Annotated in this window: 37 protein-coding genes and 1 pseudogene; 11 read left to right on the forward strand and 27 right to left on the reverse strand. The window is 71.7% G+C overall.

The annotated features are described in order from the left end of the window. Positions 1–95: 95 nt before the first annotated feature. Both AB0C62_RS38465 and AB0C62_RS38470 read right to left on the reverse strand, forming a co-directional pair. A complete protein-coding gene (locus tag AB0C62_RS38465) occupies positions 96–515 on the reverse strand; it encodes a DUF6325 family protein (protein ID WP_362981470.1) in 420 nt (139 codons plus the stop codon). Positions 516–667: 152 nt separating this feature from the next. Further along, a complete protein-coding gene (locus AB0C62_RS38470; RefSeq protein ID WP_362981400.1) occupies positions 668–1,312 on the reverse strand; it encodes a GAP family protein in 645 nt (214 codons plus the stop codon). A gap of 232 nt (positions 1,313–1,544) precedes the next feature. On the opposite strand from AB0C62_RS38470, the gene AB0C62_RS38475 reads away from it, so the two are divergent. Continuing rightward, positions 1,545–2,963: a DUF2252 domain-containing protein gene (locus tag AB0C62_RS38475; protein WP_362981402.1), complete on the forward strand. Its 1,419-nt coding sequence runs from the start codon at positions 1,545–1,547 to the stop codon at positions 2,961–2,963. Between the two features lie 181 nt (positions 2,964–3,144). After that, positions 3,145–3,879 carry a Sir2 family NAD-dependent protein deacetylase gene (locus tag AB0C62_RS38480; RefSeq protein ID WP_362981404.1) on the forward strand — a complete coding sequence of 245 codons (735 nt, stop codon included), beginning with the start codon at positions 3,145–3,147 and terminating at the stop codon, positions 3,877–3,879. 14 nt (positions 3,880–3,893) lie between these two features. Here AB0C62_RS38480 and AB0C62_RS38485 read toward each other — a convergent pair whose 3' ends face one another. The 4 genes from AB0C62_RS38485 to AB0C62_RS38500 form a co-directional block, all read right to left on the reverse strand. Beyond that, the gene (locus AB0C62_RS38485) at positions 3,894–4,376 is read right to left on the reverse strand and encodes a methylated-DNA--[protein]-cysteine S-methyltransferase (protein WP_362981406.1); all 483 of its coding nucleotides are present in this window, start codon (positions 4,374–4,376) and stop codon (positions 3,894–3,896) included. A gap of 61 nt (positions 4,377–4,437) precedes the next feature. Further along, a complete protein-coding gene (locus tag AB0C62_RS38490) occupies positions 4,438–5,937 on the reverse strand; it encodes an AlkA N-terminal domain-containing protein (RefSeq protein WP_362981408.1) in 1,500 nt (499 codons plus the stop codon). A 128-nt stretch (positions 5,938–6,065) separates the two neighbouring features. Continuing rightward, positions 6,066–7,130 carry a lysylphosphatidylglycerol synthase domain-containing protein gene (locus tag AB0C62_RS38495; RefSeq protein ID WP_362981410.1) on the reverse strand — a complete coding sequence of 355 codons (1,065 nt, stop codon included), beginning with the start codon at positions 7,128–7,130 and terminating at the stop codon, positions 6,066–6,068. Continuing rightward, the gene (locus AB0C62_RS38500; protein WP_362981472.1) at positions 7,127–8,563 is read right to left on the reverse strand and encodes a hypothetical protein; all 1,437 of its coding nucleotides are present in this window, start codon (positions 8,561–8,563) and stop codon (positions 7,127–7,129) included. The genes AB0C62_RS38495 and AB0C62_RS38500 overlap by 4 nt, the downstream gene beginning before the upstream one ends. Positions 8,564–8,870: 307 nt before the next feature. Here AB0C62_RS38500 and AB0C62_RS38505 point away from each other — a divergent pair, with 307 nt between their 5' ends. Beyond that, positions 8,871–9,272, forward strand: a complete 402-nt coding sequence (locus AB0C62_RS38505) for a BlaI/MecI/CopY family transcriptional regulator (protein ID WP_362981412.1) — start codon at positions 8,871–8,873, stop codon at positions 9,270–9,272. Between the two features lie 54 nt (positions 9,273–9,326). Further along, positions 9,327–10,307 carry an endonuclease/exonuclease/phosphatase family protein gene (locus AB0C62_RS38510; RefSeq protein WP_362981414.1) on the forward strand — a complete coding sequence of 327 codons (981 nt, stop codon included), beginning with the start codon at positions 9,327–9,329 and terminating at the stop codon, positions 10,305–10,307. A 48-nt stretch (positions 10,308–10,355) separates the two neighbouring features. Here the strand turns inward: AB0C62_RS38510 and AB0C62_RS38515 are convergent, their stop codons facing one another. The 5 genes from AB0C62_RS38515 to AB0C62_RS38535 form a co-directional block, all read right to left on the reverse strand. Further along, complete coding sequence (locus AB0C62_RS38515) at positions 10,356–10,862, reverse strand: O-acetyl-ADP-ribose deacetylase (protein WP_362981416.1); 507 nt, start codon at positions 10,860–10,862, stop codon at positions 10,356–10,358. Continuing rightward, entirely contained in the window at positions 10,859–12,268 is a 1,410-nt protein-coding gene (locus AB0C62_RS38520) for an NAD(P)/FAD-dependent oxidoreductase (RefSeq protein ID WP_362981418.1), read from the reverse strand. Before AB0C62_RS38520 ends, AB0C62_RS38515 begins: the two co-directional genes overlap by 4 nt. 190 nt (positions 12,269–12,458) lie before the next feature. Then, positions 12,459–13,325 carry an inositol monophosphatase family protein gene (locus tag AB0C62_RS38525; RefSeq protein ID WP_362981420.1) on the reverse strand — a complete coding sequence of 289 codons (867 nt, stop codon included), beginning with the start codon at positions 13,323–13,325 and terminating at the stop codon, positions 12,459–12,461. A gap of 87 nt (positions 13,326–13,412) precedes the next feature. Beyond that, a complete protein-coding gene (locus tag AB0C62_RS38530; RefSeq protein WP_362981422.1) occupies positions 13,413–15,233 on the reverse strand; it encodes a gamma-glutamyltransferase in 1,821 nt (606 codons plus the stop codon). 92 nt (positions 15,234–15,325) lie between these two features. After that, complete coding sequence (locus AB0C62_RS38535; protein WP_362981424.1) at positions 15,326–16,000, reverse strand: DUF4232 domain-containing protein; 675 nt, start codon at positions 15,998–16,000, stop codon at positions 15,326–15,328. A gap of 336 nt (positions 16,001–16,336) precedes the next feature. Between AB0C62_RS38535 and AB0C62_RS38540 the strand changes: the two genes are divergently transcribed. Beyond that, the gene (locus AB0C62_RS38540) at positions 16,337–17,008 is read left to right on the forward strand and encodes a hypothetical protein (protein ID WP_362981426.1); all 672 of its coding nucleotides are present in this window, start codon (positions 16,337–16,339) and stop codon (positions 17,006–17,008) included. A gap of 20 nt (positions 17,009–17,028) precedes the next feature. Here the strand turns inward: AB0C62_RS38540 and AB0C62_RS38545 are convergent, their stop codons facing one another. From AB0C62_RS38545 to ggt, 9 genes are all read right to left on the reverse strand, one after another. Next, the gene (locus AB0C62_RS38545) at positions 17,029–18,558 is read right to left on the reverse strand and encodes an NCS1 family nucleobase:cation symporter-1 (RefSeq protein ID WP_362981428.1); all 1,530 of its coding nucleotides are present in this window, start codon (positions 18,556–18,558) and stop codon (positions 17,029–17,031) included. Positions 18,559–18,763: 205 nt separating this feature from the next. Continuing rightward, positions 18,764–19,786: a TIGR03842 family LLM class F420-dependent oxidoreductase gene (locus AB0C62_RS38550; protein ID WP_362981430.1), complete on the reverse strand. Its 1,023-nt coding sequence runs from the start codon at positions 19,784–19,786 to the stop codon at positions 18,764–18,766. A gap of 18 nt (positions 19,787–19,804) precedes the next feature. Beyond that, a complete protein-coding gene (gene hydA / locus AB0C62_RS38555) occupies positions 19,805–21,205 on the reverse strand; it encodes a dihydropyrimidinase (RefSeq protein WP_362981432.1) in 1,401 nt (466 codons plus the stop codon). A 47-nt stretch (positions 21,206–21,252) separates the two neighbouring features. Then, positions 21,253–22,095: a nitrilase-related carbon-nitrogen hydrolase gene (locus AB0C62_RS38560; protein ID WP_362981434.1), complete on the reverse strand. Its 843-nt coding sequence runs from the start codon at positions 22,093–22,095 to the stop codon at positions 21,253–21,255. Between the two features lie 186 nt (positions 22,096–22,281). After that, positions 22,282–23,838, reverse strand: a complete 1,557-nt coding sequence (locus AB0C62_RS38565) for a PucR family transcriptional regulator ligand-binding domain-containing protein (RefSeq protein ID WP_362981436.1) — start codon at positions 23,836–23,838, stop codon at positions 22,282–22,284. A gap of 121 nt (positions 23,839–23,959) precedes the next feature. Further along, on the reverse strand, positions 23,960–25,243 hold the full coding sequence (locus AB0C62_RS38570; RefSeq protein WP_362981438.1) for an aspartate aminotransferase family protein: 1,284 nt from the start codon (positions 25,241–25,243) through the stop codon (positions 23,960–23,962). Beyond that, positions 25,240–26,082, reverse strand: coding sequence for a nitrilase-related carbon-nitrogen hydrolase (locus tag AB0C62_RS38575; protein WP_362981440.1), 843 nt, complete (start codon positions 26,080–26,082; stop codon positions 25,240–25,242). The genes AB0C62_RS38570 and AB0C62_RS38575 overlap by 4 nt, the downstream gene beginning before the upstream one ends. Positions 26,083–26,356: 274 nt before the next feature. Further along, complete coding sequence (locus AB0C62_RS38580; protein ID WP_362981442.1) at positions 26,357–27,997, reverse strand: hypothetical protein; 1,641 nt, start codon at positions 27,995–27,997, stop codon at positions 26,357–26,359. Between the two features lie 406 nt (positions 27,998–28,403). Continuing rightward, positions 28,404–30,221, reverse strand: a complete 1,818-nt coding sequence (gene ggt / locus AB0C62_RS38585; protein WP_362981444.1) for a gamma-glutamyltransferase — start codon at positions 30,219–30,221, stop codon at positions 28,404–28,406. A 104-nt stretch (positions 30,222–30,325) separates the two neighbouring features. On the opposite strand from ggt, the gene AB0C62_RS38590 reads away from it, so the two are divergent. The 3 genes from AB0C62_RS38590 to AB0C62_RS38600 all read left to right on the forward strand — a co-directional run bounded on the left by AB0C62_RS38590 (position 30,326) and on the right by AB0C62_RS38600 (position 34,103). Continuing rightward, on the forward strand, positions 30,326–31,096 hold the full coding sequence (locus AB0C62_RS38590; RefSeq protein ID WP_362981446.1) for a hypothetical protein: 771 nt from the start codon (positions 30,326–30,328) through the stop codon (positions 31,094–31,096). A gap of 282 nt (positions 31,097–31,378) precedes the next feature. Beyond that, entirely contained in the window at positions 31,379–32,335 is a 957-nt protein-coding gene (locus AB0C62_RS38595) for a L,D-transpeptidase (protein ID WP_362981448.1), read from the forward strand. A gap of 190 nt (positions 32,336–32,525) precedes the next feature. Then, entirely contained in the window at positions 32,526–34,103 is a 1,578-nt protein-coding gene (locus AB0C62_RS38600; RefSeq protein ID WP_362981450.1) for an alpha/beta fold hydrolase, read from the forward strand. A gap of 498 nt (positions 34,104–34,601) precedes the next feature. On the opposite strand, the pseudogene AB0C62_RS38605 reads toward AB0C62_RS38600, so the two are convergent. Beyond that, a pseudogene (locus AB0C62_RS38605) lies at positions 34,602–34,700 on the reverse strand (amino acid ABC transporter ATP-binding protein); the annotation flags it as partial. 213 nt (positions 34,701–34,913) lie between these two features. Then, on the reverse strand, positions 34,914–35,354 hold the full coding sequence (locus tag AB0C62_RS38610; protein WP_362981452.1) for a DUF6278 family protein: 441 nt from the start codon (positions 35,352–35,354) through the stop codon (positions 34,914–34,916). A 176-nt stretch (positions 35,355–35,530) separates the two neighbouring features. Here AB0C62_RS38610 and AB0C62_RS38615 point away from each other — a divergent pair, with 176 nt between their 5' ends. The 3 genes from AB0C62_RS38615 to AB0C62_RS38625 all read left to right on the forward strand — a co-directional run bounded on the left by AB0C62_RS38615 (position 35,531) and on the right by AB0C62_RS38625 (position 38,681). Next, a complete protein-coding gene (locus AB0C62_RS38615; protein WP_362981454.1) occupies positions 35,531–36,463 on the forward strand; it encodes a helix-turn-helix transcriptional regulator in 933 nt (310 codons plus the stop codon). Positions 36,464–36,561: 98 nt separating this feature from the next. Then, positions 36,562–37,578, forward strand: coding sequence for a hypothetical protein (locus AB0C62_RS38620; protein WP_362981456.1), 1,017 nt, complete (start codon positions 36,562–36,564; stop codon positions 37,576–37,578). Positions 37,579–37,724: 146 nt separating this feature from the next. Beyond that, positions 37,725–38,681 carry an NADP-dependent oxidoreductase gene (locus tag AB0C62_RS38625; protein ID WP_362981458.1) on the forward strand — a complete coding sequence of 319 codons (957 nt, stop codon included), beginning with the start codon at positions 37,725–37,727 and terminating at the stop codon, positions 38,679–38,681. A gap of 76 nt (positions 38,682–38,757) precedes the next feature. Here AB0C62_RS38625 and AB0C62_RS38630 read toward each other — a convergent pair whose 3' ends face one another. From AB0C62_RS38630 to AB0C62_RS38650, 5 genes are all read right to left on the reverse strand, one after another. Further along, positions 38,758–39,537, reverse strand: coding sequence for an exodeoxyribonuclease III (locus AB0C62_RS38630; RefSeq protein ID WP_362981460.1), 780 nt, complete (start codon positions 39,535–39,537; stop codon positions 38,758–38,760). A 111-nt stretch (positions 39,538–39,648) separates the two neighbouring features. After that, positions 39,649–40,284, reverse strand: a complete 636-nt coding sequence (locus AB0C62_RS38635) for an MBL fold metallo-hydrolase (protein WP_362981462.1) — start codon at positions 40,282–40,284, stop codon at positions 39,649–39,651. 71 nt (positions 40,285–40,355) lie between these two features. Continuing rightward, the gene (gene pcaC, locus AB0C62_RS38640; protein ID WP_362981464.1) at positions 40,356–41,654 is read right to left on the reverse strand and encodes a 4-carboxymuconolactone decarboxylase; all 1,299 of its coding nucleotides are present in this window, start codon (positions 41,652–41,654) and stop codon (positions 40,356–40,358) included. A 70-nt stretch (positions 41,655–41,724) separates the two neighbouring features. Then, positions 41,725–42,966, reverse strand: a complete 1,242-nt coding sequence (gene hisC, locus AB0C62_RS38645; protein ID WP_362981466.1) for a histidinol-phosphate transaminase — start codon at positions 42,964–42,966, stop codon at positions 41,725–41,727. Positions 42,967–43,121: 155 nt separating this feature from the next. After that, on the reverse strand, positions 43,122–43,312 hold a 191-nt coding region (locus tag AB0C62_RS38650), incomplete at its 5' end, for a hypothetical protein (RefSeq protein WP_362981468.1).

Raw genomic sequence — 43,312 nt, forward strand, 5'->3', positions numbered from 1 at the left:
GGACGCACACACCCCAGACGAGCCCCAGCGCCAGACCGAGCACGGCTCCGAACACGGCGATCACCACCGACTCCACCCGTTCGTCGGGGCGGGTCCTATCCGGCGTCCGTCTCGTCGAGGGCGGCGAGGATGGCCGGTACGGGGATGCGCCCCGAGGCGACCATCTGGGCGCCGCCGCGCCGCAGGGCGGTGGCGAAGGGCGCGGCCCACAGGTTCTCGTAGACGAGGATGCCGGCGGAGTTGCCGGGCTCCAGAGCCTGGCCGGCCTCCGCGATGTCGTCCTCGCCCAGCAGGCCCGAGGAGGCGCCCTCGAAGACGGCGAGGTCGAGTACCCCGTCGCCGGTCAGGTCGGCGATCTCCAGGCCGACCACGGATCCGTCCTCCTCCTTCTTCACGAACAGCAGGTCGAGGATGCGGATGAGTCCGCGGTCCACCAGGTCGACCAGGAGGGGAAATCCCTCACCGGTCATTCGGCTGCCGGGAAACTCGATGACCACATAGTCGATCGGTCCCATCTCGACGAATTCGTCTTCGCTCACGGCTTCATCCCTGGGTGGTCGCGGAATTCCCCCTGCCCCCAATTCCTCTCCATTGCAGCACCGGAAGGATGCCGACGCACTTTCGCGATGTGCCGGGGACGCGGCCCACGCCCGAGGCGTCGCGCACGTCACGCGGTCAGTTCGTAGATGCTCTTGCCGACCAGCCACAGGCCCAGGAACAGCACCAGCGACACGAGGGCCTGTTCCTGGTGGCCCTCCAGCCAGGTGCGCAGCCTCCCGAGCCGCACGGCGGCCGAGCGGGGCGCGAAGGTCGCGTAGAGCTCCATGGTCAGCAGGCTGGACGAGGCGAGCAGGCAGTAGCCCATGAGGGCGGCGTACGACGCGAGATGCGCGAGGTCGGCCTCGACGACGGTGGCCGCGCCGGCCGCGACCATGCCCCAGGGCTGGAGGAGCAGCGCCAGACTGGCCGCGGACCAGGGGGAGATGCGTTCGACGCGTGACATGAACCCGGAGGACCTGTGCGGTGTACCGATCCTGCGGCGGGTGCGTTCCGCGTAGCAGAGGAGGCCGACACCGACGGCGAGTTTGACGGCCAGGGCCGCGGTGGACGGCGAGGAGTTCGCGGCCGGTGGCTCGCCACCGGTCATGAGCAGGACGACGGCGATGATGCCGACGAAGGTGGCGAGCCAGGTGAGGAGGAAGGCGAGGCCCTTCCAGACGCCGTTGCGGGAGGAGAGCACCAGCACGAATCCGGTGACGGGCAGCGGGTTCAGGGCGATCGCCAGGCCGATGAGGACCAGGTCAAGGACCATCGCCGCTCCCGCGTCGCCTCGCGCGGCTCACCATGGCCGCGCCGCCACACGTCTTCATCGTCCGCTCCTCCGTCCGGCTCCACAAATCCGCGGGGCGGGTGCGGTGACGGGTGCCGGAGGGGCACCTCCTTCCCGACTCGCCGGACCTGTCGCCCGGGGATACGTTGAGGACCGGGCCGGGAGTCCTCTTCGACCGGCGGGCCCGGACCGCGACGCTAGGACGGTGGTCGGCATGACCCCCAAGCACCCGGCCGACAGCCGGACCCCGCACCACACGGCGAAGGAGCGGGCCGCGCTCGGCAAGGCCGCCCGGGCCTCCGTGCCCCGCTCCAGTCACGCCGACTTCACGCCCTCCCCGAAGCGGACCGACCCGGTGGACGTCGTGGAGGGTCAGTCGGCGAACCGGCTGTCCGAGCTGGTCCCGATCCGCTACGGCCGGATGACCGAGTCGCCGTTCCGCTTCTACCGAGGGGCCGCCGCCATCATGGCCGCGGACCTCGCCGACACCCCCCGCTCCGGGATCAGGGCCCAACTGTGCGGTGACGCACACCTGTTGAACTTCCGCCTGCTCGCCTCTCCGGAGCGCCGGCTGATGTTCGACATCAACGACTTCGACGAGACACTGCCCGGACCGTGGGAGTGGGACGTCAAGCGGCTGTCCGCCAGCTTCGTCATCGCGGGGCGGGCCAACGGGTTCAGCACCAAGGAGCGGGCCGGCATCGTCCGTGCGACGGTGCGCTCCTACCGCGAATGGATGCGCCGCTTCGCCGAGTTGGGCAATCTTCCCGTCTGGTACACACAGTTCGACGAGGAGTGGGTGAAGACCCACTTCGCCGGGGAGCTGAGCGCACGGGCCCGGGACCGCTGGTCGCAGTCGGCCGCCAAGGCGCGGACCCGGGACAGCGCCCACGCCTTCGGCAAGCTCACCCACATCGTCGACGGCAGAGCCCGCATCACCGCGGACCCGCCCCTCATCACCCCGCTGGACGACCTGCTTCCCGACGTCGAACGCAGCGCGCTGGAGCGGGAGTTCCGCCGCCTGATCGCACGCTACGGCCACAGCCTGAACTCGGACCGGCGGTTCCTGCTGGAGCAGTACCGGATCGCCGACGTGGCCCGCAAGGTCGTCGGCGTGGGCAGTGTGGGCACCCGCTGCTGGATCATCCTGCTGCTCGGCCGGGACGACGCCGATCCGCTGCTCCTCCAGGCCAAGGAGGCCGACGAGTCGGTGCTCGCGCCGTTCGCCGGTGCGAGCGCGTACCGCACGCAGGGCGAGCGGGTGGTCGCCGGGCAACGGCTCATGCAGGCCACCAGCGACATCTTCCTCGGATGGGAGCGGGCGGACGGCATCGACGGCCGCCGACGGGACTTCTACCTGCGGCAGTTGAGGGACTGGAAGGGCATCGCGCAGCCCGAGGCCATGGCCCCGTCGGGCATGCGCGCCTTCGGTGAGCTGTGCGGCGCGACGCTGGCCCGCGCGCACGCGCGCTCGGGGGACCGGATCGCGATCGCCTCGTATCTGGGCGGCGGTGATGTCTTCGACCGTGCGCTGGTCACGTTCGCCGAGCGCTACGCCGACCAGAACGAGAAGGACTACCGGGCTCTCGTCGACGCCGTCCGCTCGGGACGGGTCAAGGCCGAGGCCGCCTGACAGGGAGGCCGGCGGGTATCGCTGCCCGCCCACCGCCGACCACGGCCTCATCGTCGACCGGCGGACGGCGGACCCTGGAGCCGTCCCAGGCCGTGACCGACCGGTTCGCGGCGCCGCGCCGCGCGTCCACGCGCCGGATATCCGCTCGCCGCCCCGCCCCGACCGCCCTACCCTCGACGACATGACCAGGCCCCTCGTCGCCGTCCTCAGTGGCGCAGGCATCTCCACCGACTCCGGCATCCCCGACTACCGCGGCCCGAACGGGCTGTGGCGGCAGGACCCCGAGGCCGAGAAGCTCGTGACGTACGAGTACTACATGGGCGATCCGGAGATCCGGCGGCGGGCCTGGCTGATGCGACGGGAGAGCGGGGCCCTCGGGGCGGAGCCGAACGGCGCGCACCGGGCGGTGGCGGAGCTGGAGAGGTCCGGTGTGCCCGTGCGGGTGATCACGCAGAACGTCGACGGGCTGCACCAGCTCGCCGGGATGCCCGCCCGTAAGGTCCTCGAACTGCACGGCACCGCACGGGCCGTGGTGTGCACCGCGTGTCACGAGCGGACGCCCATGGAGGACGCCCTCGCCCGCGTCGACGCCGGTGAGGACGATCCCGCGTGCCTCACCTGCGGCGGGATCCTCAAGCCGGCGACCGTGCTGTTCGGTGAACGGCTCGACCCGGTCGTCCTCGGTCAGGCCGCCGCCATCGCCAAGGCCTGCCAGGTGTTCATCGCCGTCGGCAGCAGCCTCCAGGTCCATCCCGCCGCCGGGCTCGCGGGCGTGGCCGCCGACCACGGGGCCCGCCTCGTCGTCGTCAACGCCGAGGCCACCCCGTACGACGAGATCGCCGACGAGGTCGTACGGGAGCCGATCGGCACCGCGCTGCCGGCACTGCTGCGCGCGCTGGACTCCGAAGACGGCTAGGGGGATGGAGACGGTCAGAAGAGGGCCGCTCCGCTTTCGAAGTCCAGCAGGCGCTGCTTGCGGTCCAGGCCGCCGCCGTAGCCCGTGAGGCTGCCGTTCGCGCCGACCACGCGGTGGCAGGGCACGATGATGCCGACCGGGTTCTTGCCGTTGGCGAGGCCCACCGCGCGGGATGCGCCCAGGTTGCCGAGGGTATCGGCGAGTTCGCCGTACGAGCGGGTCTCGCCGTAGGGGATCCGCCGCAGCCGGTCCCACACGCTGCGCTGGAACGGTGTTCCCGCCAGCCGCAGTTCGACGGTGAACTCCTTCAACTCGCCCGCGAAGTAGGCGTCGAGCTGCTCCGTCACGTCGCCGAAGAGGGTGTCGTCGCGCTCGCCGAAGGTCTCCTCCTGGGGTCGGTGGCGCTGGCCGACCATGTAGAGGCCGCACAGGACACCGTCGTCGGCGACGAGGGTGAGGGGCCCGTAGGGGCTGTCGATGACCATGTGCTGTTTCACTGGGGGTCCTTGATACGTGGTGGTCGTGGTGTCGTGTACCGCGCGGCGGGCGGGGGCGGGCTCACGCGGGCAGGAAGTTGATCGGGTGGTCGGCCGTGGCCCACAGGTACTGGACCGCGTACGCCCGCCAGGGCCGCCAGGCCGCGGCCCGCGCGGTGAGGGCCGCGGGCGTGGAGGGCAGGCCCAACTCCTTTGCGGCGTAACGGATTCCGAGGTCGGTGGGGAGGAAGGCGTCCGGGTCGCCGAGGGCGCGCATCGCGATCACGTCGACGGTCCAGGGGCCGAACCCGGGCAGGGCCAGCAGCCGGGCCCTCGCCTCCGCCCAGTCGCTCTCCATCCCCAGGTGCAGTCTCCCCTCGGCGAGTTCGGCCACCAGGGTGGTGAAGGTGGTGCGGCGGGTCCGGGGCATCGCGAGCGACTCGGGGTCGAGCGCGGCGAGCGCCGCCGGCGTGGGGAAGAGGTGGGTGAGGCCGCCCTCCGGGTCGTCGACCGGGTCGCCGTGCGCGACGACCAGCCGGCCGGCGTGCGTCCGCGCGGCAGCCGTGGAGACCTGCTGCCCCAGCACGGCCCGTACGGCGAACTCGGCCTCGTCGACCGTGCGCGGCACCCGGCGGCCGGGCGCCTTGTCCACCAGGGGTGCGAGCAGCGGGTCCGTGCGCAACTGGTCGTCGACGGCGACCGGGTCCGCGTCCAGGTCGAGCAGGCGGCGGCAGCGGCTGATCGCGACGGGCAGGTCACGCAGGTCGCTGAGGCTGAGCCGGCACGCGATGTGGTCCGGCATCGGCGTCAGACCGACGATCCCGTGTCCGTACGGCAGCCTCAGGGTCCGCCGGTAGGCGCCGGCGCGCCATTCCTCCACCCCGGGTACGGCGGTGGCGGCGAGGTGTCCGAAGAGGTTGTCCGGATGGAGCGGGGCGCGGAACGGCAGCCGGAGGTTCAGGACGCCCGGGGTGTGGGCGACTCCCGGGGCGGCTCCGGTCCGTTTCCTGGGGAGGCGGGCCCGTAGTTCGCTCGGTGACAGGGCGAAGACCTCGCGCACCGTGTCGTTGAAGGTGCGGATCGAGGAGAAACCTGCGGCGAAGGCGATCTCGGCCATCGGCAGCGGCGTCGTCTCGATGAGCAGCCGGGCGGTCTGGGCGCGCTGCGCGCGGGCGAGCGAGAGGGGGCCCGCGCCCAGTTCGGCGAGGAGCTGACGTTCGACCTGCCGGGTGCTGTAGCCGAGGCGGGTGGCGAGGCCGGGCACGCCTTCGCGGTCGACGATCCCGTCGCCGATGAGCCGCATCGCGCGGGCCACCAGGTCGGCGCGGTGGTTCCACTCGGGCGAGCCGGGGCTGGTGTCCGGGCGGCACCGCTTGCAGGCCCGGAACCCGGCCTGCTGGCAGGCGGCCGCGCTGGGGAAGAACGTCATGTTCTGCGGCTTCGGCGGCACGACCGGGCAGCTGGGCCGGCAGTAGATCCTCGTGGTGGTGACGGCGGTGAAGAACCATCCGTCGAAGCGCGCGTCCTTCGACTGGACGGCACGCAGACAGCGCTCCGTGTCGGTGTGCATCCCGTTCTGCATGTCTCAAGCATCCGTCACCCGGGAGGGTCGGGCTGGCGGGAATCCGACATCTGCCTCGCCCGGCCCGCGCCCCGGCCCGCCCCTTCGTACGCCCGTTCCCGCAAGGCGCGGGTGCGGCGGCGCACGGCTCACAGGACGCGGCGCCGAACCAGTACCCCCAGGGTCACCAGCCCCGGGACGAGGGGAAGCCAGCTGGTCAGGAGCCGGTAGCCGAGCACGGTGGACGCCGCCGCGCTGCCGGGTGCTCCCGCGAGGGTGAGGGCGAGAGCGAGCGCGGCGTCGAGGGAGCCGAGGACGCCCGGGGTGGGCAGCAGGACGGCGGCGCTGCTCGCGGCGAGGAAGGCGAGCGCCACGCGCGCGGGCGGCAGGGGCAGGCCGATGGCCTGGGTGACGGCGACGACGACGGCGGAGTGCAGCGCGGCGGAGCCGAGGGCGCCGCCCCACAGGGCGGCCGCCCGCGCGGGCACCTCGTGGACGGCACGCACGTCGAGCAGGACCCGGCGCAGGGCGCGCCGCAGCGGTGCGACCAGGAGCACCGCTGCGACGGCCGCCACCGCGACGGCCGCCGCACAGGCCGCCACCGTCCACGCGCCCACCGGCGCCCGCGGGATCCTCAGGGCGCCGGGACAGGCCAGGGCGAGGGCGGCGATCAGACAGCCCCGCCCGACGGCTCCGGCGCCGGCCTTCACGGCGAGCGCGGTCGCGGCGTGGGGCACAGGCAGTCCGCACCGGGTCAGGAAGCGCAGGTTGACGGCGCTCGCGCCGAGCCCGGAGGGCAGGACGTGGTTCGCGGAGGCCGCCGCGAACTGCACCGCGACGAGCCGGCCGGCGGGTAACGGCACGGTGGTGGCGCCCTGTTGGGCGAGGGCGGAGGAGGCCCAGGTCGCGCCGGCCGCGGCGGTCGCCACGAGCAGCCAGCCGCGGTCGGCGCCCGCCAGCCGGGCGGCTCCGGACACGACCACGGGCCAGTGCCGGTGGGCGAGGTAGGCCGCGCACACCAGCACCACCAGGGAGAATCCGGCATGCCAGGAGATCTGCCAGAAGATCCGTCCGCGCAGCCGGGGCGCCGGTCCCGGCACCGTCACCGGCGGCTGTCCGCCCGGCAGGGCCGGCCGCCGGTACACGGCCGTCGGCACGCCGGTGCCGTCCCCGCGCGACGGGGACGGCGCCGGCGTGCCGGGCGGGACGGTCATGGTGCCCGGCTCCCGGTCAGGGGAGACACGTAGACGTTCAGGTTGCCGGCGCAGTGCGGGGTCCAGTCGCGGGCGTACGCGGGCGGCCGGTTCCCCGGTTCGGTGACCACGGCGAACGGCAGGGAGCGGGTGGCCCGTGCGAGGGCCCGCTCGGTGGCGTTCGCGTTGTGCCCGGCGGCCGCGAGGGCGGAGCAGCGGGCGTAGAAGGCGACGGGGATGGCCTGGTGGCCGGTCAGCCGGCAGGGCGGGCGCACGCCGAGCCGGTGGAGTTCCGCCGCCGTCGCGGCCCAGCCCCGGTGCGCGTCGGTGGTGCGCCGCACGGTGGTCTGCAGCACCGCGAACTGGACGGCGAGGTGGGCGGCGAGGCCGAGGGCCACGAGCGTCACGGTCACCGGACGCCACGACCTGCCGGGGGCGGTGACGAGGTGGACGACGGCATCGGCGACGGGGATCGCGAGGAGCGCGTAGGCGGGGAGCAGGAAGCGCGGGGCGGCGTAGCCGATCATGAAGAGGTACGGCAGTGCGGCGGTCGCCGCGCAGGCCACGAGCAGGACGGTGACTGCCGGACGGCGGGCGCGGACGGCGATCACCAGGGCGAGGGCGGCGGCGAGCGGGAGGGCGAACCACCACAGCGTCGTCGTGGGGCTGGGCAGTCCGCCGGTGCAGGGCCGGCACAGGACTCGTCCGCCGAGGCTGCGGGCCTGGTCGAGGATCGCGATGTTCCAGCCGAGGCCACCCTGGATGCGGGAGGCGTCGTCGAGCCGTCGGCTCAGGCCGCCGTACGCCGCGTAGGCCTCGGCGATCCACTCGATGCCCCCGGCCAGCAGGCCCGCGACGAGAGCGGCGAGGGGGCGCGGGCGCCGCCACCGGGGGACGGACACGGCGGCGACGAACAGGGGCAGGGTCGCCCAGACCGCGTCGGTGGGCCGCATCAACGTCATCAGGGTGGCGCTCAGCGCGAGCCCCCACAGGGCGGCCCGGTCGGTGCGGTCCGCGGTCGCGCGCAGGAAGCAGCCGACGCAGGCCAGGGCGCCGACGGCCACCCAGTAGTTGGGCATGGCCTGCGGGCCGTAGAAGAGGGTCACCCACAGCGTCGCGAACAGGGCGCCCGCGACGGCGAGCACCCTGGCCGGGAACAGGCCGCGCCAGACGCGCAGCGCCACGAACAGGGCGAGCCCGGACAGGACGGCGAGGTACACCCGCAGCAGCACGGTCGACGACGACCAGGCGGCGATCGGTGCCACGAGGACGGAGACGCCGCGGGCGCGCGGGGCGCTGAAGAAGGCCGCCGGGGCGTGCCCGGAGACCTGGCTGACGTACACCGTCTCGTCCCAGCCGAGGCCCATCGCCGGTGTCACGAGGGCGAGTTGGGCGAGGGTGAAGGCGACCGCGACGAGGGCGAGGAGGCTTGTTCCCGCGGGGTGGCGGAGCATTCGGACGGCGGGGGCGGTGGTCGGTCCGTTGCGCCGGGCACCGAGCGGCGGGACGTCGGGGGTCTTGAGCATCGTCCTCCCTTCAGCCCTACAAACCGTAGGGTTCGGCCGCTCCGCGCTCCATCCGGGCAAGGTAAGAGTCGGGGAAATATGCGACAAGCTATCTCGCACCGGCACAAGACGCCGGACGGGACGGGCAACCGGGCTAGCGTCGCGCCGCGACACCCCGCAGGGTCGCGCGGAGGCGGCACTCCGCCCCTGTTCCGAGGCCGTTCCGGGCGCCCCTACGCGCTGTAAGGTGAGGGGCATGGCTGGGACAGGCCCCGACGGACGGGCGCGGCGGCGCAGCGCGGGCATGCTGGAGAGCGAAGTGCTCGCCGCCCTGTGGGCCACCGAGGACGCGCTCACGCCCGCCGAGATCCAGGCGGAGCTCGCGGGCGGCCTCGCCTACAACACGGTGCACACCATCCTCAAGCGTCTGTACGACAAGGGTCTGGTGCTGCGTGACGTGGACGGCCGGCGCGGCGCGTACCGGCCCGCTAAGGACGCGGCCGAGCTGACCGCCGCGGCCATGCGCGACGCCCTCGACCGCGGACCCGACCCGATCGCCGCCCTCCAGCACTTCGTGACCGGGCTCAGCCCTCGGGAGGAAGAGGCACTGCGCGCCCTCCTCCGGGGCGACGGACGTCCTGGGCCGACGAACATGTGACCGTCCGCGGAATCGGCCCACTACTCCCGCCGCCCGCCCGATACGGTCGCGCCCATGACAGCCTCCGAGGCGGATCCCCGCGGCCGGGCGCGTGCCGGACGGGTGCGGTTCGCGACGTTCAACGTGCTGCACGGCCGGTCGATGCGGGACGGGCGGCCCGTCGCCGTCCCCGCCGGGTGCGGCCCCGAGGAGCCGCTCGTGCGGGCCGTCGCGTCCTTGGACGCGGACGTCCTGGCCCTTCAGGAACTGGACCACCTCCAGGAACGATCGGGCCGGGTGGACCAGGCACGGGCCGCCGCCGCGGGGGCCGAGGCACCGTACTGGCGCTACGCGTCCGCGTTCCCCGCCGGTGCGGCGCCCACCGCCGGGCAGGCACCCGAACCGCACGAGCCGCCACTCTGGCTGTACGGCCCCCACGAGACCGGGAGCGAGGCCGGGGCCGAGGCGGGGGCAGGGGTGAGCGACGGCGTTCCCTCGCACGGCATCGCCCTGCTGTCCCGGCTGCCCGTACGGCACTGGAGAGCACGTCGGCTGGCACCGGCGCCGGTGCCCATGCCGCTGCGGACACCGGGACGGCGCGGACTCACCGTGTCGTGGGACCAGCCGCGGGCCGCACTGGCCGCCGTACTGGAGGGCAAGCGCGGCCCGTTCACCGTGGTGGCGCTGCACCTGTCGTTCGTCCCCGGCTGGAACGTCCGCCAACTGCTCGAAGTCCGCGCCTGGACGGCCGACCTGCCCGGCCCTCGGATACTGCTCGGCGACCTCAACCTGACCGGCGCCCTCCCGAGAGCCGTCCTCAACACCCCCGCACGGAAGAGCCGCACGGGGCTCCGGCGGACACGGAGCGACTCTCCACCACTGCCGCGCGACTGGCAGGACCTGGCCCGCACACCGACCTATCCGGCGCACCGCCCCCTCGTCCGGTTCGACCACGTCCTCGCGACCGGGATCCCGGCGGACGCGGCCACCCACGTGGACACGCCACCGACCGGCATCTCGGACCACCGGCCACTGGTGGTCGAACTGCCCTTGTGAACAAGGCCGATGGCTCTTCCGCGCCGACCGTTTCCGAGGCCCGCCGTTTCAGATCCGCGCCCTGAACGCGTCGTAGGCGGGCTCGTCGAACAGCACGAAACGCACCTCCTCCACGTCGGTCCTCGCGGCGCGCACCGTCTCCACCGCGATACGGGCCGCGTCCTCCATCGGCCAGCCGTAGATTCCCGCGGAGACGGCGGGGAAGGCGACCGTGCGGGCGCCCAGCTCGTCCGCGACCCGCAGTGACTCCCGGTAGCACGACGCCAGCAGCTCCGAGCGGTCCTCGTCCCGGTCGTAGCGCGGGCCGACGGTGTGGATCACCCAGCGCGCGTCGAGGTCGCCCGCGGTGGTGGCGACCGCCCGGCCGGTGGCAAGTCCCTTGCCGTAGTGGCCGGCACGGAGCTTGCGGCAGTCCGCGAGGATGGCGGGGCCGCCGCGCCGGTGGATCGCCCCGTCGACGCCTCCGCCGCCGAGCAGCGAGGAGTTCGCCGCGTTGACGACGGCGTCGGCGCTCTGCCGGGTGATGTCACCCCGCACCAGCGTGATCGTGGTCATGCCTGCCTCAGCCTCCTCCACACGGCCTTCGCCGCGTTGTGGCCCGACATGCCGTGCACCCCGGGACCCGGCGGGGTGGCCGAGGAACAGAGGAAAACGGCGGGATGCGGAGTGCGGTAGGGGAACGCGGACACCCTGGGCCGCAGCAGCAGTTGAAGCCCGGAGGCGGCACCGCAGGCGATGTCACCGCCCACATAGTTGGCGTCGCGGGCCGCGAGCTCGGGCGGTCCGGCGGTCGCGCGGGCCAGGACCCGGTCACGGAAGCCCGGCGCGAACCGCTCGAGCTGCCGCTCGATCGCGTCGGTGAGATCGCCGGTCCAACCGTTCGGAACATGACCGTACGCCCAGAACACCTGCTTGCCCTCGGGAGCCCGGGAGGGGTCCACGACACTCGGCTGCACGGTGATCAGGAAAGGCGCGTCCGGAGCCCGGCCCTCACGCGAGGCCGCCCGCAGCGCCGTACCGATCTCCGCCCTGCTCGCCCCCACCTGCACCGTGCCCGCCGCCCGGGCCTCCGGAGCGGTCCACGGCACCGGCCCGTCCAGCGCGTAGTCCACCTTGAAGACACCCGCCCCGTACCGGTAACCCTCGTAGTAACGCCCGAACCCGGCGATACGGGCCAGCGCCGTCGGCGAGGTGTCGAAGACGTACGCCCGCGCGGGCGGCAGATCGTCCAGCCGCTTGACCTCGTAGTCCGTGTGGACGGTACCGCCGAGGTCCTTCAGATAGGCGGTGAGCGCGTCCGACACCGACTGGGAACCACCGCGCGCCACCGGCCAGCCCCGGGCGTGCGCGGCCAGCGCGAAGACCAGGCCCACGGCGCCCGTGCCGATCCCCCCGAGCGGAGCGATGACATGCGCCACCAGACCCGCGAACAGGGCCTGGGCCCGCTCGTCACGGAAGCGCCGCATCAGCCACGTCGACGGCGGCAGCCCGGCCAGCCCGAACCGGGCCAGCGTGACCGGGTCCCGGGGCAGCGACGTCAGGGGCAGCGACATGAAGTCGTGCGCCAGGGTGTCCCACTTCGACAGGAACGGCGTCACGAGCCTGCGGTACGCGCCGGCGTCACGCGGCCCGAACGACGCTGCCGTCTCCGCCACCGACCGCGCGAGCACCGCCGCCGAACCGTCGAGGAAGGGATGCGCCATGGGCAGCTCCGCGTGCAGCCACTCCAGGCCGTACCGCTCCAGCGGCATCGCGCGGAACGCCGGCGAGTTGATCCCCAGGGGATGCGCCGCCGAACACGGGTCGTGCCGGAAACCGGGCAGCGTCAGCTCCTCGGTACGCGCGCCCCCGCCCACCGTGTCCCGCGCCTCGAACACGGCGACGGAGAAACCCCGGCGGGCCAGCTCCACGGCAGCCGTCAGTCCGTTCGGCCCCGCACCCACCACGACCGCATCGAGCATCGACGGCACCTTCGGACTCCTTCGTCAGCCGACGGCCACTGAGGTTCAGGATATGCCGGTGGACCGACGCCCCCGACGGCCCGGGTCGCCGGGAACACCCCCACGCCGAACCCCGGCAGGCCGCAGGCCGCCGCCCGGACGGGCCCGGACCCGGCCCCGCGGGCCACCAAACCGGGATTTCGCCGGCCGCTCAGGCGCCGGCCGCCACCTGCTCGGCCCGCGGCTCCAGCAACGCCACCACCCGACGCGCCGTGGCCTCGTCCCGGGCCGCCGTGAACGGCAGCGCGTTCCCCCCGGTCACGCGGAACGGTTCGCCGCCGAGCGTCCGGTGCGCGCCGCCCGCCTCCTCGACCAGCAACAACCCCGCCGCGTGATCCCAGGCCGCCTCCCACGAGAAGGCAGTCGCATCCAACTCGCCGCGGGCGACGGCCAGATACTCCAGACCCGCCGAACCGCACGGACGCGCCACGACCCCCTCGGAACGCAGCCCGAGCAGAGCACGCTTCTGGTCGTCCGTCGTGTAGTCCGGGTGCGACATCGCGATGTCGAGGTCCCGGCCCGGCTCGGGCGAACCCGAACGCAGGGGCACACCGTCCAGGACGGCGCCCCTCCCCCGTATCGCGGTGGCGAACTCCTCCCGCGCGGGCGCGTACGTCCACGACGCGTGCACCACACCGTCCAGCACGAGCGCCACCAGGGTGCAGAACCCGGAGTCGCCGTGCACGAACTGCCGTGTGCCGTCGACCGGGTCGACGATCCACACCGGCGCGGTGCCCCCGATCGCCCCGTAGCTGGCGGGGTCGGCGTGCACCGCCTCCTCACCGACCACCACCGAGCCGGGCAGCAACGCGGTCAACGCCTCGGTCAGGAACTCCTCGGCCTTGCGGTCCGCGTCCGTCACCAGGTCGTGCGGGCCGGACTTCTGGTCGATCTCGTGCGCGGCGAGCTGCCGGAACCGGGGCATGATCTCGGCGGCGGCCGCCTGCCGGATCACTTCTTCCACGTCGGACGTGCGGTGCGCGAGAAACTCGTCGATGGTTTCGATGTCTTCGATCATGGCTCCATCACAGCACGCGCCACTGACAATCCCCACCCCTCCCGGGTACTCGGGGTGGAATCACCATGAACTCCCGGTGCCGGACGATCACCGGCCGACCGCGTACCCCTGCATCCCCCGCGCGTTGGCCGCCGCCGACAGCACGCCCGTCTCCGGATCCCGGGCCACCGCGCACAGCCGCCCCTCGGTCCACGCCCCCGCCACCGTCACGTCATGACCCCGGCGACGCAGCTCCTCCACCACCGCCTCCTCCATGCGCGACTCCACCGTCAGACTGCCCGGACGCATACCGCGCGGATAGAAGGAGCCCGGAAAACTGTCGTTGTGCCAGTTCGGGGCGTCGATCGCACCCTGCAGGTCCAGCCCGCCCCGCACCCGCGGGAGCAACGCCACCGACAGGAAGAAATGCGTCTGCCACTGGTCCTGCTGATCACCGCCCGGCGTACCGAACGCCATCACCGGCACCCCGTCCCGCAACGCCAGCGACGGAGTCAGCGTCGTACGCGGCCGCCGCCCCGGAGTGAGCGCGTTCGGCAGCCCCTCCTCCAGCCACGCCATCTGGAGCCGCGTACCGAGCGGGAAACCCAACTCCGGGACCACCGGGTTGGACTGCAGCCAGCCGCCGCTCGGCGTCGCCGCGACCATGTTGCCCCACCGGTCCACGACATCCAGATGACAGGTGTCGCCCCGGGTGCCCCCGTCCGGCGCCACCTCCGGCTCCGCCGCCGCCCGCGCCACCGTCGGCTCCCCCGCACCCGGCACCCCCAGCGCGTCGAAACCGCCCTCCCCCGCGGCCACCACACGCGCGTGCCCGCTCATCACCGGCTCCCGGCCACCCGGACCGCCCGGCCGAAGCTCGAACGACGCCTTCTCACCCACCAGCGCCCGCCGCCCCGCGTTGTACGCCTCCGACAGCAGATCGTCCAACGGCACCCCCGCCGCGTCCCCGTACCAGGCCTCCCGGTCGGCCATCGCGAGCTTGCAGCCCTCCACGAGCAGATGCACGTAAGCGGCCGAACCGTACGGCGGCAGTTCGGCCGGGAGCAGCGCCAACTGCTGCAACAGGACAGGACCCTGACTCCACGGGCCCGCCTTGCACAGCGTCCAGCCCCGCCAGTCGTACGTCACCGGATCCTCGTACGTCGCCGACCAGCCGGCCAGATCGGCCGCCGTCAACGTACCCACGTGCCGCTCACCGCTGGTGTCCACGGTGGGCCGCCCCGCCTGCCGGACCAGCGCCCGCGCGACGAACCCGGAACGCCACACCTCCCGCGCCGCCTCGATCTCCGCCTCCCGTCCGCCGGCACCGGCGACCTCGCCCAGCAGCCGCCGCCACGTCGCCGCCAGCGCCGGATTGCGGAACAGCTCGCCCGGACGCGGCGCCCGGCCACCCGGCAGATACACCTCCGCCGACGACGTCCACTCCGTCTCGAACAGCTCACGCACGGTCTCCACCGTCTCGCCGACACGCTCCACGGGCGCGTGGCCGTCCTCGGCGTACCCGATCGCGTACTTCAGGACGTCCGCGAGCGTCCTGGTGCCGTGGTCGCGCAACAGCACCATCCAGGCGTCGAAGGCGCCCGGCACCGCGGCGGCCAGCGGACCCGTCCCCGGCACCAGATCCAGGCCCAGCCCCCGGTAATGGGCGACCGTCGCCCCGGCGGGCGCCACACCCTGCCCGCACAGCACCCGCACCGGACCGCCCGCGGGAGCGAGGATGATCGGGACCTCGCCCGCCGGACCGTTCAGGTGGGGCTCCACCACGTGCAGGACGAACCCGGCGGCGACCGCGGCGTCGAACGCGTTGCCACCGTCCTCCAGGACCGCCATCGCCGACTGCGAGGCGAGCCAGTGCGTGGAGGACACCATGCCGAAGGTGCCCTGAAGCGTCGGTCGGGTCGTGAACATGCCTGCCACCTCGCTGTCCGGAGCGATCAACCTCGGCTCCGACTATGACACTTGCCCGCCCCCGGACAGCAGAGCGGGCGGCAGGTGCGCGATCAGCCCGCCGGCACCCACGCCGTCGCACCCAGCGTGTTCCGCGGACCGATGTCCAGCGGGTCCGGCAGCGGCAGCGTGACGACCGCCTGCCCCGCGCGCGGCGCCACCCGCAGATACGAGCCCTCCTCGGCCGCCATCCGCCAGTACAGCCCCGCACGGGCACGCTCGCCCGGCCGCAGCGTGAACGCCTTCGCCCCCGGATCCGGGGGCGCCATGGGCACCTGGTCCGTCCCCGCCACCGCGCGCACCCCGGTGATCCGCGCACCCTCGGGGCCGAGGACGGCCACGACATCCGGATAGCCGTCCACCGCGTACGGCCGCTTCCCGCAGTTGGTGAGCGTGAGCGTCACGGCACGCAGCCCCATCGCCGCGTCCACCGGACCCGTCCCGAACCGCAGCCCGGACGCCGGACACCCGCTGCCCTGCCGCCCCGCCACCGCACCCGACGGCGAGGGCGAGGGGGCGGACGACGGGAGCTCGGGCGGCTCGATCCGCAGCCCCGCCGACCCGTCGGTCCCCACCGCGCTCGGAGCCGGAAACGGAACCGCCGTACGCGCCGGGTCACGCTCACGGTCCAGCTCGGCGGACAGCCCGCACCCGCTCGTGACCGTCATCACCAGACAGGCCAGGACGACCGGCCGCACCCACCCGCCCCTCGGACGTATCGCGATCATCGGCCGATCATGGCACGCGCACCCGCCGGACGGCCCCACCCCGACCCGGCGTCAGCCCTCCGTGGCTCGACTCCCCTACGGAGAGGCCCAGTTGAGGGCCTCGCAGGCCTCTCACCCACACCCGCGCGACACGATCCCGCACCCCGCCCACACAAGGCCCCATAAAGGACGGAGTGTCCGACTGTGTCCCCCAACCGGCCCTCGCACGGCGGCCGCTGTCACCACGCGGGCACGGAGCGAGTTGGCACTTCCCCACCACAGGGACTCGTGTGACACTGGCGTCCCGTCCGCCGTGCGGACCACGACCTCCGCACCGTCCCCCACGAGAAGTGCGCCTTGCGTTCTCTGCCTCTGCCGCTCGCGCTCACCGCGCGTCTGCTGCCCGTCGCCGTGCTCGCCGCCGCGGGCTGGGCCCTGGCCGCGGACCCGTTCACCGCGAGCCCCACCGCCGAGCACAACCCGACGCAGGACAACCCCACCGACACGGCATCGGCACCGTCCACGACGGCCACCGCCAAGAAGACGTACACCGCCTCCCCCGCGCCCTGCGGCGGCATCCCCGTCGCCTCGATCAAGGCACTCGTCCCCGGAGCCAAGACCGCCGGCCAGGAGATCGCGTCGACCGACAAGTCCCTGCGCCGCACCTGCTCGTGGAACGCGCTCAAGGACTTCGACTACCGCTGGCTCGACGTCTCGTACGAGATCAAGGACTCCGACGCCGCGGCACAGAAGGCCTACAAGGACCGCGTCGACGACAAGAGCGGCGGCGGAGCGGTTCCCGGCCTCGGCGACTCCGCCTACTCCGTCGTCAACCTCACCACCGAGGACAAGCAGCAGACCCGCGAAGGTGTCGTGATCGCCCAGGTGTCCAACGCCCTGGTCGTCATCACCTACAACGGCAGCGACTTCGAGACGAAGAAGGCACCCGGCACCGACGAGATCAACAAGGGAGCCATCAAGGCCGCCAAGGACGCGGTGAACACACTGAAGGGCGGCCAGAAAGTCTGACCGCCCTCCCCTCCCCCGGGTCAGACGGCCGTCCGGCCCTTCCCGCGCAGCAGCATCAACACCAGATACAGCACCATCGACGTACCGAGACCGACCGCCCAGCCGTAGTCGGCCAGCGACCTCAGCGCCCCGATGGGACGCCCGTCCACCAGCGGATGGAAGTCGGCCCCGCCCACCGCGAGCACCCCACCGGTGAGGAACGCGACCACGGCACGCCAGTTCCAGCCGCCGTCGTACCAGTAGCGGCCACCCGCCCGGTACAGGTCGGCGAGATCGAGCCGGGTCCGGCGAAGGATCCAGTAGTCCGCGATGAGGATGCCGGCGACCGTCCCCAGCAGACCCCCCACCAGCCCCAGCCACGTGAAGATGTAACCCTGCGGATCCGCGTACAGCTTCCACGGGAAGATCAGCACCCCGAGGACACACGTGGCGAGCGCCCCCATACGGAAACTGATCCTGCGCGGCGCGATGTTGGAGAAGTCGAACGCCGGAGAGACCAGGTTCGCCGCGATGTTCACCGACAACGTCGCCACCAGCACGGTGACCAGCGCGAACAGCAGGCCCACCACGTTGTCCGTCTTGGCGGCCAGCTGCACCGGATCCCAGACCGCCTCCCCGTACACCGCCTGCGAACCCGACGTCACCATGACCGACAGGAACGCGAACAACGTCATCGTGGTGGGGAGGCCGAGGGCCTGGCCCCAGGTCTGCGCCCGCTGGCTCTTCCCGTACCGGGTGAAGTCCGGGATGTTCAACGACAGCGTCGACCAGAACCCGATCATGCCCATCAGCGAGGGCCAGAACAGCTTCCAGAAGTCCCCGCCCCAGCCGAGCTTGGACGGCTGGTCGAGCAACGGCCCGAACCCGCCGGCCTTGCTGCTCATCCACCAGAGCATCACGCCGGCCCCGACGAGGACGAAGGGCGCGGCCCAGTTCTCGAAGCGGCGGATGGTCTCCATACCCCGATAGATGATGGCGAGCTGGAGCACCCAGAAGAGGGCGAAGGACAGCCACATGGTCCAGGCGTGACCGCCGATCTGCGAGGCGTTGCGCCATCCCTCACCGAAGAGCTTGCCGGCGAGGAAGTAGATCGCCTCGCCGCCGATCCAGGTCTGGATGCCGAACCAGCCGCACGCCACCAACGCCCGAACGACCGCGGGAAGATTGGCCCCGCGGACCCCGAAGGACGCGCGGGCGAAGACCGGGAACGGGATACCGTACTTCGGCCCCGCGTGCCCGGTGAGGAGCATCGGGACCAGCACGATCAGGTTGGCGAGCGCGATCGTGAAGACGGCCTGCTTCCAGTCCATGCCGACGGCTATCAGCCCCGAAGCAAGGGTCCAGGAAGCGGTGTTGTGGGCCATGCCGACCCAGAGGGCGGAAAAATTGTAGGTGGTCCAGGTCCGCTTCTCGACGGGGACCGGGAGCAGGTCCTCGTTCGCGTAGGGGCCGCTCGGCGCGGGAGCGTCGGGTGCGATCTCCACGCGGCCGTCAGGGAGCGTGACGTGTCCGGAGCCGGACGGACTGTCCGGAGAGACGGTCTCTGTCATGGGCAGGCCAATCGGTGAGGAGTGACAGGAGAGGCCGTGCGGGACATCCTGCGGGGGGGTGCGCGGCGAGCGCCCTGGACCCCTTCCCGGGACGGCGGGAAGGGGCGAACGGGGGGGACCTCAAGGGCCCCTGCCATCCGTCGTGACCATCGACGGATGACGACTGACAACTGTCAGATATCGGATGACAGATGACAGATTTCCATTACTGTCCGTTGACGCCCGGAATGACCTTCTTGCCGTAGGCGTCGATGGTGGCCTCCTGCGCGTCGTGCATGTCGTACACCGCGAACTGGTCGACGCCCAGTGCGCGCAGCGCGTTCAGCTTCTCGATGTGCCGTTCCGCCGGGCCGATCAGGCAGAAGCGGTCGATGATCTCGTCGGGGACGAACGCGGTGTCGGGGTTGTCGGCGCGTCCGTGGTGGGCGTAGTCGTAGCCTTCGCGGGCCTTGATGTAGTCGGTGAGTTCCTCGGGGACGGCCGCGGAGTGTTCGCCGTATTTGGTGACGAGGTCGGCGACGTGGTTGCCGACCATGCCGCCGAACCAGCGGCACTGTTCGCGGGCGTGGGCGAGTGCCTCGGGTGAGTCGTCCTCGGTGATGTACGCGGGGGCGGCGACGCAGATCTTCACGTCGGCGGGGTCGCGTCCGGCGTCGGCGGCGGCGTCCTTGACGGCCTTGACCATGTATTCGGTGAGGTAGAGGTCGGCGAGCTGGAGGATGAAGCCGTCGGCTTCCTCGCCGGTCATTTTGAGGGCCTTGGGGCCGTAGGCGGCCATCCAGACGGGCAGTTCGGCGCCGGGTTTGACCCAGGGGAACCTGATGACGGTGCCGCCGAGGTCGGCTTCCTCGCCGCGGCCGAGGGCGCGGATGACTTTCATGGCGCCGCTGATGCGGGCGAGGGTGTTGGGTTTGCGGCCGGCGACGCGCATGGCGGAGTCGCCGCGGCCGATGCCGCAGACGGTGCGGTTGCCGTACATGTCGTTGAGGGTGGCGAAGGTGGAGGCGGTGACCTCCCAGGTGCGGGTGCCGGGGTTGGTGACCATCGGTCCGACGGTCAGGGTCCGGGTGTTGGCGAGGATCTGGCTGTAGATGACGAAGGGTTCCTGCCACAGGACGGCCGAGTCGAAGGTCCAGCCGTGGGTGAAGCCGTTGGCCTCGGCGCGTTGCATCAGTTCGATGACGCGGGAGGCCGGGGGGTCTGTCTGCAGGACGAGTCCGAAGTCCATGGCGCCGCTCCTGGTCTCTCAGAGAAGGTACTGACAGGTGGAGCGGGGGGTGTAGACGCCGTGGCCGGCGCGTCCGGTGAACTCCCGCTCGGTGATGACGAGTTCGCCGCGGGAGAGGACGGTCTCGACCTGGCCGGTGACGCGTTTTCCCTCGTAGGCGGAGTAGTCGACGTTCATGTGGTGGGTCTCGACGGACATGGTCTGCTCGGCGTGGGGGTCGTAGATGACGATGTCGGCGTCGGCGCCGGGGGCGATGGTGCCCTTCTTCGGGTAGAGGCCGAACATGCGGGCGGGGGTGGCGCAGGCGATCTCGATCCAGCGGCGGCGGGTGATGTGTCCGTCGACGACGGCCTGGTGGAGGAGGTCCATGCGGTTCTCGACGCCGGGGAGGCCGTTGGGGATCTTGGAGAAGTCGCCGCGGCCGAGTTCTTTCTGGCCGGTGAAGCAGAAGGGGCAGTGGTCGGTGGAGACGACCTGGAGGTCGTTGGTGCGCAGGCCGCGCCAGAGGGCGGCTTGGTGTTCCTTGGGGCGGAGGGGGGTGCTGCAGACGTATTTGGAGCCTTCGAAGTCGGGTTCGGCGAGGTTGTCGGTCGACAGGAAGAGGTACTGGGGGCAGGTTTCGCCGAAGACGTTGAGGCCTTCGTCGCGGGCGTGGGCGATTTCGGCGAGGGCTTCGGTGGCGGAGACGTGGACGACGTAGAGGGGTGCGCCGGCGACCTGGGCGAGTTTGATGGCGCGGTGGGTGGCTTCGGCTTCGAGGAGGGCTTTGCGTACTTCGCCGTGGTAGCGGGGGTCGGTCTCGCCGCGGGCGAGGGCCTGTTCGACGAGGACGTCGATGGCGATGCCGTTCTCGGCGTGCATCATGATGAGTCCGCCGTTCTCGGCGGAGCGTTGCATGGCGCGGAGGATCTGGCCGTCGTCGCTGTAGAAGACGCCGGGGTAGGCCATGAACTGCTTGAAGGAGGTGACTCCTTCTTCGACGAGCAGGTCCATTTCCTTGAGGGTGTCCTGGTTGACGTCGGAGACGATCATGTGGAAGCCGTAGTCGATGGCGCAGTTGCCGTCGGCTTTGGCGTTCCAGGTGTCGAGTCCTTCGCGCAGGGTGTGGCCGACGCTTTGGACGGCGAAGTCGATGATGGTGGTGGTGCCTCCCCAGGCGGCGGCGCGGGTGCCGGTTTCGAAGGTGTCGGAGGCGAAGGTGCCGCCGAAGGGGAGTTCCATGTGGGTGTGTGCGTCGACGCCGCCGGGGATGACGTATTTGCCGGTGGCGTCGATGGTGCGGTCGGCGGTCCAGGTCTCTGCCGTGGGGGTGCCGGTCGCGGCGAGGGCGGCGATGCGGCCGTCCTCGATCAGGACGTCGGCGTGGATCTCGTCGGATGCGGTGATGACGAGTCCGCCACGGATGACGGTTCGGCTCATGCTCCCTCTCCTTCCGGTTGTGTGTGCGTGGGGGTGGGGGTGGGTGGTCAGGGGGCTGTGAGGGGGCCGTAGGTGCCGGGGGCGCGGTCGCGGTAGAACTGCCAGCGGTCGCGGACGGTGCGGAGTTTGTTCATGTCGAGGTCGCGGACGACGAGTTCGGGTTGTTTGTCGCTGGCGATCTCGCCGACGAACTGGGCTTCGGGGTCGACGAAGTAGGAGGTGCCGTAGAAGTCGTTGTCGCCGTGTTCCTCTTGGCCGACGCGGTTGATGGCGGCGATGAAGTATTCGTTGGCGACGGCTGCGGCGGGTTGTTCGAGTTGCCAGAGGTAGGCGGAGAGGCCGCGGGAGGTGGCGGAGGGGTTGAAGACGATTTCGGCTCCGGCGAGGCCGAGGGCGCGCCAGCCTTCGGGGAAGTGGCGGTCGTAGCAGATGTAGACGCCGATTCTGCCGACGGCGGTGTCGAAGACGGGCCAGCCGCTGTTGCCGGGGCGGAAGTAGAACTTCTCCCAGAATCCGGGGACTTGGGGGATGTGGGTTTTGCGGTACTTGCCGAGGTAGGTGCCGTCGGCGTCGATGACGGCGGCGGTGTTGTAGAGGACGCCGGGCTGTTCTTCTTCGTACATGGGGAGGACGAGGACGAGGCCGAGTTCTGCGGCGAGGGTCTGGAAGCGTTGGACGATGGGGCCTTCGGGGATTTTTTCGGCGTAGGCGTAGAACTCTTTGTCCTGGATTTGGCAGAAGTAGGGGCCGTAGAAGAGTTCTTGGAAGCACAGGATCTGGGCGCCTTGGGCGGCGGCGTCGCGGGCGGCTTGTTCGTGGGCTTGGATCATTGTTTCTTTGTCGCCGGTCCATGCGGTCTGGAAGACGGCGGCGCGGATCACTTTGGTCATGGTGACCTCCGGTCGGCTCGGTGTGTGAGGAGCCTAGGAAGCCTGGTGGTTCGGTTTGAGGTGCACGGTGTCACGTCTGGGGTGGGGTGGCGTTGCACGGTGTCACCTCCGGGTCGTGGGGTGTTTCGGGTGGGTGGTCGGGGGTTTCGGGGGTGTGGGTTCAGTGGTGTTGCGTGGGGTGTGGGTTCAGTGGTGTTGGGCGTCGTGGGCGAGGAGGGCGATGTGGATGGAGGCGGCTTGTTCGAAGTCGTCGAGGTCGATGCCGAGGCGGGTCTGGATGGTTTCGAGGCGGCGGTAGAGGGCGGGGCGGCTGACGTGGTGGAGCTGGGCGGTGCGTGATTTGTTGCGGCCGGTGGCGAGGTAGGTGCGCAGGACGGAGAGGAGGTCGTGTTCGGGGTTGGCGGTGGTGAGGAGGCCGTCGAGTTCGCGTTCGGCGAAGGCTTGGAGGTGGGGGTCGTCGCGGAGGAGGCGGACGAGTCCGCGGAGGTGGATGTCGCGGAGGGTGAGGAGTGGGGGGTGGGTGTGGTCGGGGGGTGTGTCGGCGGTGGCTTGGGCGATGTGGAGGGCTTCGCGGAGGCCGGTGGGGATGTCGTCCCAGGTGGTGCGGGGTGGGGCGGCGGCGAGGGTGGTGGGGGTGCCGGTTTCGTGGCGGAGTCGGGTGGCGAGGTGGGTGGTGAGGGCGTGGGCGTCCTGGTCGGGGGCGAGGCTGAGGAGGGCGGCGGTGGTGCCGTCGGTGAGTTCGGCGGTGAGGCCGGGGAGGCCGAGGAGGCGGAGGACGCGGTCGAGTTGGGTGGGGTCGGTGTCGTGTGTGGCGAGGGGGACGAAGGTGCGGCGGTTGACGGGGAGGCCGGCGGCGCGGGCGCGTGGGAGGAGGTGGCGGGCGGGTTGGGTGTTGTTGGTGAGGTCGGTGAGGAGGCTGTGGGCTGAGTGTTGTTCCCAGGTGTGGGTGGGGCCGCCGAGGATGTGGTGGAGGACGAGGGCTTCGGCTGCGCGGTCGGCGAGGAGTCGGCCGGTGGTGGTGTCGCCGGGGTGGCCGCAGAGGACGATGCGGCCCCAGTGTTGTCCGCGTCCGTGGAGTTCGGCGCGGATCCAGCCGTGTCCTTCGTTGTGTCCTGCTTGTCGGGCGATGCGGTCCCAGTCGCGGAGGATGTCGTCGACGGCGTGGTGTTCGCCGGCGGTGGCGAGGACGCGGTGGGCGAGGTTGGTGAGGACGACGGGGCAGCCGGTGTGGGTGGCGATTTCGTCGAGGAGGTGTTGGAGGGGGGCGCCGTTGGTGATGAGGGTGGTGAGTGCGGTGCGGATGGTTTCGGAGAGGGTGACGGTGGCGAATTTGGCGCGGACGAGGCGGGATTGGACTTCTTCGGTGAGTTCGGCGAAGGGGAAGGGTCGGTGGAGGACGACCATGGGGAGTCCGCAGCGTTCGGCGGCGCGGCGCGTGGGGTCGGGTGGTGTGGGGAAGGCGCGGCCGAGTCCGAGGACGACGGCGGCTGCTTCTGCGTGGTGCAGGGAGTTGATGTAGTCGGTCTGTGCGTCGGGGTCGTCTGCGAGGAGGACGCCGGTGGTGAGGATCATTTCGCCGCCGGTGAGCATGACGCCGACGTCGGCGGCTTCGGCGACGTGGACCCAGCGGACGGTGCGGTCGAGGTGTCCGGCGCCGGCCACCACCTCGGGTTGTCCGGCGAGTACGCGGTCCAGGGTGAGGATCTGGCGTACTGACAGGGCTGGTTCCGGGGTGGTGGTCATGTCGGCGTTCCCCTTGTTCGGTGGTTCGGTTCGCCGGTGGTGCGCTGGTGCCGGGGTGGGGGCGGCGGTGTGTGGGGCCGCGTGTGTCGGCGGGTGCGGTTCGGCGGGTGCGCGTGGGGTGTTACCGGGCTGTTGTGAGGGCGTGTTCGAGGATGGTGGCGCCTTCTTCGGCTTCGGCGACGGTGAGGGTGAGGGGTGGTGCGATGCGGAGGACGCTGGTGTTGTGGCCGCCGCCCTTGCCGATGAGGAGGCCTTCTCGGCGGGCTGTTTCGAGGACGGCTGCGGCGGCTTGGGGGTCGGCTTCGTCGGTGCCGGGTTTGACGAGTTCGATGCCGATCATGAGGCCGCGTCCGCGGACTTCGCGTACGCCGTCGAGGTGGGCGGTGATGGCGCGGAGGCGTTCGATGAGGAGGCCGCCGACGCGTCGGGCGTTGCCTTGGAGGTCGTGTTCGAGGAGGTAGGTGAGGTTGGCGAGTCCGGCGGCCATGGTGATGGGTGAGCCGCCGAAGGTGGAGATGGAGTTGGAGTCGAGGGTGTTCATGATGTCGGCGCGGGCGACGACGCCGCCGATGGACATGCCGTTGCCGATGCCTTTGGCGAAGGTGAGGATGTCGGGTGGTCCGGAGGCGGCGTGGGCCTGCCAGCCCCAGAAGTGCTCGCCGGTGCGTCCCCAGCCGGTCTGTACTTCGTCGGCGATCCAGAGGATGCCGTGTTGGTGGAGGACGTCGCGGAAGGCTGCGTAGAGGCCGTCGGGTGGTGCGGTGAAGCCTCCGACGCCTTGGACGGGTTCGGCGATGAGTGCGGCGGGGGTGCGGGTGTGGCCGAGGAGGTCTTTGAGGTCGTCGACGCAGGCGGTGATGAAGGCGTCGTCGTCGAGGTGGGCGTAGGGGCCTCGGGTGCGGACGCCGCCGTGGACGTACTGGGTCTGGAGGGGGGAGAGGCTGGTGGGTGACCAGCCTTTGTTGCCGGTGATGCCGACGGAGCTGAAGGAGCGGCCGTGGTAGCTGTTGCGCATGGCGAGGATCTGGTTGCTCTGCCGGTGGGTGGTGGCGAGCAGGAGGGCGGTGTCGTTGGCTTCGGTGCCGGAGGTGGTGAAGAAGACGCGGGCGTCGGGGATGCCGGAGAGTTGGGCGATGCGTTCGGCGAGGTCGACCATCTGCCGGTTGAGGTAGAGGGTCGAGGTGTGGATGATGCGGCCGGCTTGTTCGCTGACGGCTTTGGTGACTTCGGGGAGGGCGTGGGCGGTCATGGTGGTGAGGATGCCGCCGAAGAAGTCGAGGTATTTGTTGCCGTCGGTGTCCCAGACGTGGCGGCCTTCGCCGTGGGTGATTTCGATGGGGTCTTCGTAGTAGAGGGTGAGCCAGTCGGGGAGGACGGCTTTGTGGCGGGTGTGGAGGTCGGTCACGGCTGCACCAGGCCTTCGTAGGCGTCGGGGCGGCGGTCGCGGTAGAAGGCCCATTGTTGGCGGACTTCTTCGATGAGGTCGAAGTCGAGGTCGCGGACGATGAGTTCTTCGGTTTTGTCGTCGGCGGGGTCTCCGACGAACTGGCCGCGGGGGTCGACGAAGTAGGAGGTGCCGTAGAAGTCGTTGTCGCCGTATTCCTCTTGGCCGACGCGGTTGATGGCGGCGATGAAGTATTCGTTGGCGACGGCTGCGGCGGGTTGTTCGAGTTGCCAGAGGTGGGCGGAGAGTCCGCGGGAGGTGGCGGAGGGGTTGTAGACGAGTTGGGCGCCGTTGAGGCCGAGTTGGCGCCAGCCTTCGGGGAAGTGGCGGTCGTAGCAGATGTAGACGCCGATTTTGCCGACGGCGGTGTCGAAGACGGGCCAGCCGAGGTTTCCGGGCTTGAAGTAGTACTTCTCCCAGAAGCCTTTGACCTGGGGGATGTGGTGTTTGCGGTATTTGCCGAGGTAGGTGCCGTCGGCGTCGATCACGGCCGCGGTGTTGTAGTAGAAGCCGGTCTGTTCGACTTCGAACACGGGCACGATGATGACCATGCCGGTTTCGCGTGCGAGTTCGCGCATGCGGGTGACGGTGGGGCCGTCGGGGACGGGTTCGGCCCAGTTGTAGTGCTCGGGTTCCTGGACCTGGCAGAAGTAGGGGGCGTTGAAGACTTCCTGGAATCCGATGACCTTGGCGCCTTGCCGGGCCGCCTCGCGGGCGTGTTCCTCGTGCTTGGCGATCATGGATGCGGTGTCGCCGGTCCAGGTGGCCTGGACGAGGGCGGCGCGTACGACGTTGGCCATGAGCTGCTCCTTCGACGGGACGTCAGAGAGCTTCTACGCCCGTAGACAAAGGCGGTAGAGGCTCGAAGGTAAGCCCCCCGGACAGCCTTGCCAAGACCGTCGTCGTTACCCCGCTGAGTCGATCACGTTTCCCACTCCCACGGGTGAAGGACGTGGCCGGTGGCCCGGGCGATGGGGCCCGATCGGAGGAGGGGCGGGTGGCCGGTGGGTGTGGCCGACGGGCCTGGCCTGCGGGGTGGGTGTGCGGGTGGTGCGGTCGCCTCGGGGCGGGTGGTCATGAGGTGAAGCCGGCGACGCGCAGGGCGTGGACGAGGTCCCAGTGGCGTTGGTCGGAGACGGTGCGGGCGGCTTCGAGGAGGAGCGGGACGAGGCGTTGCGGGTCGGGCTGGGCGCTGCGGGCGGCTTCTTCGGGGGTGCGGACGCGGACGTAGGCGCTGAGGAGTGCGCCGAGTTCGCGGTGGCGGCCCTGGTCGGCGAGGGCGAGGACGGCTGCGCCGATCTCGGGGGCGGGGCGGGCGACGCCTTGGCGGAGCATTTGCTGTCCGTCGGTGGTGCGGCCTGCGGCGGTGAGGGCGTCGGCGGCGGCGACGAGCCGGTCGGCGGGCAGGGAGGCGGCTTCCCACAGGAGGGTGGCCCAGTCGGCGTCGAGTCCGTGGCGGTGGAGTTCGGTGGCGAGGTGGGGGAAGCGTGCGGCGGGCCAGTGGGCGGCTTCGACGAGCAGGGCGTGTGCTTCGCCGCTGCGGCCTTCGGCGCGGAGCCGGGTGAGGGTGGCGACGGTCTGTGTGGTGTGGTGCCGGGCGTCGTCGTCGGGTGGGGTGGTGGCGGGGGCGGGGTGGGGTGCGGGTTCTTCGGCGGCTCCGGCGAAGCGGGCGCCGCGTGGTGTGCGGCGGCCGGGTGCGGCGGGGGCGGGGAGGGTGGGCGCCGTGTCGGGTAGGGGGGTGGGGCCGGTGTCCGCTTCGGTCATTCCGGCGAAGCGGGCGCTGCCCCGGGTGCGGCGTTTGGAGCGTTTGGCGGTGGGTGCGGCGGGGCTGTCGGCTGCGGCCGGTGCGAACGCGGGCTGCTGGGTGGTGGGTTGGGGGCGGCCGTCGGGTGCGGGGGTGTCGTCGCGGTGCCGGCCTGGTGTCCGGTGTTGATGGGTGTGGGGTGTGGGGTCGGCCGGTGTGTTCCTCGGGCCGCCCTGGGCGGGGACCCATGGGTGGGGGTCGTGTGCGGGGGCCGGGGTGGGGGAGGCGGCGGGGTTCGGGCCGGTGTCGTACCGGTCCGCGTAGGGGGTGGTGTGCGAGCCGGGGGCGGCCGGTGCGGGTTCGCGCGGGTGGGTGTCCGGTTCGGTGGGGTGGGACCGGTTCTGCGGCTGCGGGGTCCAGGTGCCGTCGGGTGCGGGCGCGGGGTGGGCCGGTGCGGTCCGTGCGCGGCGGTCGATGCGGTCGATGCGGTGGCGGAGTTCGGCGCAGCGGGCGGTGGCGCGTTCGTGGTCGTCGTGGGCCCAGGCGAGGTCGAGGCGGATGGCGTCTGCCTCCTCGTGGGTGCCGGCGGTGTGGAGGAGGCGGGCCAGTTCCGTCTGGCGTTCGGCGGCGTAGCGCTGTTCGCGGAGCATGACGTCGAGGCGGTCGCCGAGGGCGTTCCGGCCGCCGGGGCGGGCGTCGTGGGCGGTGAGTGAGGCGTGGTGGAGGGTGCGGGCGCGGTCGGTCTCCTGGGCTGTGGCCCGGTCGCCGTATCCGGCGAGGAGGTCTTGGAGGAGTGCTTCGACGACGTCCCAGGGGGGTACTTCCCAGCCGTCGAGGCAGGCGCGCATGCCGTCGGGGTCGCGTTGCCAGAAGACTCCGCACCAGCCGCCGCCCTGATCGAGCCGGTCCATCAGCTCGTTCAGGTAGCGTGCGAACTCCCGTACCTGTCCAGGGAGTTGTTCTACAGTCATCACCCAACTCCCGCCCGACTGGAGTGCCCCGGTCCGGTAGAAAACACCAGCCGTGTTACGGATCGGCTACAGGGAGTTTTCGGTGCGGGCGCAGTGCCGTCAAAGATGGATCATTCGGTGTGCTCCGCTTCGGGCGCGCCGAATGTGGGGCGACCCTACTCCCCTCCCCCGTCGGCGTGTTGGGGGTCGGCCAGGTCCGGCCGGCGGATGGGTGGCTCGCCGCGTGGCGGGGCGGTGGAAGGTGGCACCTGGTTCGGTGGTGTCGGCGTGTCCTGGCGGTGCGCCGAATGAGGCGCGGGCTTCGGCCGCCGGGGCGGGGGCCGTTCCCCCGGGGGTCCGGTTTTGGAGCGGGGTGATCCGGGCGAGGTGGGTTCTCGCCCGGATCGTGGCGTCGCGCCGAGGGTGTCTAGGGCGCCGGTCGCACCACCATCGCGGAACCGCCGCCTCGGCGTACCTTCTCCGCCGCGGCCAGCCATGCGCCGTTCGGGAGGCGTTGGACGCCGGTGGCGGCGCCGATCTCGGGGTTCGGCTTGAAGGAGTGGCCGATGGCTTCGAGCCGGGCCCTCAACGGGCTGTCGTAGAGGGCGGGTTCGAGTTCGGTCTGGGCGGCGTTGCGCTGGCTCGCGCGGGGTGCGGCGATCGCGTCGACGAGGGGGAGGCCCCGGTCGACGAACTCGGTCAGGGTCTGCAGGACGGTGGTGATGATGGTCGCGCCGCCGGGTGAGCCGAGGGCGACGACGGGCCGGCTGTGGCGGTCGAGGACGATGGTCGGGGAGATCGACGAGCGCGGTCGTTTGCCGGGGCCGGGCAGGTTGGGGTCGTGGACGGCGGGGTCGGCGGGCGCGAAGGAGAAGTCGGTCAGTTCGTTGTTGAGGAGGAATCCGCGTCCGGGGACGGTGATGCCGCTGCCGCCGGTCTGTTCGATGGTCAGGGTGTAGGAGACGACGTTGCCCCACTTGTCGGCGACCGTCAGGTGGGTGGTGTTCTCGCCCTCGTACGTCGTGGGGGCGGCCTTCCCGGCGGTGGTGCAGGCGGCGGGGTGGCTCGGGTCGCCGGGGGCGAGGGGGCTGGTGAGGACGGCGTCGTCCTTGATGAGGCAGCCGCGGGAGTCGGCGTACTTCTGTGTGAGCAGGCTCTTGGTGGGGACGTCCTCGAAGGCCGGGTCGCCGACCCAGCGGCCCCGGTCGGCGAACGCGATGCGGCTCGCCTCGATGAAGCGGTGGAGGTAGCGTGCCTCGCTCGCCTTCGAGAGGTCCGTGTTCTCCAGGATGTTGAGGGCTTCACCGACGGTGGTTCCGCCGGAGGAGGACGGGGCGATGGAGTAGACGTTCAGGCCGCGGTACGAGGCCTTGGTGGGTGCCTGGCGTTTCGCTTCGTAGGCGGCGAGGTCGCGTGCGGTCAGCTTGCCGGGGCGGGCGTTGTAGCCGGAGGCGGGGTCCACGGGCGGTTTCCGGGCGGTGTCGACGATCTCCCGTCCGAGGCGGCCGTGGTAGACGGCGCCCATCCCCTTGTCCCCCAACTCCGTGTAGGTGCGGGCCAGATCGGGGTTCTTGAACGTGGAGCCGACGACGGGGAGGGAGCCGCCGGGCAGGAACAGTTCCGCGGTGGCGGGGAAGTTCGCGAACCGGGCCTGGTTGGCCTCGGTCTGGGTGCGGAAGGTGTCGTCGACGGTGAACCCGTCGCGGGCGAGGCGCTCGGCGGGCTTCAGGACGCTGCCCAGGCGTTTGCTGCCCCAGGTGTCCAGGGCCGTCTGCCAGGTCGCGGGGGTGCCCGGTGTGCCCACGCTGAGGCCGCTGGTGACGGCGTCGGCGAAGGCGAGGGGCTTGCCGTTCTCCAGGAACAGTCCGGAGTCGGCGGTCAGGGGTGCCGTCTCGCGTCCGTCGATCGTGTGCACGGTACGGGACTTGGCGTCGTAGTAGACGAAGTAGCCGCCTCCGCCGATGCCGGAGGAGTAGGGCTCGGTGACGCCGAGGGCGGCCGCCGTGGCGACGGCGGCGTCCACGGCGTTGCCGCCGTTCCTCAGGACCTCGATGCCGGCGGCGGAGGCGTCCTGGTCGACGCTGGCGACGGCGCCTCCGTAGCCGACCGCGACGGGTGTCTTCGCGCCGGTCGTTCTCGCGGTGCCGGTTGCGGCCGGTGCTGCGGGGGGTGCCGCGGCACCGACCGTCATCACCGTCGCCGAAACCGCCAGGACCGCCAGATTCCGCGCAACAGGGCGACGCATCCGTACCTCCAGTCAACAGCCGTGGGCGCAGCGTAACGTTGATGCCATGCTCGCGTCAGGACCCCCTCGAACGTGTTTCCGTGGGCCCGCTAGCATGCGCGCCCATGACTGACGACGTGCGGAACATCGTCCTCGGCGTCCTGGCGGCCGGCATCAGTGCCGCGCTCGGCTGGCTCGCCCGTACCTATCTGTGGAAGCGCAAACTGCGGCGCAAGCAGGCGTTCTTCGGGCTCCCCGACAACTCCGAGTCGCTGCTGGTGGTGAACCGCGAGGCGGGTGGGCCCGAACTCACGGTGATGCGCCACGACGTGTTCGCGCTGCTGGAGCTGTCCGCGCTGATCAAGGACTGTGGTGCGCATGCCCAGGTCATCGCGCACGACGCCACGCAGCAGGGTTTCGGGGAGCGGACGGAGTTCTGTGTGGGCGGCCCGTCGTCGAACCGGCGCATGGCGGCGCATCTGCACTCGCTGCTGCCCGGTATACGGGTGAACGTCGACTCCGAGCCGGGTCCTGATCGGGGCGCGTTCCAGATCGGCAGCGAGCGGTACCGCCTGGAGGCGGGCCGGGGCGAGTACGTGATCCTCGGCCGGCTCACCGCGGGCCAGGGCCGTGACGCGCGACCGGTGTTCCTTTTCTGCGGGCAGCGCGCGATCACCAATCAGGCGGCGACCCGTTACCTCGCCCGCAACCACGCGCGTCTGGCCCGCAAGCACGGCGGCAGCAGCTTCGTCCTGCTGCTGAAGGTCGTGAACTCGCAGGCGTACGGTCCCGATGTCGTCGAGGTCGTCGCGGACGTCACGCGCGCCGCCCAGGCCCCCCTGCCGACGCCGGCACCCACCGCGGCGGCGGGCTCCAAGCACCGCGCGGAGTCCTGAGCGGCCGACGAGGGGAGGGCGAGCGCACCGGAGGGCGAGCGGGCACCGGAGCGCGAGCGGGCACCGCAACGGCGCAGGCGAGGCGGGCGGGGGCTGGCGGGCCGCGTGGGTGCGGGCGGTGCCGCTACGGGCGGGGTGGCGCGTCCCACACTCCCCTGCCGCGCACCCCGCCCCTCCCCGGTGCCTCCTGTCGCGGATGTGACATAAACGGCATCGAGCAACCCAAAAGGACGTTTCCGTCTCTTTCCGTACGGTCCACAGCCTGTACGGAGGTACGTCCCCTTGCGTCGCATACGCCGCTCCCTGCTCACCCTCACCACGGCCGCGTCCGCGGTCGTCCTCAGCGCCTGCTCCGGCGGCTCCCCCGCCGCGGCGGACGCGGTGCGGACCTCGCCGGAGCCGACGGCGAGCCCGGCCGCAGAGCGGGCGAAGCCGTTCCGTCCGGGCAAGATCAACAAGCTCACCCTGGCGCCCGGCAAGGGCACCACGGTCGGTGTCGCGCAGCCGGTGTCGATCGTGTTCGACCGTCCGGTGAAGAACAAGGCAGCCGTCGAACGCCACCTCTCGGTGACCACGTCGAACCACACGACAGGGTCCTGGGGCTGGGTGACGAACCACGACGGCAGGGACCGCGTCGACTGGCGGCCGAAGACGTACTGGAAGGCGGGCACGAAGGTGCGGCTGGACGCCCGCCTCGACACGGTGAACTCCGGTGCCGGGGGCGGCTGGTTCGTCCGTGACTACACGACGTCCTTCACCGTCGGCAGGAGCCAGGTCGCCCGGGTCGACCTCGGCTCCAAGCAGTTGACCCTGGTCCGGGACGGCCGGGTGCTGCGGTCCGTCCCGGTGTCGGCCGGCACCCCGGGCGGTGCGAAGGCCTCGTGGGGCGGGACCTCCGTGCTGATGGCCAAGGAGGGCACCGTCAACATGCGCTCCGAGACGGTGGGCCTCGGGAACGCCTACGACAAGATGGTCGACTACTCGATGCGGCTGACCTGGTCGGGGATGTACGCGCACGCGGCGCCCTGGAACGCGGCCTACTTCGGCAACACCAACCACAGTTCTGGCTGTATCGGCATGAGCGACGCCGACGCGTCCTGGCTGTACGCGCGGGCCCGGGTCGGCGACCCGTTCGAGGTGACCGGCAGCGGTTCGAAGGGGGCGCCCGCCGCCGGGAACGGGTACGGCGAGTGGAACCTGTCGTTGGCCGACTGGCAGGCCAGGAGCGCTCTGGCGTAGCGCCGGGCATCCCGGACGGCCGCTCGGGTCGTCGCCCGCACGCGCGCCCCGCACACGGGGGCGGGGTCCGTCTGCGGGGAAATGAACTCTTCAACAATCGTTACTCGCACGTAACTTACCGACGGGTTACCTCCGGTAGCCGCCGAGGTTACCGTCGGGTCACTTTGCACTGACCAGTGAGGAGTGACCCGTGGGACACGGTCGCAACGCCCTGCGCACGTCCGCCGTCGGTGCCGCCTTTGCGACGCTGATCGCCGCCGCCGGCCTCGGGATGGCCCCCGCCGCCCAGGCCGCGGGCGGCACGAGCGGCGGCATCCGGTTCGTCGACATCGCCGGAGACGGCGGAACGCCCCTCAAGGCCAACGTCGTCACCCCCGCGGGAGCCGACGGCACCCGTGCCTACCCGCTCATCGTGCTGCCCACGAGCTGGGGCCTGCCGCAGGTCGAGTACCTCGCGCAGGCCCAGAAGCTCGCGAACTCGGGCTACGTGGTGGTCAGTTACAACGTCCGCGGGTTCTGGCAGTCCGGCGGGCAGATCGAGGTCGCGGGCCCGCCCGACACCGCCGACGCCTCCAAGGTCATCGACTGGGCGCTCGCCAACACCCCGGCGGATCCCGGGAAGGTCGGCATGGCGGGTGTCTCGTACGGGGCCGGCATCAGTCTGCTCGCCGCCGCGCACGACAAGCGCATCAAGGCGGTCGCGGCGCTCAGCGGCTGGGCCGACCTGATCGACTCGATCTACTCCAACCGCACCCAACACGCCCAGGCAGCCGCCCTGCTGGACGGCGCCGGCTACCTCACCGGCCGGCCCGGACCCGAAGTCCAGCAGGTGTTCACGGACTTCTTCTCCTCGAACCTCTCCAAGGAGCAGAGCCTCATCGACTGGGGCAGGAAGCGCTCCCCCGAGACCTACGTCGACCAGCTCAACAAGAACGGCGCCGCCGTCTTCCTCGCCAACGCCTGGGGCGACACGATCTTCTCGCCCAACCAGTACGGCAGGTTCTACGAGGAGCTGACCGGCCCCAAGCGGCTGGAGTTCCGGCCCGGCGACCACGCCACCGCCGAACTGACCGGCCTGCTCGGGCTCCCCAACGACGTGTGGACCGACACCGGCCGCTGGTTCGACCACTACCTCAAGGGCGACGACAACGGAGTCGACCGCGAGCAGCCCGTGCGGCTCAAGTCCCGTTCCACCGGCGGCTACGAGGGCTACCCGGACTGGAAGTCCGTCGGCGCGACCAGCCGGAAGATCGCCCTGGCCGGCACCACCACGATCCACACGAACGTCGACTCGGGCGCGGACGGCGGAGTGGTCTTCCTGTCCAGCATCCTCGACCAGCTGACGCGGACCCCGCCGATGGCCTCGATCCCGCTGCTGCCGCGCACCTGGGCCGCGGTGTGGCAGTCGGAGAGGTATTCGAGCGGACAACAGGTGCGCGGCACGGCACGGGTGCACACGACGGTCACCGCGACCAAGGAGAGCGGCACCCTCGTCGCCTATCTGTACGACGTGGGGCCGCTCGGCCTCGGCAAGCTGGTCAGCAACGCGCCGTACACCTTCCACGGGCGGACGCCCGGCAAGCCGTTCGGTGTGGACCTGGAGTTGTTCTCCACGGCCTACGACGTCCCGGCAGGGCATCGGCTGGCCCTGGTCGTCGACACGGTGGACCCGCTCTACATCGAGCACAACCCGTCCGGCGCGCAGCTGACCTTCTCCTCGCCGGAGCACGACCCGTCGTATGTGTCGGTGCCCCTGCGCGAGCAGTGATCTCCGGCTGCCGCCGGCCGGGCCTGGCCCTGTGAGCTGCTGCTCCCCTACGGTGGCGGGGCGGTGGGGGGTACCCCACCCGGCAACAGCGTCCCTGGTTCGGCCGGTGCCACGTCCACGGCCTCGGTCTCGGGACTGCGCCGCTCCCACCGGTCGGCCCGGGTGAGCGGCGCGCACATCCCGGTGCGGAGCGGCGGGGTCGCCGTCACCGCGGGGATGAACGCCACATCGTAGTCGAGGTTCGGCGCGGTCGGCTTCCCGGTGCGGAGTCGGCGGGCCACGCCGTGCGGGGCGCGGATGCCGTGGGGCCGGGCCGTCCTGGTGCCGTGGACGTGCCCGCGGGTTCGGCGTGTCCGCTCGCGGAGCGGTGCCCCCGGGTGCGGGATTCCTTGTGCTGTACGGCGGTTGGGGTTCTGCCGGGGTGCGGACGGCTCAGCGGGCGGACTGCCCTCCTTCCCGCGATACCCGCGGTACCGGCGGACCGGTGACGGCGGTCGCCTCCCCTGTGCCGGCGGTGAGGTCGACGTCCTGCGGAACATGCAGCTCCCCGAAGTACGTGGTGACGTCGTGCAGCTCGATCAACGGATCGACGGCCATTCGGTCCTGCCCACTCTCAGCTGTGTCGGTCAACGCAAACTATCGACGCAAAACTGGACTTAAGGGACGACACGCACGCAGAGCAATTAACCGTATTTGAGGCTGCATCACGACCTCATCACGACACTCCGTGCGATCCCCCGGATGGCACGCTTCCGGCACGTCCGGGCTTCGAGGAGTGCCCTGGGAGCGGGGCCGGCGCGAGCACTTCGGCTACCCCTCGGAGGCTTCGGCGTACGTCTGGGACAGTTCGGGGACGCCTTGGACGGCCCAGTCGAGGCCCGCCTCGACGACCGCGATCTCGCGGCCCGAGGGCAGCCGGACGGCGGGGCTGCCGCCGGGCCAGACGTGCCAGGACGCGCCGGGGACCGTGCGGACGACGACCGTGCCGAGGTAGAGGCCGGCGTCGTTGCCGAGCCAGGGAAGCGCCTCGGGGTCGTCGCGCCACAGCGGCAGAAGCTGGTCGAGCGCCGCCAACGAGGCCGGGGTGTCGTCCAGTTCGAGGCCGACGGCCGCGGCCTGGGAGCGGAGCAGTTCGCACTCCGAGAGCAGTTCGGCGACACCGTCCGGGTCGTCCTCGAAGGCGGCGGCGAGCGCCCGGTCCTGGTGCGCCGGATGGCGCCTGCGCCATTTTTCCAAGAAGGGGATGTTCATGACCGGCCTCTCCGTGGGGTGCGATCGCCGACGGCTCCGCGTTCCCGGCATTTCCACGAGCCTATCTTGCGGCAGTTGATCACGGAATGGGCCGAATCACCGGCGTACCGGACCCGCCGTTGCCTACCCACAGCCGGGGCAGGCTGGATGGCGCCGGGGCGCCGATACTCGGAGTCATGAACGGAACATCGCACCTCGGGGACTTCCTGCGGACGCGGCGTGCTCAGTTGCGTCCCGAGGACGTCGGAGTGGCCACGTACGGGGAACGGCGGCGCGTGCCGGGGCTCCGGCGCGAGGAGCTGGCCCTGCTGGCGGGCGTGAGCGTCTCCTACTACACGCGGCTGGAGCAGGGCCAGTCGCAGAGTGCCTCACCGGAGGTGCTGGACGCGATCGCCCGCGCGCTGCGGCTCGACGAGTCCGAGGCGCGGCACCTGCGTCACCTGGCCCGCGCGGACCGGCAACGCCCGCGGGGGCGGCGGCCCGCTCCGGAACGCGTGACCGAGGCGATGCGTCAACTCCTCGACGCGCTCGGGGACGTTCCGGCGGTGGTGCTCGGCCGGCGCAGTGATGTGCTGGCGTGGAACCGCCTGGGGCACGCCCTGTTCGCCGGCCATCTCGCCCCGCAGGCACCGGAGTCGGCGGCCGGACGGCCCAACATGGCCCGGCTGGTGTTCCTCGACGGTCACACCCGCGAGCTGTACGCGGACTGGCCGGGCAAGGCCAGGGCGGTGGTGGGCAACCTCCGGCTGGTGGCGGGACGGCACCCGGACGACGGGGCGTTGCACGCGCTGGTGGGCGAACTCAGTTCGAAGAGCGCGGAGTTCGCGTCGATGTGGGCGGACCACCGGGTCAGGGCGTGCAGTGTCGCGGCCTATGCGATGCGGCACCCGCTGGTCGGTGCGCTGACCCTCACGCAGCAGACCCTCAGCGACAGTCCGGGGCCCGCCGTCGTCGTCGCCACGGCCGCGTCGGACTCGTCCTCGCGTGCCGCCCTCACCCTGCTCGCCCAGGCCGTGCGGTCCGCCCCGCCGGCCGGCCCCGCATCCGTCGTGCCGGAGTCCCTCCGGACCGTCCCGGCGCGCCCGGAACCCCGGACGCCCATCGCCTGACCGGGCCTCGCGCCCGCACATCTCCTCTCCCGTCTCCTCCAACAACCCTCATGTGTCGGCGTGTTGCTGCCGCATGCCCGAAAACAAGTGAAGGAACCATGGTCAAGAAGCTCTCCACCCTCTCCGCGTCGGCGGCCGTCCTCGTCACGGCCCTGACGGCGGCACTGGCCTCGGCACCGGCGTCGGCGTCCGCACCGGCGGAAACACCGTCGACGACGGCCGTGGCGTCGACCGCCGTCTCCGGGTCGTTGGACAACGCGCGGATCGCCGCGCACTTCGACCTGGCCTCGGGACGGACCCCCGAGAACATCGCCCTGGCACCGGGCGGCGACGCGTACGTGACCTTCGCCGCGGGCCGGCAGGTCGCCAAGGTGTCCCGCGACGGCACCACCACCCGAATCCTGGCCACCCTGCCGAAGCCGGCCGACGGCGGCGTCCACACGCCGGTGCTGGGCTTCCCGCTGACCGTCGGCATCACCCGCGCCCACGACGGCACCCTGTACTTCCTGTACGCCACCGGCACCTCCGACCTGACCGGCGTCTGGCGTCTGCGGCCGGGCGGCCGGCCCGAGCGGATCGCCGCGCTGCCCGCCGACGGCCTGCCCAACGGCCTCGCCCTGGACGCCCGCGGCCGTACCCTCTACGTCACCGACTCCGTGCTCGGCACCATCTGGCGCGTGCCCACCACCGGCGGCACCGCCACCGCCTGGTCGACCGCCCCCGAACTGGCCTCCACGGGCTTCCTCGGCGCCAACGGGCTGAAGGTCCACAACGGTGCGGTCTGGGCCGGCAACCTCGACCGGGGCACCGTCGTCCGCATCCCCGTCCTCCCGGACGGACACGCCGGCCGGGCCCGGATCAGGGCCACCGGCCTGCCGGGCATCGACGACTTCGCCTTCACCGGCCACGGCGACCGCCTGCTCGCCACCCTCAACGGCACCAGCCAGGTCGCCCTCGTACAGCCCGACGGCAGCCACTCCATCGTCCTCACCCGGGCCGACGGCCTCCAGAACCCCACCTCCGTCGCCCTGCGCGGTCGCACCGTCTACGTGACGAGCGCCGCCTACGTCACCGCCCAGGACCCCAACCTGCTCCTCGCCCGCCTGAACGACTAGCGTCACGGCACCGCTCACGCGCGTACCGCGCCGACTCACCCGGCGAGGCGCAGGCACGGGTGTCGTACGTTCCGTACGGTGCCCGTGCGGAGGCGCCCGCACCGTCGGGCGCGCGGCGGGTGTGCGGGGCGAGAGCGGAGGCAGTCGTGAAGGCAGTGCGGTTCAGCCGGTTCGGGGGGCCCGAGGTGCTGGAGATCGTGGATCTACCGGATCCGCGGCCGGGTCCCGGCGAGGTCCGGATCGCGGTGCGTGCCGCCGGCGTCAACCCGAGCGACTGGAAGAAGCGCGAGGGGCTGATGGACGAGGAGCTACCGCAGACCCTGGGCCACGAGGCGGCCGGTGTCGTCGACGAACTCGGCGAGGGGGTCACGGATGTGGCCGTCGGCGACCGCGTGTACGGCTTCGCCCCCGACGGTGCGGCCCAGGCCGAGCTGACGGTGCTGTCCCCTTACGCGCCGATCCCGCCGTCGCTCGACTTCCCGGCAGCCGCCGCGCTGCCCGCCGCGGTGGAGACGGCCACCCGGGCGCTCGACCAGCTCAGGGTCGGGGGCGGCGTTCTGCTCCTCGTCAACGGTGCGTCCGGGAGCGTCGGCAGCGCCGCCGTCCAGCTCGCCGTGGAACGCGGTGCGCGGGTGATCGGCACCGCCGGTCCGACGAACCACGACTACGTCCGGTCGCTGGGCGCCGAGCCCGTCGCCTACGGTGCGGGCCTCGTCGAGCGGGTCCGCGCGCTCGCTCCCGACGGTGTCGACCGGGCGCTCGACGTCGCCGGCAGCGGGGTGCTTCCCGAGCTGATCGGTCTCGCCGGTGGTGCCGGGCACGTCCTCACGGTCGCCGACTTCGCCGGAGCGCGGCAGCACGGGGTGACGTTCAGCCGCGGGGACAGCGGCCGCGCGGTCCACGCGCTCGGCGACATCGGGGAACTGATCGAGTCCGGGCACTTCGCACTCCCGGTCGCACGGACGTTCCCCCTCGCGGAGGTCGCCGAGGCGCACCGGACGGGCGAGCGGGGCCGGGTGCGCGGGAAGCTCGTCCTGCTGGTCGACCGACACACGGGGCCGGCGGCCGGGAGCCCTGCGGTCGCGGCTCCGGTTCGCCGGTGACGGGCGGTGGCGGGCGGTGTCGCCACCGGACGGCGCCCGCGCCCGGTCCTTCGGCGCGGCGGGCCGGAGGGGCGTCCTAGACGTCCAGGTCCACGACGACCGGCGCGTGGTCGGAGGCGCCCTTGCCCTTGCGCTCCTCGCGGTCCACGTAGGCGTCCTTGACCGCTGTGGAGAACGCCTCGTTGCCGTAGACGAGGTCGATGCGCATGCCGCGGTTCTTCGGGAAGCCGAGCTGGCGGTAGTCCCAGTACGTGAAGGGGTGGTCGTACTTCAGGGGGCGCGGGACCACGTCCGACAGGCCGGTCCCCCGCAGTGCGGCGAGGGCGTCGCGCTCGGCCGGGGTGACGTGGGTGAGGCCCTCGAAGGCGGCCACGTCGAAGACGTCGTCGTCCGTCGGCGCCACGTTGTAGTCGCCCATCACGGCGAACGGGCGGCTGCCCGCCGCATCGCCCGCGACCGCTGTCTTCAGGGCGTCGAACCACTGGAGCTTGTACGTGTAGTGCGGGTGGCCGACCTCGCGGCCGTTCGGCACGTACACCGACCAGACGCGGACCGGGCCGCAGGTCGCCGACACGGCCCGGGGCTCCTCGACGCCCTCGTAGCCGGGGTCGCCGGGCAGGCCCTTGACGACGTCCTCCAGGCCGACGCGGGAGATCACCGCCACGCCGTTCCACCGGCCGGTGGCGTGCACCGCCGCCTCGTAGCCCAGCTCGCGCAGAGCGTCCGTGGGGAACTGCTCGGCGGCGATCTTGGCCTCCTGGAGGCACAGCACGTCCGTGCCGGTGCTCTCCAGCCAGGCCAGCAGCCTCGGCAGGCGGGCGGTGATCGAGTTCACGTTCCAGGTGGCGATGCGCATGCCCCACAACCTACCGGGCGGGTACGACAACGGGTCCGCGGGAGACACCCGGGCCCCCTGACGTGCGACGGGGAAAGGGCTCGCCAGGGGGCGGGATGGGCGGCGGTCCGGTCAGACCTCGGCCGACGTCCCCGGGGCGAGCCGCAGGTGCTCGGAGCCGCCCAGGGAGCCGATCTGGCTGTCGTAGATGGGCCGGGCCAGGTCCGTGAGCAGGGCGTCGTGGATGTCGTAGGCGCGTTGCGGCTTGACCTCGCGGACGTACTCGATGACCTCGGAGATCTTGTTCCACGGCGCCATGACGGGGAGCATCAGCGTCTCCACCGGGCCGCCGGGGACGGTGAGCGCGTCGCCGGGGTGGAAGACGCGGCCGCCGTCGACGAGGAAGCCGACGTTGGTGATGCGCGGGATGTCCGGGTGGATCACGGCGTGCAGTTCGCCGTGCACCTGCACGTCGAATCCGGCGGCACCGAACGTGTCGCCGTGGCCGACGGTGTGCACCCGGCCGGGGAAGGCCGCGGAGATCTTCTCCGCCACCGAGCGCAGCGTCCAGATCTCGGCCGCCGGGTTGGCCTCCATGCCGGCCCGCAGCCGCTCCTCGCTGAAGTGGTCGGGATGCTCGTGCGTCACGAGGATGACGTCCGCGCCCAGGGCGGCGTCCTCCTCGCTGAAACCGCCGGGGTCGATGACGAGCGTGCGCCCGTCCTTCTCGAGACGGACGCAGGCGTGCGACTTCTTCGTGAGCTTCATACGTCCCATCCTGCCCCCGTGGCCGCGCCGGGGCTCCACCGCCCGCGTGTACGGGCCGCTCGCTCCGGCGCTCACTCCTCGGGGGTGGTCTCCTCACGGATCACCTGCTGCGCCACCTTGAAGGCACTGTTCGCGGCCGGTACGCCGCAGTAGACGGCCGCCTGGAGGAGGACCTCCCTGATCTCGACGGGGGTGAGGCCGTTGCGCAGGGCGGCGCGGGTGTGGAAGGCCAGTTCGTCGAGGTGTCCGCCGGCGACGAGGGCGGTGAGGGTGACACAGCTGCGGGAGCGCCGGTCGAGTCCGGGCCGGTTCCAGACCTCCCCCCACGCGTAGCGGGTGATGAAGTCCTGGAAGTCCCCGGAGAACTCGTCCGCGGCGGCCAGCGCCCGGTCCACGTGCGCGTCGCCCAGCACCTCGCGCCGCACCTTGATCCCGGCGTCGTAGGGGTCGGGCCTGCCCATGACCTCGGGCGGTGCGGCGGCGGGGCCGATCTCCGCGAACGGGGCGACCGGGGGTGGCGCGGACAGGGCGGGGTGGACAGGCGCGGACTGGATCGCCATCTGCCCGGTCGCGGAGTCGAAGGCGGTGGGCTGCCAGGCGGTGGAGAAGTGGCGGACGAGCAGGTCGGTGACGGCGGCGGGCTGCTCGACCGGTACGAGGTGGGAGGCGCCGGGGACGACGGCCAGGCGCGCGTCCGGTATGCCGGCGACCAGGGTGCGGGCCTCCGCGGGGCCGGTGACCTGGTCGTCGGAGCCGACGAGGACGAGGGTGGGCACGCCGATCCGGCCCAGCTCGGACCGTACGTCGAAGGCGGCGAGGGCCTCGCAGGCGGCGATGTAGCAGCCGGGGTCGGTGGTGCGCACCATCTGCACGGCCCACTCGGTGATGGCGGGCTGGGCGGCGGCGAAGCCGGTGGTGAACCAGCGCTCGGGCGAGGTGCGTGCGATCGGGTCGAGCCCGTTCGACCGCACGATCACTCCGCGCTGGCGGAACTCGTCGGCCGTGCCGAAGCGGGGTGAGGCCGCGATCAGGGCGAGGGAGGCGACGCGTTCCGGGCGGCGCAGGGCCAGCTCGATGCCGAGGGCGCCGCTGAACGCGCAGCCCGCGTAACCGAAGTGCTGGACGCCGAGCTGGTCGAGCGTGGCGAGCAGCCGCCCCGCCAGTTCGGCCACGGAGCCGGCCGGGTAGGCGAGGGCTCCGCCGTGTCCGGGCAGGTCGAAGCGGAAGACCCGGAAGCTCTTCGCGAGCTCCGGGACCTGCCGGTCCCACATGTGCCAGGTGGTGCCCAGGGAGGGTCCGAGGATCAGGACAGGTGCGTCTTCCGGCCCGTCAAAGCGGTATTGCAGGGTGTTGGGTGGTGTCTCGCTCACCCGACAGACCCTCTCATCTCTCGCGAGATCTCACACGGCCGGTCCCGACTGACGGCTGCTGTCCCCGTCTTTACGACGTGCCGGGCTCTGCCGGAACGCGGTCCAGGTGCCTGCTCTGGGGCGTGTGCTCGTCACCGGCTGCGCGGTGGTCCTGCGAGTGGGTGCCCTCGCCCGGTCCCGGGTGGCCGGGCGTGGTGGGGAAGGTGGCGGACGCCGCGAGGAAGGCGTCGTTCTCCGCGGGAGAGCCGATCGAGACGCGGACTCCCTCGCCGGCGAACGGCCGGATCGCCACTCCCGTCGCCGCGCAGTGACCGGCGAAGGCGAGCGTCCGGTCGCCGAGCTGGAGCCAGAGGAAGTTGGCGCTGCTGGGGGTGACGCGCCAGCCTTGCTCGGTCAGGGTGTGGTGGACCCGCTCGCGTTCCTCGACCGTGGTCTCCACACGGGCCATCAGGGCTTCCTCCGAGCGAAGGGCCGCGATCGCCGCGGCCTGCGCGACGCCGTTCACGCTGTAGGGGAGGAATGCCTTGCGCAGGGCCTCGACCACGGTGGGGTGTCCGACCACGAAGCCGATCCTGAGTCCGGCCAGGCCGTATGCCTTGGAGAACGTGCGCAGGACTACAACGTTGGGGCGCCCGGGCCGCAGGGTGAGGCCGTCGGGGACGTCGTCGTGGCGCACGTACTCGATGTAGGCCTCGTCGATGACCACCAGGCAGTCGGCGGGGACCCGGTCGAGGAAGGCTTCGAGGTCGGATCGGGAAATCACCGTTCCTGTGGGGTTGTTGGGGTTGCAGATGAAGATGAGCCGCGTCCGGTCGGTGATCGCGGCGGCCATCGCGTCGAGGTCGTGAGCCCCGTCCTTGAGCGGGACCTCGACCGGCGTGGCGCCCGAGAGCCTGGTCAGGATCGGGTAGGCCTCGAAGGAGCGCCAGGCGTAGAGGACCTCCCCGCCGGGCTCCGCGACCGCCTCCAGAAGCATCTGGGAGACACCGACGGAGCCGCAGCCGACAGCGACGGTCTCCTCCGGCACGGCGAAGCGTGCGGATATCTCGGAGATCAGGTCCGCGCAGCTGTTGTCCGGGTAGCGGTTGACGCCCAGCGCTGCCTCGTGGATCGCCTGCACCACCGCGGGGATCGGCTCGTACGGGGATTCGTTGGCGGACAACGGGAAGGCGTGCCCCTCGGGTGAGCGTACGGGCCTGCCCTGCTTGTAGCTCACGAGCCGGCCGAGCGCGGAACGGATGCGGGGCAGCTGCTCGGCGGCGCCGGAAGCGGCGGAAGCGGCGGAAGCAGGGGTAACGGGGGGAGCAGACATGCTTGTTCTCCTCTTCGGAGCTCGTAACACGATCTCGTTGCGGTGCCCTGGCCGGGCGTGACAGTACGACGCCGCCGTTCTGGCTGCTCTGGACGCCTCAGGAACACCCACCCGTGACCGTGTTACGAGCTCTCGGAGGAACGGTGGTTCTGTGGCTACTTCGATGCGCCTTGCTTCGTTGTGGTGTCGGTGGTGGTGTTTTGTGTGGTGTGTGTGGGGGTGGGTTCTTGGGTTGTTTCGTCGGTGGCTTGTTGGATGGCGCGGTTGCTGAGTGCGGGGAGGCTGATGAGGGCGACGAGGACCATGAGGAGGCCGCCTGTGATGAAGGGGGTGCGCAGGCTGATGG

It is taken from the genome of Streptomyces sp. NPDC048643 (genome assembly GCF_040650615.1).
GTDB lineage: Bacteria > Actinomycetota > Actinomycetes > Streptomycetales > Streptomycetaceae > Streptomyces.

Coding starts and splice junctions, on each gene's coding strand:
- AB0C62_RS38560 (WP_362981434.1), bottom strand. CDS start 22,095: ATGACCAAAGTGATCCGCGCCGCCGTCTTCCAGACCGCATGGACCGGC.
- AB0C62_RS38620 (WP_362981456.1), top strand. CDS start 36,562: ATGGTCAAGAAGCTCTCCACCCTCTCCGCGTCGGCGGCCGTCCTCGTC.
- AB0C62_RS38505 (WP_362981412.1), top strand. CDS start 8,871: ATGGCTGGGACAGGCCCCGACGGACGGGCGCGGCGGCGCAGCGCGGGC.
- AB0C62_RS38515 (WP_362981416.1), bottom strand. CDS start 10,862: ATGACCACGATCACGCTGGTGCGGGGTGACATCACCCGGCAGAGCGCC.
- AB0C62_RS38495 (WP_362981410.1), bottom strand. CDS start 7,130: ATGACCGTCCCGCCCGGCACGCCGGCGCCGTCCCCGTCGCGCGGGGAC.
- AB0C62_RS38465 (WP_362981470.1), bottom strand. CDS start 515: ATGGGACCGATCGACTATGTGGTCATCGAGTTTCCCGGCAGCCGAATG.
- AB0C62_RS38525 (WP_362981420.1), bottom strand. CDS start 13,325: ATGATCGAAGACATCGAAACCATCGACGAGTTTCTCGCGCACCGCACG.
- AB0C62_RS38545 (WP_362981428.1), bottom strand. CDS start 18,558: ATGACAGAGACCGTCTCTCCGGACAGTCCGTCCGGCTCCGGACACGTC.
- AB0C62_RS38550 (WP_362981430.1), bottom strand. CDS start 19,786: ATGGACTTCGGACTCGTCCTGCAGACAGACCCCCCGGCCTCCCGCGTC.
- AB0C62_RS38500 (WP_362981472.1), bottom strand. CDS start 8,563: ATGCTCCGCCACCCCGCGGGAACAAGCCTCCTCGCCCTCGTCGCGGTC.
- AB0C62_RS38635 (WP_362981462.1), bottom strand. CDS start 40,284: ATGAAGCTCACGAAGAAGTCGCACGCCTGCGTCCGTCTCGAGAAGGAC.
- AB0C62_RS38565 (WP_362981436.1), bottom strand. CDS start 23,838: ATGACCACCACCCCGGAACCAGCCCTGTCAGTACGCCAGATCCTCACC.
- AB0C62_RS38475 (WP_362981402.1), top strand. CDS start 1,545: ATGACCCCCAAGCACCCGGCCGACAGCCGGACCCCGCACCACACGGCG.
- ggt (WP_362981444.1), bottom strand. CDS start 30,221: ATGCGTCGCCCTGTTGCGCGGAATCTGGCGGTCCTGGCGGTTTCGGCG.
- AB0C62_RS38470 (WP_362981400.1), bottom strand. CDS start 1,312: ATGGTCCTTGACCTGGTCCTCATCGGCCTGGCGATCGCCCTGAACCCG.
- AB0C62_RS38615 (WP_362981454.1), top strand. CDS start 35,531: ATGAACGGAACATCGCACCTCGGGGACTTCCTGCGGACGCGGCGTGCT.
- AB0C62_RS38480 (WP_362981404.1), top strand. CDS start 3,145: ATGACCAGGCCCCTCGTCGCCGTCCTCAGTGGCGCAGGCATCTCCACC.
- AB0C62_RS38590 (WP_362981446.1), top strand. CDS start 30,326: ATGACTGACGACGTGCGGAACATCGTCCTCGGCGTCCTGGCGGCCGGC.
- hydA (WP_362981432.1), bottom strand. CDS start 21,205: ATGAGCCGAACCGTCATCCGTGGCGGACTCGTCATCACCGCATCCGAC.
- AB0C62_RS38575 (WP_362981440.1), bottom strand. CDS start 26,082: ATGGCCAACGTCGTACGCGCCGCCCTCGTCCAGGCCACCTGGACCGGC.
- AB0C62_RS38490 (WP_362981408.1), bottom strand. CDS start 5,937: ATGCAGAACGGGATGCACACCGACACGGAGCGCTGTCTGCGTGCCGTC.
- AB0C62_RS38535 (WP_362981424.1), bottom strand. CDS start 16,000: ATGATCGCGATACGTCCGAGGGGCGGGTGGGTGCGGCCGGTCGTCCTG.
- AB0C62_RS38520 (WP_362981418.1), bottom strand. CDS start 12,268: ATGCTCGATGCGGTCGTGGTGGGTGCGGGGCCGAACGGACTGACGGCT.
- AB0C62_RS38610 (WP_362981452.1), bottom strand. CDS start 35,354: ATGAACATCCCCTTCTTGGAAAAATGGCGCAGGCGCCATCCGGCGCAC.
- AB0C62_RS38630 (WP_362981460.1), bottom strand. CDS start 39,537: ATGCGCATCGCCACCTGGAACGTGAACTCGATCACCGCCCGCCTGCCG.
- hisC (WP_362981466.1), bottom strand. CDS start 42,966: ATGTCTGCTCCCCCCGTTACCCCTGCTTCCGCCGCTTCCGCCGCTTCC.
- AB0C62_RS38530 (WP_362981422.1), bottom strand. CDS start 15,233: ATGTTCACGACCCGACCGACGCTTCAGGGCACCTTCGGCATGGTGTCC.
- AB0C62_RS38580 (WP_362981442.1), bottom strand. CDS start 27,997: ATGACTGTAGAACAACTCCCTGGACAGGTACGGGAGTTCGCACGCTAC.
- AB0C62_RS38510 (WP_362981414.1), top strand. CDS start 9,327: ATGACAGCCTCCGAGGCGGATCCCCGCGGCCGGGCGCGTGCCGGACGG.